Here is a 57,058-nt window from a genome sequence, read left to right on the forward strand (position 1 = left end):
GGATCGGTGCGCCTGACGGGGGCGGAATGATCCGGCAGACCGGCGCGCCTGACCGGGCCGGGGGGTGGATCCGTACGCCTCACCGGGCCGGGAGCAGGGTGATCTCCCTGTCGGCGGGAGGGTTCGTGGGCGGCTGTGGCCTGGGGCCTGTCCGGGCGCTCGGGGGTGCCCGGCCCGGCCCGCTCCTCCGCGCCGGACCGTGCAGGTCCGCCCGGGACGCGGGCCAGTTCCGGGGAGGCCGTGTCCAGGGGGACCGACCAGGAGCGTACGAGGCCCAACTGGACGCCCTGGCGGGGCAGTACGGCGTCCAGCAGCCAGTCGGCGGCCACCCGGACGCGGTTGCCGGGCAGCGCGGCCAGGTGGTAGCCGCGGGTGACCACGCCGGCCGCCAGGCCGGAGAGCGGGATGCCGAACGGGTTCGCGGCGGCCCGGGCCCCGCCGAGGTCGACGGCGAAACCCAGGTCGCGGTGGCGATAGGGCCGCCGGCGCCGGCCGAGCCCGAGCGAGGCGGCCACGTTCTCGCCGGCCACCCGCCCCTGCCGCCACGCGTGCTGGGCCGTCATCGGCGTGAACTCGCCCGGACGCTCCAGGTCGGGTACGGCGGCCGCGTCCCCGCAGCCCGACACTTCGGGCCGGCCCGGCACCCGCAGATGCGGGTCGACGATCAGGCGGCCCCGTTCCAGCGGCTGCCCCAGGGCTTCCACCAGCGGATCCGGGCGGACGCCCACGCACCACACGAGGGTCCGGGACGGCACGAACTCCCCGTCGGTGAGCAGCACCCCCTCATGGGTGGCCTCCTTCACCGACGTACCCATCCGCACGTCCACCCCCCGCGCCCGCAGCACCCGGTCGGCGGTGCGGGACAGCCGCCGGTCCATCTCCGGCAGCACGCGCTCCGCCACGTCCAGCAGCAGCCAGCGGGGCCGTACGCCGTCGGGCAGCGGGTTGCGGCGCGCCAGCCCGTCGGTGAGCAGCTGCATGTGGGCGGCCACCTCGGTGCCGGTGTATCCGGCGCCGACCACCACGAAGGTGCACCGGGCGGCGCGGACCTCCACGTCGTCCTCCACGGCCGCGAGCTCCACCTGCCGGGTCACGTGGTCGCGCAGGTACAGCGCCTCCGGCAGCCCGCGGAACCCGTGCGCGTGCTCGGCGACCCCGGGGACGGGCAGCAGTTTGTTGACGCTGCCCACGCACAGCACCAGCCGGTCGTACCCGAGGGTGCCCGCACCGCCCTCGGGGTCGGTGTAGTGGACGGTGCGCCCGTCCAGGTCGACGTCGCCCGCCTCGCCGAGCACCAGCCGCACCCCGTGCAGGGTGCCCGGCAGAGACACGGTGACCCTGCGGGCCTCCAGGATGCCGGCGGCGACCTGGGGCAGCAGCGGCAGGTACAGGAAGTAGTCGGTCGGGTTCAGCAGTGTGATGTCGGCCCGGTTGCGGGTGAGGCGCGCCAGTGTGCGGGCAGCCCGGTACCCGGCGAACCCGGCGCCGACGATCACGACGTGAGGTCGGCTCACGGTGCGCCTCCGGCGGTGTGACTCGTCCGAGGCTTTCCGCGTAACCGGGGCCGGGGCACCCAAACGCCCGCCGGGTCACCCGTACGCCGGTCACGGCACCCGATCGCGGCACCGCCCGCGTTTCGCCCCCGGGGCCACGGTTACCCGGGCCCGGGCCGGACCCACACGGCGACCGGCCGCGCCCACACGGAGGTCATGTTCCATGCCCGAGTACGGCTATTTCCTGGCGAGCGAGGAGCATGACCCCGCCGCGCTCGTCGAGCAGGCCCGGATGGCCGAGCAGGCCGGCTTCCAGGCGCTGTGGATCTCCGACCACTTCCACCCGTGGAACGACGCGCAGGGGCAGAGCGCCTTCGTCTGGTCGGTGATCGGCGCCCTGTCGGAGGCGGTGTCGCTGCCCGTCGAGACGGCGGTGACCTGCCCGACCGTGCGGATGCACCCGGCGGTGACGGCGCAGGCCGCGGCGACGAGCGCGGTGATGAGCGAGGGCCGGTTCCGGCTCGGCGTCGGCACGGGCGAGGCGCTCAACGAGCACATCCTCGGCGACCGCTGGCCCCCGCTGCACATCCGCCTGGAGATGCTGGAGGAGGCGATCCAGGTGATGCGCCGGCTGTTCACCGGGGAGGAGGTCAACCACCACGGGACGCACTACACCGTGGAGAACGCGCGCCTGTACACCGTGCCCGACGAGCCCGTCCCGATCGACATCTCCGGCTTCGGGCCGAAGGCGACGGCGCTGGCCGCCCGGGTGGGCGACGGCTACATCACGATGATGCCCGAGGAGGAGTCGGTCACGCAGTTCCGCAAGGGCGGCGGCGGGGCGAAGCCGGTCAGCGGCGGGACGAAGGTCTGTTACGGCACCGACCGCGAGGAGTGCGTCCGCACGGTCCACTCACTCTGGTACAACGAGCTGCTGCCCGGGGAGATGGGGCAGGTGCTGCCCTCGCCGCGGCACTTCGAGCAGCTGCACGAGCTGGTCACCGAGGACATGGTGCGCGAGAAGGTGGTGTGCGGGGACGACCCCGACCAGCATGTGTCCTCGCTGCGGGCCTTCGCCGACGCCGGGTTCGACCGGGTGTACGTGAACCAGATCGGCGCGGATCAGAAGGGGTTCTTCGACTTCTACCGGACGAAGGTGCTGCCCCGGCTCGGCCGGTGAGGCACCGGTGAGGCACCGGTGAGGCAGGGGTGAGGAGCGCGCCTCTGCTCCTGACGGCTCCTCACGCCTGCCTCGGACGTACGCCGGGCCTCAGGCCCTGTGGTGACCGGTGTCCGGGGGTTCCGTCGGCATCGGCGGGTACGGCATGCCCAGGCCGCTCGGCGGGGCGCCGGGGGCGGTGCCGCCGATGACGTGGGCCGGAGCCGACGGGTGGCTGTGCTTCGGGTGGGCCGCGCCGCGCAGGACGTAGGCCACCGCGCCCAGGATCGCCGCCGTGATCAGGGCGGCGGCCCAGCCGGGCAGGCCGATCGCCAGCGCGAGGCCGGCGGCCAGGGCCACGGCGGCGCCCGCGTACAGCGCCGCGGCGCCGGAGGCCGCGTACAGCAGGGCGGTGCGGCGCTGCTTGCGGCTCTGCTCGCGCAGCTCGTCGCGTACCGTCTCGCGCGCCACCTGCGCCAGCTCTTCGACAAGGTGCTTGTCCAGGTGTTCCAGGTGATCCAAACGGTCCATACCCTGCGGGTACCCGGCGGGCACGGCGGGTAACGCGAGCGCCCTGCACGGCCCCGGCCGCCCCAACTAGGCTCGGGCGCATGGAGATTCTGGGCGCCTCGCTGCGCATCTGCGTCGACGACCTCGAGACCGCGGTCCCCTTCTACGAGCGGCTGGCGGGCGGCACGGCCCTGCGCTTCGAGCGCGGTGGGGTGCAGGTGGCCGCGATCGGCTCCTTCCTGCTGATGAGCGGACCCGAGGCGGAACTGGAGATCCTGCGCAAGGTCGTCGCGACCATCGCCGTCAAGGACGTGGACGAGGCCCACCGGCTGCTGACCGACCTCGGCGCCCATGTGATCGCGGGGCCGGTGCCGACGCCGGTGGGCCGGAATCTGATCGCGATGCATCCGGACGGGTCGGTGTTCGAGTACGTCGACCAGCACGGCTGAGCCGGTCAGGCCGTCTCGGGCCGCATCCGGAAGTCGTGGCGGGCGGGCAGCGGCTCGTCGGTGAGCCGGGCCCACAGCCGGCCGATCGCCTCCTCCCCCTCCCGCAGGTCGGCGACCTCGAAGCCCGCGTCGAAGACGGCCCGTGCCTCCTCGCGCCGTCCCTCGGCGAGGAGCAGCTCGGCCTCCAGCAGGCGGAACCGGCCGCGCCTGCGGACGGCGGGCAGCAGCCGGTCCCAGACGGCGCGGGCGTCGGCCGTCCGCCGCACCCGGAGCAGCGCCCCGAGCGTTTCCCGGCCGAGCGCGGCGACGGCGGCGGTCCATTCCTCGCCGTCGTCGCGCCGCTCGCGGCACAGGTCGTCGAAGGCGTCGGCGTAGCGTTGGGCGGCCCGCTCGTGGTGACCGGACTCCTGGTCGGCGACGGCCAGGCAGCGCAGCGACGGCCACAGGGACGGGGCGAGGAGGAGGGCGCGCTCCCAGCTGCGGACCGCCTGGGCGCGGTCGCCGGCGTGCCACTGGGCGATGCCGAGGTGGTACTCGGTGTGCGGGGTGGCGGGCGCGGTCTCCAGCATGTCCCGCCAGTGGGGTGCGACGAGCGTCTCGCCGGGCGGCCGTACCCGGCGCGGCTCGGGCAGGGAGCCGGTGCGCAGTAGTTCCCGCCAGGGTGCCTGGGGTGCGCCCAGGGTGGACGCGGGGAACGGGGTGCCGGGCAGCTTCCAGTCGGCGCGCAGCACTTCGAGCGCGCCCCAGCCGGATCCGGTGGCCAGCGTCTCGCCGGGTTCGGTGTCGGCGTACGGTTTCCAGGCCGCGTACGCCGCCTCGACGCGGGCGCGGGGCAGCACCGACTCCAGCCGTTCCCCGGCCCGTCGGACGGCCTGCGTCCACGCGCCGTCGGGGGGTGTGTCGAGCGGGCCGTACGCCTCCAGCCAGGAGAGCTCGCTCTCGGCCTCCAGCCGGACGTGTTCCAGCTGGGTGCGGGTGAGGCCGGCCTGGATCTCGCAGTAGCCGCCGGTGCCGGGTGCGGTCAGCCACTCCTGCCAGCGCCGTCCGCCGGGCCGGTTGCCCCACACGAAGAGCTTGCGGCCGCGCAGCAGGTCGGTGGAGGTCTGGACGAGCCCGTGCCCGTCGGCGTCCAGCGCGGCGATCCAGCGGCGGCGGCCGTCCGGCACCTCGTAGAAGTAGTCGGCGGCGTAAGGGCTGTTCAGGGGGTGGCTGCGGTCGACGCCGTCGTACGTCGGGACGGGGACCTTGCGCAGGCGGCGCTCGTAGCCGAACTGCCAGGCCTCGTCGGCGGGGGCGAGGACCCGGACCTCCTCCCGGACCGCGGTGTTGGACCACCAGTACGTGGGCACCGGCCGCTCGTGCGGGTTGCGGACGCGGACACCGGCGTAGAGGAAGTCGGAGCCGTCGGGCAGCCACAGGTCGACCTGGAAGGGCAGGTCGCGCAGGCGTTCCCACTCCCACAGGCGCAGCATCTCTCCCCCGTCCGGGGCGGGGACGCGGGCGGCGTGCAGGGGCGCGCAGGCGAGGGTGGTGTGGCCGGTGGCGCCGATGTTCCATTCGATGCCGCCGGAGTACCAGGCGCCGTTGAGGGCGAAGCCGGCGGGCTGGAACACCGGGTTGCGGTAGAGGAGTTCGCGTCCGGTGGGCAGGTGGAGCAGGGAGGCGACGCGGCCGCCGAGGCCGGGCAGGACGGTGGCGCGCAGCCGGTCGTTCTCGATCACGAGGGCGTCGAGGGCGCGGGGTTCGCGGGTTCTGTCGTAGCCGTCCCGGACGCGGACCGGGAGCAGGCTGCGCAGCGGCTCGTGGCCGAGCCGGCGGGCCATGTCCCCGGGCATGCCGTCCCGGTCGCGGTCGTCGGTGCGGTGCATCTCGTCGAGGGGGCACAGCGGGGGCAGGGGGTTGTCCGGGCCCAACCGCGCGGCGGGCAGCGTCAGTACCTCACGTCGGATCCTCGTCACGATGGCCATGCAACCCGGCGGCGCGGCACTCGGCCAGGGGACCTGCTGGTCAGGATTACGCAAAGGCGACCGCGACGCTCAGCCGGCGGACCGCATCTCGGCGGTGAGCGCCCAGCGTTCGTGGTCGCGCCAGGCACCGTCGATGTAGATCATGTTCGGTGAGAATCCCTCGTGCCGGAACCCGGCGCCCCGGGCCAGCGCGACGGATGCGGTGTTCTCCGGCTGGGCGTTGATCTCCAGCCGGTGCAGCCCCAGCGGTCCGAAGGCGTACCCGATGACCAGGTCGAGGCCCTCGCGCATCAGGCCGCGCCCGGCGGCGTGCGCGAAGGCCCCGTAGCCGAGGGCGCCGCACTGGAAGCCGCCGCGCACGATGTTGTTGATGTTGATGAAGCCGGCGATGCTCCCGCTGTCCTTCTCGCACACGAGGAAGCCGGCCTTGGTCGGGTCCTCGATCAGCCGGCCGGCGTAGGCGGCGTAGCCCTCGTCGGTGTCCGGCGGGAACAGCCAGGGCCGGTGCAGGTCCTTGCTCTCGCGGGTCCGCGCGGTGAACTCGGGGCCGTCCTCGGGGGTGAAGTGACGGATCGCCACGCGAGGGCCCTCGGCGAGGTGGTGGGGTGCGGTGTGCGGCATCGGGCCAGCGTACGGCGTCCCCGCCCGCCCCGCCGCCGGATGCCGCGTCCCGGGCCGCTCACCCGCCGACGACCGGCAGTCGCAGCACCCCGGTGTCCCCGGGCGCGCTGACGACGGTCACCGGCTTGATCCCCCGGTTGCCGAAGTAGGCGTCGTCGCTCGCCGCGATCACGAACCGCAGCCGGTGCCCGGCCGCGTACCGGTGCACGATGCCCGGCAGGGTGACGGTGAAGCTCTTGGTCACGTCGGGCACCCGGACCGGTGCGACCAGCCGGTGGACCAGCGTCTGGGTGCCGTCGGGCGCGACGTCGTACAACTTGGCGAACAGCACCAGCCGGTCGGCGGCGTCGCCGGAGTTCTGGGTGCGCTCGGCCGCCGGGGAGACGACCCTGAGGGTGGCCTGCGGGGCGCCGGCGACGTCGAGGTCGCGGGTGAGCGCCGCGCCGGTCCAGGCGAGGTAGGTGCCCTCGGTGTCGTACGGTGCCGGGTCGGGCAGGCCGACGGATCCGGTCAGGGAGCTTTCGGAATGGCTCGTGGGGACCGCCCGGTTGGTGTAGCCGCGGCTGCCGCGGGCCACCTCGGCCCGGTCGCCGACGAGCTTGCCGTCCCCGGAGAGGTAAAGGGTACGGCTGAGGGCGGGGACCCCGTCGGCGGTGGCGTAGGTGTGGGCGGGGTCGGTGATCCAGTCCCGGTAGTAGGCGAAGGCGGGACCGGTGCCGGCGCTGCGGTCCTGCTTCAGGTAGTGGTCGAACCAGGCGAGGATGCGCCGGCCGACGTAGCTGGCCTCCAGGGTGCCCTGGGTCATGTTGAGTTCGCCGGGCGCGGGGTCGGTCATGCCGCCGCTGTGGCCCCAGGACTGCCACACGAGCGCGGCCGGGGTGCCCTGGGCCTTGAGCGTGCGGTAACTGGCGGTCGCCTCGTTGAGGTTGAACAGGCTGTCGGCCTGCCCCTGGACGAGCAGGGTGGGCGCCCGGACGTCGCGGAGGTAGGCCGCCGGGGAGACGCTGCGGGCGTAGGCGAGCAGCCGTGCGGTGCGATCGGCCGGGTAGCTGCCGGAGTTGAGGGTGCGTACGGTGTCGCAGACGTCGGAGACGAAGTGCAGACAGGCCAGCGAATTGATCCGGGAGGGATCGAGGTTGGGGACGGTCAGCGGCTGGCTCTCCCCGGCCAGGTAGAAGCCGTTGGTCCACTGCCACTTGAACGCGCCGGGCACCTGGGGGGCGCCGACGGCGTTGTTCGGGTCCAGCGCGTAGGCGAGGTCGTTCCACGTGATGAGCGGGGCGAGGGCGTCGAGGCGGTGGTCGGCGGAGGCGGTGGCCAGCTGGATCGCGCCGCCGTAGGATCCGCCGATCATGCCGACGCGGGGGTCGCCGGGGGCGTCCAGGGTGACGAAGTCGGCGGGGGTCCCGTCGTCGGCGGCGCGCTTGCCGCCGAGGAAGTCGACCAGCCGGGAGGCGGCCCTGCCGTCGATGCCGGGATCGTCCATGGAGATCAGGCAGCCGCTCTGGCCGAAGCCGAGGCCGGAGTAGACGAGGGCGACGTAACCGCGTTCGGCGAAGACCTTGCCGATGGCGTCGGTGGAGCCGTCCGACTTGCTGCCGCCGAAGCCGTTGGTGCCGAGGACGGCGGGTGCGGGGTGGGCGTGGTCGACCCCGGCGGGGCGGTACAGGTCGGCGTCGACCGCACAGCTGCGCCCGCCCGCCGTGACGGTGAACTTCAGCGGGGTGACGGTGTACCGGCCGCTCGCGCGGGCCGGGCCGGCGGTGAGCGCGAGGGGGGCGGCGAGGGCCGCGCCGAGGAGCGCGGCGAGGGCCTTTTGTCCTAGGGCGGCACGGGATCGGGACGCGCGGCGGCGCACCGGTCGGGGCACACGTCGGGGCACGGGGTCCTCCACACTGGGGCACACGGGTACCGGCCAGCAGGTCTGGCCGAGGGCATGCTGTGACACGTGTCAGGCGCGGGTCGATCGACGCGCACGTGGTCGCTTGACGGGGATGCGGGGATTCAGGGGGCGCGGTCAGCGCAGCGCGGGCTCGTCGAGCGTCAACGTGGCGGCTTCCGCGTCGAGTTCGGCCGCGACGCCGAAGGGTATGGTCAGCGCGCCCGCGCAGTGGCCGAAGCCGAACTCCTCGACCACCGGCACACCGAGCCCACCGAGCCGGTCGGCCAGCAACGGCCGTATATGCGCGTAGCGGGAGCAGTTCCGCCAGGATCCGAGCAGGACCCCGCGCACCTCCTCCAGCCAGCCGGCGCGCAGCAGCTGGGTGAGGTACCGGTCCAGCCGGTACGTCTCCTCGCCCACGTCCTCCAGGCACAGCAGCCCGCCGGCCGCGGAGGGACGCGCGTGCGGGGTGCCCAGTTCCGCGGCGAGCAGGCACAGGCAGCCGCCCAGGGTGACCCCGCGGGCCCGGCCGGGCACCAGGGCCGTGCCGCCGGAGGCGAGGGTGCGCACGGTCTCGGGGGCGAAGAGCGTGGCCCGCAGATGCTCCTGGGTCCGGTCGTTCTTGATGAAGTCCACGCCGGCCGCCACCGGCCCGTGCAACGTGGCGAGCCCGAGGCGGGTGGCGAAGGCCTCGTGCAGGACGGTGACGTCGCTGAAGCCGACGAAGACCTTCGGCCCGGCGGCCCGCAGGGCGTCCCAGTCCAGCAGGTCGACCATGCGCTGCGCCCCGTACCCGCCACGGGCGCACAGCACCGCGTCCACGGCCGGGTCGCACCAGGCGTTCTGCAGATCCGCGGCGCGGTCGGCGTCCGTGCCGGCCAGATACCCGAGCTCGGCGTGCCGGTCCAGGACATGCGGGCCGACCACCGGGTCGAGGTCCCAGCCGCGCAGCACGTCGAGCCCCGCCTGGAGCCGCTCCTCGGGCACCACCCCGCTGGTGGCGACGACGGCCACCCGGGCGCCCGGGGCCAGCCGCCTGGGCCTCGTCAGTTCCTTCACGTGTGCAGCTCCAGTCTCGGGACACCGGGCACGTCCAGCCCGAACACCTGGGCGTACAGGGAGATTTCGGCCTCCAGGGCGCGGATCATCGTATCGGCCCGGCGGAACCCGTGTCCTTCCCCCTCGAAGGTGATAAATGCGTGCGGCAGGTCCCGGCCCGCGATCCGGGCGAGGAAGCGTTCGCACTGGGCGGGCGGGCAGATCACGTCGTCCAGGCCCTGGAGCAGCAGGAACGGCACGGTGAGCCGGTCGGCGTGCGCGGTCGGGGACCGCTCGGCGTACCGGGCCGGCACCTCGGCGAGCGGTCCGATCAGCGACTCCAGGTAGCGGGACTCGAAGTCGTGGGTCTCGCCGGGGCCCCAGGTGGCCAGGTCGAGGATCGGGTAGACGATGGTGCCGCAGGCGTAGACGTCGGTCGTGGTCAGGGAGACGGCGGTGGTCCAGCCTCCGGCGCTGCCGCCGCGGATCGCGAGCCGGGCGGGGTCGGCGGTGCCCTCCTCGGCGAGGGCGCGGGCGACGGCCGCGCAGTCCTCGACGTCGACCACGCCCCACTGCTCGCGCAGCCGCTCGCGGTAGGCCCGGCCGTAGCCGGTGGAGCCGCCGTAGTTCACCTCGGCGACCCCGATGCCCCGGGAGGTGAAGTAGGCGACGGCCAGGTCCAGCACGAGCGGCGCCCGGCCGGTCGGGCCGCCGTGCGCCCAGATGACGTACGGGGGCGCGTCGCCGTCGGGCGCGGTCCGTTCGGGGTGGTGCGGCGGGTAGACGTGGGCGTGCACCTCGCGGCCGTCCGGTCCGGTGAAGGTGCGGATGCGCGGCTCCGGGTAGTAGGCGGGGTCGACGGCGTCCCGGTGCCGGGCGCCGATGGCGCGGGCCCGGCCGGTGGCGATGTCCAGCTCGACCACCTCGTACCCGGTGCGCGGGCTGGCGCCCACGGCGACGACCCGCCCGCCGTGGACGGCGAGGGTGGCGCCGAACTCGGTCCACGGTCCGGCGGCGTCGACGATCTCCCTGGATTCTGTATCCAATATCCCGAGTACGGTCGACCCTCGACCGTGGACGACCGCGACCAGGCCGTTGTCCAGCGGCGCGAACCAGCGCAGGCCCGGCTTCCACAGCGGGCCGGCGAACTCCTCCTCGCGCTCGCACAGCGGGGCGCCGTCCCGGTACAGGTTCCACCAGCCGCTGCGGTCGCTCGCATACAGAAGACGGTTGTCCGTGGACCATTCGGCCTGCGCGATCGCTTCCTCGGGCCCGCCGGCGACCGTGTGGACGGTATGCAGTGTGCCGTCGGCGGCGATCTCGCCGACGAGCAGTTCCGTGCCGTCCCACGGCATGCGCGGATGGTCCCAGCCGAGCCACGCCGCCCGGCGGCCGTCGGGGGCGACACGGGGCCCGGTGACGAACCGGTGGCGGCCGTCGGTCAGTTCCCGCACGGCGGAGCGGTCCTCGGCGGCGGAGCCGTCCAGCGGTACGGCCGCCAGGACCCGCCGTACGTCCGAGGGGCCGTCCCCGGTGAACTCCTCCAGGACGCACCACACCTCGCCGCGCGCGAGGTCCAGGTGAGGGTCGGCCCAGCGCAGTCCGGCGCCGACCGGGGAGAGCGGGGTCAGCGGGCGCGGCTCGCCGCCGGGCTCGTACCGGTACAGCCGCTGGTCGGCGAAGTGCGTGAACACGAGGAGTGCTCCGCCGCCGCGCACCGCCCCGGTCCAGGGCCGGCCGCCGTACTCCATGACCCGGTTGCGTACGTTCCACGGCGCGGGCAGCACGGCCTGCTCCGTGCCCTCGGCCGTGCGCCGCACCAGCGCCCGGCGGCCGCCCTCCGCCGGCCGGGGCTCGGTCCACCACACCTCGTCCCCGACGAAACCCACCCACTCCGGCTGTCCGTCGTGCGCGGCGGCCAGCGCCGCGTCGACCGGCGACGGCCATGATCCGTACGGCGACGTCCGCACCGCGTCCCCCATCCCCTAGACCGTCCGCAGGAAGCGGTCGAGCACCCGGACGCCGAAGTGCAGCGCCTCGACGGGCACACGCTCGTCCACACCGTGGAACAGCGCCTGGTAGTCGAGGCCTTCAGGCAGCTTCAGCGGGGCGAAACCATAGCCGGTGATGCCGAGCCGGGAGAACTGCTTGGCGTCCGTGCCGCCCGACATGCAGTACGGCACCACATGCCCGTCGGGCGCGAACCGGGCGACGGCGGCCCGCATCCGCGCGAACGTCGGCGAGTCCACCGGCGCCTGCAGGGCCACCTCGCGGTGGGCGAACTCCCAGCTCACGTCGGGGCCGGTCAACCGGTCGAGGGTGGTGGTGAACTCCTCCTCGGCGCCCGCCAGATAGCGGCCGTCCACATAGGCGACCGCCTCGCCGGGGATCACGTTCAGCTTGTAACCGGCGTCCAGCATGGTGGGGTTGGCGCTGTTGCGGACGGTCGCCTCCACCAGCTCGGCCGCCGGGCCGAGCTTCTCCAGCAGCCGGTCCACGTCCGTGAAGTCGGGCTCGACGCCGTACAGGGCGGCGAGTTGGGCGAGCGCGGCCCGGACGGTCGGGGTCAGCCGCGGCGGCCACTCGTACGCGCCGATCCGGGTGACGGCGGCGGCGAGCCGGGTCACCGCGTTCTCCCTGTTCACCTTCGAGCCGTGCCCGGCCCGGCCCCGCGCGGTGAGCTTCAGCCAGGCGGTGCCCCGCTCCCCCGCCGCGATCGGATAGATCTGCCGGCCGGCACCGTCGTGGAAGGTGAACGCTCCCGACTCGCCGATGGCCTCGGTGCAGCCCTCGAACAGCTCGGGATGCTCGTCGGCGAGGAAGCCGGAGCCGTCCTCGGCGCTGGCCTCCTCGTCGGCGGTGAACGCGATGACGAGGTCCCGGCGCGGCCGTACGCCCGCCCGGGCCCAGCCGCGGACGACCGCGAGGATCATCGCGTCCATGTTCTTCATGTCGACGGCACCCCGCCCCCACACCACCCCGTCGCGGATCTCGCCGGAGAACGGGTCGACGCTCCAGTCGGCGGCCTCGGCGGGCACCACGTCGAGATGACCGTGGACCAGCAGCGCGTCGGCCGACGGGTCGGAGCCCTCGATGCGGGCGACGACGTTGGTACGGCCCGGTGTGCGCTCCAGCAGCAGCGGCTCCACGCCCGCACCGGCCAGCCGCTCGGCCGCGTACTCGGCGGCGGGCCGCTCCCGGCAGTCCCCGCCGCCGCGGTTGGTGGTGTCGATGCGGATCAGGCCGGAGGTGAACTCCACGACCTCGGCCAGGGCCAGCTCATCGGCCTGCTGGTCAGCCATACTGCTCCTCCACGGCGGCGGAGACGATCGTGGTGACCGCCTTGAACGTCCTGATCCCCTCGTACATGGTGGCGCTGGTGTAGGCCACCTTCCGCTCCCCGATCCTGGTGACCCCGGGCACGACGGTCGCGGCCTGCGCCAGATGTTCCGCGTCGAACTCCACGGCGACGGTGAAGGGCCCGGCCTCCACGGGCGCGTGCCGTACCGCCAGCCGGGCGGCCTCCTTGGCGGCGGCGCGGATGTCGGCGGCGGTACGCGCGGGGGTCCGGCACACCGCCGCGTACCGCGACACATGGTCCTTGACGGCGACCTTCAGGGCTTCCGGCGCGTAGCCGAGCGCGTCCTCGCAGGCCACGTCGTCACCGGTGACGAGGACGACGGGGACGCCGTACTCCGCGACGACGTGCGCGTTGAGCAGGCCCTCGCTGGCGCGGACGTCGTTCAACCACACCCCGGTGATCTGGTTGGCGAGGTAGGTGTGGGCGAGCACGCCCTCCATGCCTGCGCCCGCGTGGTAGCCGACCAGCGCGATGCCGTCCACGTCACCGTGCTGCACGCCCTCCACCATGGACAGCGCCTTGTGGCGTCCGGTGAGCATCTCGACCCGCTCGTCCAGCCGCTCCAGCAGCAGATTGCGCATGGTCCAGTGGGCCTCGTTGACGACCACCTGATCGGCGCCGCCGTCGAAGAATCCCTGCGCGGCGGCGTTCACGTCCGAGGTGAACATCGACCGGCACCGCTCCCACTGCGGCGTCCCCGGCAGCACGTCGGCCGGCCAGGTGACGCCCGTGGCCCCCTCCATGTCGGCACTGATGAGGATCTTCATGGTGCTTCACGTTACGCGTCGGCGCGGGAAGTTCCTACGAGGCGGACACGAGGTCCGGGCGTTCGCCGGCCCCGGCCGGGGCCGGCGAACGCCCGGTCTCAGGCGGCCTGCAGCTCCAGCAGCGACGCCACCAGCCGGTCCACCTCCTCCCTCGTGTTGTACAGCGCCAGCGACGCGCGGGCCGCCGATTCGAGGCCGTAGTGGGCCAGGGCCGGCTGGGCGCAGTGGTGGCCGGCCCGGACGGCGATGCCGTCGCGGTCCAGCCGGTCGGCGATCTCGGTCGCGCTGTGGCCGGGCAGGGTGAAGGTCAGCACGCCGATACGCCCGGCCGCCGGACCGAGCAGCTCCAGGCCCGGGATCGTGGCCAGGGCCTGCTGCGCGTAGGCGGTCAGCTGTGTCTCGTAGTCCGCCACCGCCTTGCGGTCGAAGGCCGTCAGCCAGTCGAGGGCGGACGCCAGCCCCATCACGCCGGCGATATGGCCGGTGCCGGCTTCGAAGCGGTGAGGGACCGGGGCGTACGTGGTCCGGCCGAAGCTGACCGACTCGATCATGTTGCCGCCCGACTGCCACGGCGCCATGGTCTGCAGGATCTCCGGCTTCGCGTACAGGGCGCCGATGCCCGTGGGGGCGTAGATCTTGTGGCCGGAGAAGGTGTAGAAGTCGGCGTCCAGGTCCGTGACGTCGACGGGGAAGTGCGCCACCGCCTGTGCCCCGTCCACCAAGACCAACGCCCGGTAGCGGTGCGCCAGCGCGATCATCTCCCGCACGGGCGGCACGGTGCCGAGGACGTTCGAGGCGTGGCTGATGACCACGAGCCGGGTGCGCATGGAGAGCAGGTCGGCGTACGCGTCCTGGTCGATGCTGCCGTCCGGCCGCAGGGGTACGGGCACGACGCGCGCCCGGGTCTCCTGGGCGACCCGTTGCCAGGGCACGATGTTCGCGTGGTGTTCGAGCACCGGCACCAGGATGTCGTCCCCGGGGCCGAGGCCCGCGCGCCCCCAGCTCTGTGCGACGAGGTTGATCGCCTCGGTCGTGCCCCGGACGAAGACGATGCTCTCGGGCGAGGGCGCGCCCAGGAACCGTGCGACCGCGGCCCGGCCCGCCTCGTACATCTCCGTCGCCTCGCGCGCCATGGTGTGCGCGCCCCGGTGGATGTTGGAGTTGGCGGAGGCGTAGAACGCCGCCAGCGTCTCGATCACCTGCCGGGGCTTCTGTGTGGTGGCGCCGTTGTCCAGCCAGATCAGCGGGTGGCCGTTGACCGCCCGGTGCAGGACCGGTACGTCCCGGCGGGCCAGTTCGGGCGTGAAGCCCTGGCAGGCGCCGGGCGGCTGGAGCACGGCGGGAGCCATGGCCTGGCCGGTGGGCACGGGAGACCCGGGGAGCCCGGCCGGACCCGGGACGGCCGGATCCGGAACGGCCGGATCCGGAACGGCCGGATCCGGAACGGCCGGACCCGGAACGGCCGGACCCGGAACGGCCGGACCCGGAACGGCCGGACCCGGAACGGCCGAAGCGGGGGCGGTCGGACCTGGGGCGGTCGGGCCCGGAACGGCCGGACCCGGAGCGGCCTGAGCCGGAGTGGGCGGCGCCGTGAGGGCGGTGGTGCCGGCAAGGTCAGGAGTAGTCATGGTACTTGGACACCTCGACGTTCTGGAGCACCGCGAGCGCGTCCTCCACCAGTACCGCCGCGTTGAAGTACGCCGTCATCAGGTACGACGTGATGCCCTTCTGGTCCACGCCCATGTTCTTCATCGCCAGGCCCGGCTCGACCTCGTCGGCCACGGTCGACGGCCGCAGGCCCACCACGCCCTGTTCCGCCTCGCCCAGCCGCATCAGCAGGATCTCGGTCGTCCCCACGCCCGCGCCGCCGGTGAACCGCACCTTGTCCGACGGCAGCAGCGGCACCCCGCGCCAGGTCAGCAGCGGGCTGCCGAAGTGCCTCTCGATCACCGGGGGCACGCCCCGGCGCGTACATTCACGGCCGAACGCCGCGATCGCCTTCGGGTGGGCGAGGAAGTACGCGGGCTGCTTCCACACCCGCGTCAGCAGCTCGTCCAGGTCGTCGGGGGTCGGCGCACCGGTGCGTGTCTGTACGCGCTGCCCGGGGGCGACGTTGTTGAAGAGCCCGTCCTGCGGGTGGTACAGCATCAGGGCCTCCTGCCGCTCGCGCAGGGCGTGCACGGTGAGGTTGGCCTGGGCCCGCGTCTGGTCGATCGGTCCGTTGTAGAGGTCGGAGACTCGTGTGTGCACGCGCAGCACGGTCTGCGCGAGCGTCATGTGGTACTCGCGGGGCGCGTCCTCGTAGTCGACGAACGTCCCCGGCAGGTCCGGCTCACCGTCGTGTCCCGCGGTGAGGTCGACGGGAACCTCGGCGCCGGCCATGACGTGGGCGCCGGCGACGTACGCGTCCACCGCGCCGCGCAGGCGCTCGTCGCGCTCGGCGAGCCGGGCGAGCTCCGCCCGCTCCAGGCAGAGGGCGACGCCGGCGGTCAGCGCCTGCACCCGGTACGGCATGGCCTCGGCGCGGGTCCACGCGCCGAGGTCGAAGAACTGGCCGTCGCCGATGACGTCGAGGAGCGCGTCGGCGCCGTACTGGCCGGTCGCGCGCTTCTCCGCGCGCCCGTGCACGATCACCCATAACCGGCCCGCCGTGGCGCCTTCCTGGGCCAGCACCTCTCCGGGCTCGAAGGAGACCTGGGTGAACGCGCCGGCCAGCTCCTCCAGCAGTGCGTCGTCCGCCTCGCGCAGGTACGGCAGTTCGCGGAGGTCGCCGGCGATGACGCGCGGCGTGGTGTCGTCGGTCGTGCTGATGCGGTCGTCGCCCAGGACGTACGTACGGCGCCGGTTGACCCGGTAGACGCCGGACTCGACGTCCACCCAGGGCAGCGCGCGCAGCAGATAGCGCGGCGTGATGCCGCGCATCTGCGGTGTCGTCTTGGTCGTGTTGGCGAGTTGCCGTGCGGCATCCGGGCCGAGACTCAACCGCTCGCTCATGAAGAACTCCTCGCTGGTAGGGCCTTGACGAGGAGGGATCGTCTGCCCGCCGGATGGTTCATCACAAGAGGGCATTTATATGGTGATGGCAGGAATCATCCTGCGCATACGACTTCGGCGGTCGCACGCATGTCCGGGCGACCTTGGTCGCCGCAGGTCGCGAGCCGCGGGGGCCACAGGATCGTTCTATCGGAGTCAGGGGCCAGCGCGCCCCGAATCGTCCATGGTGGACCGAATTTCACCTCATATGAATGCTTTGTGAATCCCAAAGAGACGATTATCGATGCCACCTGACAGGGTCCGTGCCCTGGCTGAAAAGGAAGCGGGGTGCGCGGGACGGCGGTCCCACGCACCCCGGTGACCCCTCGGGCGGGGTTATGCGCCGGCGAGGACGAACCAGTGGGCCGGCAGGTCGATACGGGTGCCGTCGGACAGGTACTCGGTCTGCGGCAGGGCTGTGTCGCCCTCGGCGAGGACCTTCAGTCCGGCCGCGCCGAGAAGCCGCGGGATCTCCGCGTCGTCGGCGTCGGCGGGCTTGAGCCCGTGGTGGAAGACGCGCTGCAGCTTGGGTCCCGGACCGCCCGGCTCGGACGTGGCGCGCTTCAGGACGTCCCGGGAGCCGGAGGTGAGTTCCACGACGAACGCGCGGCCCTCGGTGCCGATGATCTCGGCGACGGCGGCGGCGATCGCGGGACGCGCCCCGGGCTCGCTCTGGTGGATGACGGCCCGCATGAAGACGTTGGCGTCGCCGAGCCGCTCGTGCAGGGCGCGTACGGCGTCCCCGTCGGTGAGGTCGAGCTGCTGGAACTCCACGGCGCCGTCCTGGGTGGCGCGGCGGGCGTGCTCGACCGCGGCGTGCGAGAGGTCGACGCCGACGGCCCGTGCGAAGCGGGTGGCGAGGTAGCGGGTCTGGGTGCCGTTGCCGCAGCCGAGGTCGACGATGGTGCGCGCCGGGTCCGCGTGGGGCAGCAGCAGGGCGCTGTACGGTTCGGCGGAGAGGGCGGGGTCGCAGTCCCAGATCGCCTCGCCCGCGTCGTCGGAGGTCTCGCTCCAGTAACTCTCCCAGTTGCTCCGGTACTTGTCCGAGACGTTCATCGCGATCTCCCCACGGTTCGGTTCCGTGATCGGAATATCGCGCGGGACCGGGGTGGGGCAAGGGGCGGGCGGCCACCTTCACCGGAAGTGCGGACGCCGGACACCCCGGGGCGCGTGACGGCAGGCCGCACGCCCCCTCTCGTCATCCTCCTGCGGTGGTGATGCCCTGTTCGAACCACACGGTCTTGCGGTGCCCGGTGGCGCTGGCGCCCCACTCCCGGGCCAGCCGGCTGACCACGCGCAGGCCGCGGCCCGACTCGTCGCCGGGGCCGGCGCTGAGCATCGCCGGCAGGCCCGGTTCGTCGTCGGTGACCTCGAACAGCAGCGCGTCGGTGCGGACCACACGCAGTCCGACGGGCTCGCTCTGGGCATGCCGGACGGCATTGGTGACGACCTCACTGACCAGCAGTTCGGCGGTCTCCACGGCCTGCGGCAGCCCCCATCCGAGGAGCTGTGCGCGGACCTCGCGGCGAGCCCGGGCGACCTCACGGGGGTCGGCGTCGAACCGCCACTCGGCGACATGGTCGTCGGGGATGCCGTTGAGGCGGGCCATGAGCAGGGCCACGTCGTCCTTGCGGCCGCCGCGCGTGTTCAGGGCGCGGATGATGGTGTCGCAGGCGTCGTCCATGGAGGCCGCGGGGTGTGCGGCGGACTCGCAGAGCGCGGCGAGGCCCTCGCCGATGTCGCAGCCGCGCACCTCTACCAGGCCGTCGGTGCACAGCACCAGCCGGTCGCCGGGCCGGACCCTGACCCGGGTGGCCTCGAACGGGACGCCGCCGACGCCGATGGGGGCGCCGGTGGGCAGGTCGAGGAGTTCGCTGCTGCCGTCCTCGGCGCGGACCAGGACGGGCGGGATGTGTCCGGCGTTGGCGAGGAGCAGCTCGCCGCGGATCGGGTCGTAGACGGCGTACAGGCAGGTGGCGAGGTAGTTGTCGCCGAGCCTGCGGGCCAGGTCGTCGAGGTTGCGCAGCAGTTGGGCGGGCGGTGTCTCCATGGTGGCCATGGTCTGCACGGCCGTGCGCAACTGACCCATCATGGCGGCCGAGTTGAGGCCGTGCCCCATCACGTCGCCGACGACGAGGGCGGTACGCGAGCCGGGCAGTTTGATGGTGTCGAACCAGTCGCCGCCGATCCGGCCGAGCCGGGTGCCGGGCAGATAGCGGGTGGCGATGTCGCAGCCGGCCATGCGGGGGCTGACCTGCGGGAGCATGCTGTCCTGCAGGGTCTCGGCGACGTTCTCCTGGTAGGTGTACATGCGGGCGTTGTCGAGCACGAGGCCCGCGCGGGCGGCGAGTTCGGCGCCGGTGGTGCGGTCGATGTCGTCGAACGCCGGGCGGTCCGGGCGGCGCATCAGCACCATGAAGCCGAGGACGACGTTACGGGCCTTGAGCGGGACGATCAGCAGCGAACGGCCGGTGATGAGCGGCCTGAGGTCACGCTTCTCGAACTCGCCGGAGATGCGGTCGCCCAGCTCCTCGGTCACCCTCGGGATGAGGACCGGTTCGCCCGTGACCATGCACTTGTAGAACGGGGTGTGTTCGGGGAAGGCGAAGGACTCGCCCACCGGCACGGTGTCGTCCCAGCGGCCGGGTTCGTCGTTGTGCTCGACCCACACCCGGAACATCACCGTGTGGGCGTCGGGCGGGCCGTCCGGGAAGCCCTCGCCCGCGAGGACGGCCGCGCGCAGATGGGTGCCGGCGAAGTCCGCGAACCGGGGCACGGCCGCGCTGGTGACCTCACGGATGGTCGCGCCGAGGTCGAGGGAGGAACCGATGCCGGAGCTGACCTCGTTGAGGAACTCCAGCCGCTCGCGCACGGCGGCGTACTCCAGGTCCTGCTCGGCGCCTTCCGGGATCACGGCCGCCACCGGCCGCCGCTGCTGCTGCCGCGGTACGACGGCCTCGGCGCGCGGGCGTCCGGGGCGGCGGGGCACACCCCAGTAGGGGGTGACGGGCACCCGGTCGAACTGGCTGAACTCCAGCACCGGATAGCCCAGTTCGAGCACCTGGGAGACGATGCGGCCGCTCGGTCCGGGGCCCATGTTGGGCAGGATCTCGGGCAGCCGCCGTTCCAGTTCCTCGGAGGCGGGCAGTTCGGTGTGGCGGGCGAAGCCGGGCGCGATGCGTTCGGCGGTCTCGTCGTCGTAGCCGCGCTCGTCGCGCAGCCGGGCGGCGTCGGCGGCGAGCACGAGCAGCCGGGACGGGCCGGGGCCGACCAGCGGGTAGGCCCACCACAGCACGTCCAGCCGCTCGCCGTCCGGTTCCTGCGCGTGCGGGAAGAGACGGGCGCGGCCGGCGGTGGCGTAGGCGGTGTGCCCGCCGAGCGAGGCCTCCAGGTCGGGGCCGAGCGCGCCGTACTCCGCGCAGGCGTCCGGCATCACCTCGTCGCGCAGGTCCTCGGGGAGGGCGCCGGAGACGGGCAGGAGGTCGGCCGCGGCATGCCCGACGGCGTCCTCCCTGCCCACGCCGAACAGGCGCCGGGCGCCGCTGCTCCAGTGGGAAACCAGGCCGTCGCGGTCGACGACGACCACGGCCAGCGGAATCCGGCCCGCCGCCGCGCCGCCGGCGCCGCTCCCGGGAGGTGTGTCCCGATCGCTGCCACGGTCCATGGCCCAGGCCCTCTCTCCCCACGGCTGTACGCAAATGATCTGTGCCGCCCGCCACTACGGTACGGCGACGGCCGGTCGCGATGTGTGGCAATCCTGGAATTGGTTTCACCGGGTCGCACCGGCGCGCAGCTCAGCGCCCTGCGAGCGCCCCGCCCCTCGTCCCGTCAGTCCTCGTGGCCCAGCTGGAGGTCCCGTTCGGTGCGGCCCCCGCCCGCGACCTGGAGCACGGTGGCGACCGGCGGGTAACCGGCGGCGATGACGGTGTACTCGCCGGACGAGAGGTCGACGAACCGGTACGTTCCGTCCGCTCCGGTGGTGAGGGTGTCGACGACGTTCCCGGCGGCGTCGAGGAGCGTGACGCGCGCGTCCTGAACGGGTCGGCCGCCGCTCGCCCGGACGGTTCCCTTCAGCACGGCGCCGCCCGCGAGTTCGACGTCCTGCCGGGTCTCCCGGGAGGCCTGCACGGTGACCGGGAGGGCGGCCGGGCGGAAGGCGGGGGCGCCGGCGGCCAGGGTGTACTCGCCGGCGACCAGCTCGGTGATGACATAGCCGCCCTCACGGCCGCTGCGGGTGGCGGCGACGACCTCGCCGTGCACGTTGGTGAGGGTGACGGTGGCGTCGCGCACGGGGGTGCCGTCGGCGGTGACCACACTGCCGGCGAGGCGCCCGGCGCCGCCGAGGACGACGTCGAGCTCGACCGGCCGTTCGCCGACGGTGACGGAGACGGCCTGCGGCTGGTGTCCGCCGGCGGCGGCGATGAGCACGTACGACCCCGGGCCGGGCGTGCTGAGCGCGTACCGCCCGTCGTCGCCGCTCGCGCCCCGGCCGATCTGCGCTCCGGCGTCGTCGATGAGCGTGAGCGCCGCGCGGGGCACCACGGTGCCGTCGGAGTGCTGCACGGTGCCGCAGACGGGGCTTCCGCCCGCGTACGACGAGCGGGGCGCGACGGGCTCCGCGGCCGAGGGCTGGGGGCGGGCCTGCGGGATCGGGGCGTTGAGGGTCTCGGGCTCCGTTTCGGCGGTGTGGTGGGACACCAGTGGTTTCTCCTTGAGGAAGAAGGCGATGAGCACACCGAGGACGAGCACCGGGACGAGGTAGAGGAAGATCCGGGGCATCGCGTCGGCGTAGGCGCGGATGTAGGCGTCGCGCAGGGCCGGGGGCAGTGCGTGGACGAGCTGCGGGGTGAGGGAGTCGGGGTCGGGCAGCCGGGCGCCGGTGCGCGGCGGCAGCTCCCTGCGCAGGGCGTCGCCGAGGCGGTCCGCGAAGAGGGTGCCGAAGACCGCGGCGCCGACGCTGCCGCCGATCTGCCGGAAGTAGTTGTTGGCGCTGGTGGCGGTGCCGAGGTCGGCGGGCCGTACGGAGTTCTGCACGGCGAGGACGAGCACGGGCATCACCATGCCGAGGCCGACGCCGAGGACCGCCATCCAGACGCTGTAGTGCGGCCGGGGGGTGTCCACTTGGAGGCGGGAGAGCAGCCACATGCCGACGGCCGAGACGGCGCCGCCGAGCACGGGGTAGATCTTGTAGCGGCCGGTGTGGCTGATGAGCTGCCCGCCGACGACGGAGGCGCCGACGATCCCGGCCATCATGGGCAGCATCAGCAGCCCGGACCCGGTGGCGCTGGCCCCGTCGACCATCTGCAGGAAGGTCGGCAGATAGCTGGCGGCGCCGAACAGGGCGACACCGGTCACGAGGCCCACCAGGCCGCTGACGTTGAAGACGGAGTCGCGGAACAGACGCAGCGGGATGAGCGGTTCGACGGCGAAGCGTTCGGCGACGAGGAAGAGCACGACGGCGGCGAGCGCGCCGGCGCCGAGGCCGGTGATCCGCCGCGAGTCCCAGGCGTACTCGGTGCCGCCCCAACTCGTCAGCAGCACCAGGCAGGTGGAGGCGGCGGCGAGCAGCAGCGCGCCGAGGACGTCGAAGCCACCGCGGCGGCCGCGGCGGGGCGGCTTCGGCAGTTTCAGGACGAGGGTGACGACGGCGAGGGTGACCAGGCCGAGGGGGACGTTGACGTAGAAGCACCAGCGCCAGGAGAGGTGGTCGGTGAAGTAGCCGCCGAGCAGCGGCCCGGCGACGGAGGCGAGACCGAAGGCGGCGCCGATCAGGCCCATGTAGCGGCCGCGCTGCCGGGGCGGCACGATGTCGGCGATGATCGCCTGCACGCCGATCATGAGGCCGCCCGCGCCGACGCCCTGGAGCGCGCGGAAGGCGATCAGCTGGTCCATCGAACGCGACCGGCCGGCGAGCGCGGAGCCGACGACGAAGACGGCGATGGCGAACTGGAAGACGCCCTTGCGGCCGGCGAGGTCGCCGAGCTTGCCGTAGAGCGGCAGGCCGATGGTGGAGGTGAGCAGATAGGCGGTGATCGCCCAGGACATCCGGTCCAGGCCGTGCAGTTCGCCGACGACCTTCGGCAGCGCGGTCGCGACGATCATCTGGTCGAGGGCCGCGAGCAGCAGGGCCAGCATCAGCCCGGAGAACACGAGCCGCACGCGGCGCGGGCCGAGACGGGCGGCCTCGGCGGGTGGGGCCTCGGGTGCTCCGCCAGGCGCCGTGAGCGGCTCGTCCCGCATCAGAGTCGTCCCGCCCACGTACCGCTCCCCTCATCGCACCTGCTCACATTTCCCGCCTAAGGCGACAACTGCGAACAACTTCGGTGAGTTACGGCATGGTTCGGGGCGACCGGGAGGTCCACTCGAACCGGTGAAGGGGGCGCCCGGGTTCAACCCCCCTTCACCGTCCAGAGGTTCGGGTCTACTTCTCGACCTCGGCGGCCAGCCTGGCGAGCACGGCGTCGTAGATCCGGCCGAGGCCCTTGGGGGCGAAGGTCTTCTCGAAGAAGCCGCCGATGCCGCTGGCGCCCTTCCAGGTGGTGGTGACGACGACCCGGGACCTCCCCTCACCGGCGGGGGTGACGCGCCAGGTGGTGACCATGGAGGAGTTGCGGTCCCGCTCGACCAGCTCACCGTCGGTGGGCTCGCTGACCTCCAGCAGGCAGTCGCGCACCCGCTTGCTGGTGGCCTGGAGCTTCCAGTGGACGAGCGTGCCCTCGCCGTCGCCGCCCTCGCGGACCTCGTACTCGCTGAAGTGCTCGGGCAGCAGCTTCTGCCGCGTGCCGCGGTAGTCGGCGAGGGCGTCGAACACCTTCTCCGCGTCCGCCGCGACGACCCGCTCCGTAGTGGCCTCGACCTGCGCCATTGCGTTCCTCCAGGACCTGGTTGCTCGGGGTTGGGGAAAGCCAACCACCCCGGTGCCCGGCCACCCAAATCGGGGGGGTGCCGTCACGCGTGCACCGGGTCGTCGGCCCAGGTCGCACGATCATGGGAACACATGTTCTATTCTGTGGCCAGTGCTACCGAGGAGGCGTCATGCGCTGGGAGAACCTCACCGTCGAGTCCGGGGCGTCCCGGGAGGGCGCCGAGCACGGCCGGGCCGCCGATGCGGCGCTGTTCGGCGCGGAAGCCGTGGTCAGCCGCACCTTCGACACGCCCGAATTCCGCGGGATCACCTTCCACGAGGTCCGGGCGCGCTCGGTGCTGAACCGGGTGCCGGGCGCCTCGCGCATGCCGTTCGAGTGGACCGTGAACCCCTACCGCGGCTGCACGCACGCGTGCGTGTACTGCTTCGCGAGGAAGACGCACGGCTATCTGGACCTCGACACCGGCATCGGCTTCGACACCCAGATCGTCGTCAAGGTGAACGCGCCCGAGGTGCTGCGCCGCCAGCTGGCCTCCCGCCGCTGGCAGGGCGATCACGTGGCGATGGGCACGAACGTCGACTGCTACCAGCGCGCGGAGGGCCGCTACCGGCTGATGCCGGGGATCATCGACGCCCTGACCGAGCACGCCAACCCGTTCTCGGTCCTCACCAAGGGCACCCTGATCCTGCGCGACCTGGACCTGCTGGTCCGGGCGGCCGAGGTGACGGACGTGGGCATCTCGGTCTCGGTCGGCTTCCTCGACCCCGAGCTGTGGCGCACGGTGGAGCCGGGCACGCCCGCGCCCGAGCGCCGGCTGGACGTCGTGCGCACGCTGGGCGAACACGGGATCGGCTGCGGGGTGCTGATGGCGCCGGTGATCCCGTTCCTCGGTGACCATCCGGACCAACTGCGCGCCACGGTGAGGGAGATAGCGGCGGCCGGGGCCACCTCGGTGACCCCGCTCACGCTGCATCTGCGCCCCGGCGCGCGGGAGTGGTTCATGGCCTGGCTCACCCGGCACCATCCGCATCTGGTGCGGCGCTACGAGCGGCTGTACGCGCAGGGCGCCTACGCACCCAAGTGGTACCAGCGCCGGATCACCCGTCAGGTGCACGAGCTGGCGCAGGAGTACGGCATCGGGCCCGCGCGCGGCGGGCCGGCCCGCCGGATCCGCCCGGCGGAGCCCGCCGAGGTGTCCGAGCCGACCCAGCTCACGCTCCTGTGAGCGCGTCGACCGCCCTCCGGTGGGAGCGTTCGAGGGCTTCGCGCACCCCAAACGGGTCAACTATGTCTATAAAGCGTTCTTCAGAGCCCTGATTCCGGGACGATCCGGCGAGAGACACGACCGTCGTGGTCCGCCGAAACCTCCGTCCCGGGAGGACGCATGAGAACACGCGCAGCCGCGCTGTGCGCAGCCGCCGCCGTGCTGGCGGGCTCGGTCACGGGCCTGGCCGCGCAGGCGGCCCCGGCCGCCCCCGCCGCGCGGCTCGCCTGGAAGAAGTGCGGCACCGACGACTATCCGACGCTCCAGTGCGCCTCCCTGAAGGTGCCGCTGGACCACGCGAACCCGTCGGGCCGGCAGATCACGCTCGCCCTCTCGCGCGTCCCGCACACCGCGCCGGCCTCCCAGGGCCCCCTGCTGGTGAATCCCGGCGGGCCCGGCGGCAGCGGCCTGGACCTCGCCGGATTCGTCGCCTCGGCACTGCCGCGGAACGTGTCGGCGCAGTACGACGTCATCGGCTTCGACCCGCGCGGGGTCGGCGCGAGCAGCCCGGCCCTGGACTGCTCGCCCGGCCACTTCAAGACGGTGCGCCCGGACACCGTGCCCGCCACGGCCGCGCTGGAGCGGACGAACCTCGCGCGCGCGCAGTCCTTCGCCGCCGCCTGCGACCGCAAGTACGCCGACGTGCTGCCGTACGTCGACACGGTCAGCGCGGCGCGCGACATGGACCTGGTCCGCGCCGCACTCGGCGCGCCGGAGATCAGCTACTTCGGGTACTCCTACGGCACCTACCTGGGCGCGGTGTACGCGAGGCTGTACCCGGAGCGGGTCCGCCGCCTGGTGCTCGACTCGATCGTCGACCCGACCGGCGTCTGGTACGAGGACAACCTCGGCCAGGACTACGCCTTCGACGACCGCCACCGCGCCCTGATGGCCTGGATCGCCCGGTACGACTCGGCCTACCACCTCGGCAGGGACCCGCAGAAGGTCGAGGCCCAGTGGTACGCGATGCGGACGGCCCTCGCGAAGAAGCCGGCCGACGGCGCGGTGGGCGCCTCGGAGCTGGAGGACACCTTCATCCCCGGCGGCTACTACAACGGCTACTGGCCCTACCTCGCCGAGGCGTTCGCGGCGTACGTGCACGACGGGAAGACCGGGCCGCTGGTGGAGGCGTACGAGAACCTGGGTGCCGTGGACGGCCCGGGCGACAACGGCTACAGCGTCTACTCGGCGGTGCAGTGCCGGGACACCTCCTGGCCCGCCGACTGGCAGCAGTGGCACTCCGACGCCTGGGCGGTGTACGCCAAGGCGCCCTTCATGGCGTGGAACAACGTCTGGTACAACGCGCCGTGCGCGTTCTGGCCGACGGCGAAGCGGAAGCCGGTGGACGTCGCCAACGCCGAGCTGCCGCCGGCGCTGCTCTTCCAGGCGACCGACGACGCGGCCACGCCGTACCCCGGCGGTGTCACGGTCCACCGGCTGCTCGCCGGCTCCAGCCTGGTGGTCGAGCAGGGCGGCGGCAACCACGGCATCACCCTGGCCGGCAACGCCTGCCTGGACGGGTACCTGGCCGCGTATCTGACGGACGGCAGGGTCCCGCGGGGTCCGGGGGTCGCCGACGCGGTCTGCGCGAAGTCCCCCGACCCGAAGCCGGTGGCTCCGGCGAAGGCGGTGTCGACCGCCTCGCCGGGCGCGACCCTGCACGCTTTGCTGGGCTTCCGCTAGATCCGCTCGCCGGCCCCGCCGGTCGCCGGCCCGGCCCGCGGGCCGGGCACGGTCACCGGCGGGGAACGGTCACGGGTCGTGGGCGCGGTCACGAGTGCGGGCGCGGTCACGGGTGCGGGCGCGGGCGTCAGTCGGTGTCGAGGCCGTCGATCAGGCGGTTGAGGAACCGGGTGAAGGTGGCTTCGGGGGTGAGGGGGCGTCCAGGGGCGGAGAGGGCTTCGGCGAGTTCCGGGTGGCGGCCGTCGGCGGCGACCGCGGCGAGGTAGCGGGCCTCGGCCGCGGCCCGGTCCGGGGAACGCGAGACCGCGGCCTGTGCGGTCTCGTGGGCGACGTGTCCGGCCACGAAGGCGGTGAGCTGGGCGAAGACCTCCAGTTTCGCCGCGCCGTCCAGTCCGGTGGGCCGCAGGACGGCGAGCGCGTGTTCCAGGAAGGCCAGCGTGCGGGGGCCCGGGACGCGCCGGGTGGACAGGGCGGCGGGCAGCCAGGGGTGGCGCAGCATGTGGGCGCGCTGCAGGCGGGCGACGGCCTTCAGATCGGCACGCCAGTCGCCGCTGGGCGGATCCGTGACCGCCAGTTCGCCGCTGACGTGGTCGATCATCAGCTCCAGCAGGGTCTCCTTGTCCGGGGCGTAGCTGTAGAGCGACATGACTCCGGCTCCGACCTCGGCGGCCACCCGCCGCATGGTGACCGCTTCGAGTCCCTCGGCGTCGGCCAGGGCGGCCGCGGCCGCGGCGATGGCCTCCCGGCTGAAGGAGGGCCTGCGCCCCCTGCGGTGCTCGGCGGGGCGCAGCCAGAGCTGTTCGGGGTCGACGCCCACGGCGCCGGACCCCCTGTCCTGGGGCACGGTCTCGCGCTCCTTCCCCTGCTCGACGAGGCGGCTCTTGCGGAGGTCATCCAAGCATCCTCTATTCTAGTACACCGTACGGAATAGAGGAGGGGAACGATGCCGTCACGCACACCCGACGCGGTGACCGGACCGGCCTGGGCGCCGCCCGCCGGAAGGCCACCGCTGTCCGCACGGATGATGAGGGCGACCTGGCGGGGGCTGCCGGCGAAGCGGTACGAGGCCGGATGGGAGCCGGGTCTGGTGGTGCCGGCCGCCGACGGCAGCCCGTTGGTCACCGACCACTACTTCCCGCGTGCGGAGGGCGACTTCCCCACGCTCCTGGTCCGCTCGCCCTACGGCCGAGGCCTGCCGTGGTCCCCCATGTACGGCCTGCTCTTCGCCGAACAGGGCTTCCACGTCGTCCTGCAGAGCTGCCGCGGCACCGGCGGTTCGGGCGGTGCGTTCGACCTGTGGCGCAACGAGGCGGCCGACGGCCGGGCCACGGTGTCCTGGCTGCGCGGGCGACCCTGGTTCGACGGGACACTGGGGACCGTGGGCCCCAGCTATCTGGGCTATGTGCAGTGGGCCCTCGCCCTGGAGCCGCCGCCGGAACTGAAGGCCATGGTGGTACAGGTGGGCCTGCACGACCCCTGTGCCCTCTTCCACACGGACGGCGCGCTGCGCCTGGAGAACGCCCTCGCCGTCGGCGTGGGCATGACCTACCAGCACCAGGGCGTGGCCCCGTTCCTGCGGGCGACACTGCGTCTGCAGCGCCGCCTGCGCGCCGTCACCACCGCGCAGCCCCTGCGCGGTGCGTACGGGTCCGCCCTCGGGGGCGAAGTGCCCTGGCTGGAGGACGTGATGTCCCATCCGGACGCCGAGGACGCCTACTGGCACGGGGCGTCGACGGCGCAGGCGGCGGACCGGCTCCGTGTGCCCACAGCCCTGATCACCGGATGGCACGACGCCCTGGCCGACCAGACCTTCGAGCAGTACGACCGGCTGCGTCGGGCCGGGTGCGAGACCGCCCTGCTCGTCGGTCCCTGGACGCACACCTCCGCCCTGCAGCGGGGATGGCCGCAGGTGTTCGCCGAGAGCCTCGCCTGGCTGCGCGCCCACCTGCACGCCGACCCCTGCGGACTGCGTCCCACCGCGGTGCGCGTGCACGTCGGCGGCGAGAACGCCTGGCGGGACCTGGACGCCTGGCCGCCGGCCGGCGCCGCCACCTCGTGGTACCCCACCCCGGACGGGCATCTCACCGAGCTGGCCCCGACGGACCGCGCACCGCTGGCGTCGTTCCGCTACGACCCGGCCGATCCCACCCCGTCCCTCGGCGGCCCGCTGCTCTCGCGCACCGCCGGTCCCCGGGACAACAGCGGACTGGAGGCCCGGGACGACGTCCTGACGTTCACCGGCCCTCCGCTGACCGAGCCCGTGGACATCCTGGGCCCGGTCTCCGCACGGCTGAGCATCTCCACGGACACCGGGTACGCCGACGTCTTCACCCGCCTGTGCGACGTGGACGCACAGGGCCGCTCCGTCAACATCTGTGACGGACTGGGCCGGGTGCGGACGGCCGAAGGCACGCCCTCGCGGATCACCGTGCCGATGAGCGCCACCGCCCATCGCTTCCCCGTCGGTCACCGCATCCGCTGGCAGATCAGCGGAGGCGCGCATCCGCGCTATGCCCGCGCTTCCGGCACCGGGCAGTCGCCGGTGGACGCCACCACGTTCGTACCGGTGCGCCTGACGCTCCACACGGACTCGGCGTTGACGCTCCCCCCCGGCTCCGGGCCCACCTGATCCTGCGGCCCTTCGCGTCACCGCCCTTCGAGGCGTTGTCAGTGGGCTGGTCCATCATGGGGCCATGAGTGAACCGACCCGGATCGCCGCCCCCGACGGCGTGGCTCCCGCGGCCCAGTACAGCCATGTCGTCTCGGCGAGCGGTCGCTTCGTCGCCGTCTCCGGCCAACTCGCCCTGGACGAACAGGGCAAGCTGGTCGGCGAGGGCGACCCCGCGGCCCAGGCCCGCCAGGTGTTCGAGAACCTGAAGCGCTGCCTGGCCGCCGCCGGCGCCGGTTTCGAACACGTCGTCAAGCTGACGTACTTCGTCACCGACACGGCCCACCTCCCCGCGATCCGCGCGGCCCGCGCCGCGCACATACCCGACGACCGCCTTCCGGCGGCCTCCGCGGTACAGGTGGCCGCGCTGGTGGCACCGGAGTTCCTGATGGAGATCGAGGCGCTCGCGGTGGTGGGCGACTGACCGGACAGGGGGCCGGACCGAGGTCTGCCGGCCGGCGTCCCGGACCGGTGCGGCGGGGCCTCGGGTCCGGAGCGCCGACCGGCGCCGCCGCGCGGCTCACCGGGGAACGGCCCGCCCGCACGGCTCACCGGGGAACGGCCCGCCCGCACGGCCGGGTTGCGCACCCCGCACCCTCCCGGCCCGACCGGCGGTCACCTCAGCTCCGTCTGCTGCGGGATGCGTGCCAGCGCGTGCACCGCCGCCTCCGCCAGGGCCGGATGGGCCAGGGCCTCGGTCAGGACCCGCCGGGCGCGCGCGTCGCCGAGGATGCCGAGGCCCTGTACGCAGGCCAGGGCCACCCGGCGGTAGGGGTCGTGCGGGCGCAGGCGGCGTTCCAGCGTGGTGATCAGGGCGGGCACGGACTCGGGGGCACGCAGGTCGGCCAGGAGGCGGACCGGGTGCAGGGCGTAGGCCACGCGGAGTTCGTTGGTGGCGAGCGCGGCGGCCGCGCGGGCCGTGCGGGGGTCGCCCAGGCGGGCGAGGGCGTAGGCGGCGGAGGCGCAGCGCGGCGGGTCGCGGTGGTTGAGAAGGAGCACCAGGGACTCGAAGGCGCGCCGGTCGCCGGTGAGGCCCAGCCGGAACGCGGCCAGCTCCCTGGCCCACAGCGGCTGCCCGGGCGCGGTGAGCACCTCCGCGAGTTCGTCGTGGTCCTCGGTCGCCAGCAGCCGGTCGAACGCCGCCGCGCCGCGCGACTCCTGCCGTATGCGCTCCGTGAGTGATCGCAACTCTTCGTCCACGAAATCCAGCGTAGGCGGGTGGCGGGGGCCGAGGGAGCCACATCACAAAGTCCGGTGCGGGCTGAGGTCTGGCGCGCTCGTTACTCGCGGGTTAAGCTCAGACGAGCGAGTTACCCACTCGCGCTTCCGCCGACGACGGTTTGGTGACGCGGCCGTCGTCGGGGCACTCCCCCTCCCTTGCGGGGTGGGGGAAGTCGGTTCGGTACGTACGTGTACCGCAGCACGACCCGGCTCCGGGACAGGGCCGGTCGGATCCGCTGCCGCTCGTGGGCGTGTGCACGCCCGCGGCACCGGCAGGCACCGGGCGTGTGCGCTTGCAGCCCGGCAACACCCGCACTCCTTTCCGCTCCGCGGTGCGCCCCTCGGCGCACCCGGTGCGTTCCTCGTCGTCACCCTCATTCCTGGAGTCCCGCGATGGCCACTCCCCTGTCCCCCCAGTCCGGTACCTCTCTGCCCCTCAAGACGATCGCCGTCGTGGGCCTCGGCACCATGGGCACCGGTATCACCGAGGTCCTCGCGAAGGCCGGCCGCGAGGTGATCGGCATCGACGTCAGCGAGGTCCAGGCCGCGCGGTCGCTCGCCGCCCTGGAGGCCTCCACCGCCCGTTGCGTCGAGCGCGGCCGGCTCACCGAACAGGAGCGTGCCGAGGCCCTCGCCCGGGTCCGCACCGGCACCGACCTCGCCGCGGCGGCCGACGCCGACCTCGTCATCGAGGTGGCTCCGGAGTCGTACGAGATCAAGCAGCAGATCTTCCGTGCGCTGGACGGCGTCGTCCGCCCGGAGACGATCCTCGCGACCGGCACCAACGCGCTCTCCGTCACCCGCCTCGCCGCCGACTCGGCCCACCCCGAGCGGGTGCTCGGCCTGCACTTCTTCAACCCGGCCCCGGCGATGAAGCTGGTCGAGGTGGTCTCCTCGGTGCTGACCGCGCCGCAGGCCGTCGCCGCGGTCACGGACCTCGCGATCGAGCTGGGCAAGGAGCCGGTCGCGGTCGGCGACCGCCCCGGATTCGTCGCGGACGGCCTGCTGTTCGGCTACCTCAACCAGGCCGCCGCGATGTACGAGGCCCGGTACGCCTCCCGCGAGGACATCGACGCCGCGATGCGGCTCGGCTGCGGCCTGCCGATGGGCCCGCTCGCGCTGCTGGACCTGATCGGCATCGACACCGCGCGTACGGTCCTGGAAGCCATGTACGCCGAGTCCCGCGACCGGCTGCACGCCCCGGCGCCGATCCTGAAGCAGCTCAGCGAGGCGGGCCTGACCGGCCGCAAGTCCGGGCGCGGCTTCTACACCTACGCGACTCCGGGCAGCGACACGGTCGTGCCGGACGCGCTGACCCCGGCGGCGGACGGCTCCGCGGTCCAGGGGCGCGAGGTCCGCTCGGTGGGCGTCGCCGGCTCCGGCACCATGGCCTCCGGCATCGCCGAGGTGTTCGCCAAGGCGGGTTACGAGGTCGTCCTGGCCGCCCGCAGCGAGGAGAAGGCGCAGACCGCCAAGGCCCGGATCGGCAAGTCGCTTTCGCGTTCCGTCGACAAGGGCCGGCTGACCGCCGAGGCCGCGGCCCAGATCCTGGACCGGATCACCCCGGCCGGCTCCTACGACGCCTTCGCCGAGGTCGACCTGGCCGTCGAGGCGATCGCCGAGGACCTGGAGATCAAGCGGCAGCTGTTCACCACGCTGGACAAGGTCTGCAAGCCCGGCGCGGTGCTCGCCACCACCACCTCCTCGCTGCCCGTCGTCGCCTGTGCCCGCGCCACCTCGCGCCCGCAGGACGTGATCGGCATGCACTTCTTCAACCCGGCCCCGGCGATGAAGCTGGTGGAGGTCGTGCGGACGGTGCTGACGGCGGACGACGTCCACGCGACCGTCCGCGAGGTCTGCGCGAAGATCAAGAAGCACGCGGTGGACTGCGGCGACCGCGCCGGCTTCATCGTGAACGCGCTGCTGTTCCCGTACCTGAACAACGCGATCAAGATGGTCGAGGAGCACTACGCGTCCCTGGACGACATCGACGCGGCGATGAGGCTCGGCGGCGGCTACCCGATGGGGCCCTTCGAGCTGCTCGACGTGGTCGGCCTGGACGTCTCGCTGGCCATCGAGAAGGTCTTGCACCGCGAGTTCCGCGACCCCGGCCTGGCCCCGGCCCCGCTGCTGGAGCACCTGGTGGCCGCGGGCTGCCTCGGCCGCAAGACCGGCCGCGGCTTCCGCGAGTATGCCCGCCGCTGACGGCGCCGGCGACTGGTCCCCCGCGGAGACGGACTGGGGCGGACTGCTCGGCCCCGTGGACACACCCCCGCCCTCCTGGGGCGGGGTCAGCCCCCCGGGCGGGGGAAACCCCTCACCCGCGCACCGAACTGCGCACATGCAGTACGTTCGGGTCATGTCCCAGCCCGCCAAGTCCTCACGTACACCAGCTACGCCCGACGCGCCGGAAAGTGCCGCAGGCAGTCGCGCCGCCGCCCAGCGGCTCAAGATGCGCCGAGAACTGGCGGCCGCAGCCATGGAACTGTTCGCGACCAAGGGGTACGAGGCGACCACCGTCGACGAGATCGCGGCCGCCGCCGGGGTCGCCCGCCGCACCTTCTTCCGCCACTTCCGCTCCAAGGAAGAGGCGATCTTCCCGGACCACGACGACACGCTGATCCGCGCCGAGGCGGTCCTCAACGCCGCCCCCGCGCACGAGCACCCGCTCGACACCGTGTGCCGCGGCATCAAGGAAGTCATGAAGATGTACGCGGCCCGGCCGGAGATCTCGGTCGCCCGCTACAAGCTCACCCGCGAGGTGCCTACGCTGCGGGAGGCCGAGATCGCGTCGGTCGCCCGCTACGAGCGCCTGTTCACCCGCTATCTCCTCGGCCACTTCGACGAGCACGCGCACGCCGACGACGCCAACGACGACCCGTTGCTGGCCGAGGTGGCCGCCTCCGCGGTCGTCACCGCCCACAACCACGTCCTCAGGCGCTGGCTGCGGGCGGGCGGCCAGGGGGACGTGGAGGCGCAACTCGACCACGCCTTCGCGATCGTGCGCAAGACCTTCGGCACCGGCATCGGCGCCGGACGGAGCTCGGCCCCCAAGCCGGCCGCCACCGCCCCCGCCACGGTCTCGGCGCACGGCGAGGTACTCGTCACGGTCGCCCGCACCGACGCCCCGCTGGACGAGGTCATGCGGACCATCGAGGAGGCGCTGAAGGAGCGCTGAGCCCGCTTCCGGCGCCCTTCCGGCCCGTCCGCCCTGTGACAACGGCCACCCGACCGGGTGGCCGTTTTGGCATGTCAGAGGCCGTTTTCCAGCAGATTTCAGGGCCCGTTCGATCGATCATCGCTCATTTGTTACGTAAAGATTTCATCTGAGGCCAAGTTCTGGCACTCAGTGCCTTGTCACCTGACACGCGGTGTCATACGTTGAAGGAGTCCGGGCGGCCGGCGAGCAGAGACCTTTCGTTCGCCGGCTGTCCCCAAAGGCCCACGGCCCGCGCGCCCGGACGCCTGCGTCACAGGCAACCTCCCGCGCCACAAAGCGCTGCCGAAGCACCACCGAGCCGAACCGACGGCACACCCCAAAACCCTCAGCAGCACTCATCGCAGCACCGACGAACCCTCAGCGCCCCTCCCTCAGGGCGCTCACCGCCGGAGGCAACACCGTGACCGTGAAGGACATCCTGGACGCGATCCAGTCGAAGGACGCCACGTCCGCCGACTTCGCCGCCCTGCCGCTCCCCGAGTCGTACCGTGCGATCACCGTGCACAAGGACGAGACGGAGATGTTCGCGGGCCTGCAGACCCGCGACAAGGACCCGCGCAAGTCGATCCACCTCGACGAGGTGCCGGTGCCCGAACTGGGCCCCGGAGAGGCCCTGGTGGCCGTCATGGCCTCCTCGGTCAACTACAACTCGGTGTGGACCTCGATCTTCGAGCCGCTGTCCACCTTCGGGTTCCTGGAGCGCTACGGCCGTACCAACGAGCTGGCCAAGCGCCACGACCTGCCGTACCACATCATCGGCTCCGACCTCGCGGGCGTCGTCCTGCGCACCGGCCCGGGTGTCAACGCCTGGAAGCCGGGCGACGAGGTCGTCGCCCACTGCCTCTCCGTCGAGCTGGAGTCCTCGGACGGCCACAACGACACGATGCTCGACCCCGAGCAGCGCATCTGGGGCTTCGAGACCAACTTCGGCGGCCTCGCCGAGATCGCGCTCGTCAAGTCCAACCAGCTGATGCCGAAGCCGGACCACCTGAGCTGGGAGGAGGCCGCCGCCCCGGGCCTGGTCAACTCCACCGCCTACCGGCAGCTGGTGTCCCGCAACGGCGCCGGCATGAAGCAGGGCGACAACGTCCTCATCTGGGGCGCGAGCGGCGGACTCGGCTCCTACGCCACGCAGTTCGCGCTGGCCGGCGGCGCCAACCCGATCTGTGTCGTCTCCAGCGAGCAGAAGGCGGACATCTGCCGCTCGATGGGCGCCGAGTCGATCATCGACCGCAACGCCGAGGGCTACAAGTTCTGGAAGGACGAGCACACCCAGGACCCGAAGGAGTGGAAGCGCTTCGGCAAGCGCATCCGCGAGCTCACCGGCGGCGAGGACATCGACATCGTCTTCGAGCACCCCGGCCGCGAGACCTTCGGCGCGAGCGTCTTCGTCACCCGCAAGGGCGGCACCATCACCACCTGCGCCTCGACCTCGGGCTACATGCACGAGTACGACAACCGCTACCTGTGGATGTCGCTCAAGCGGATCATCGGCTCCCACTTCGCCAACTACCGCGAGGCCTGGGAGGCCAACCGCCTCATCGCCAAGGGCAAGATCCACCCGACCCTGTCGAAGGTGTACTCCCTGGAGGACACCGGCCAGGCCGCCTACGACGTCCACCGCAACCTGCACCAGGGCAAGGTCGGCGTGCTGTGCCTCGCGCCCGAGGAAGGCCTGGGCGTGCGCGACGAGGAGATGCGCGCCAAGCACATCGACGCCATCAACCGCTTCCGGAACATCTGAGGGCCTTAGATGACAGAGCGTCAGAAGGACCGTCCGTGGCTCATGCGGACGTACGCCGGTCACTCGACGGCGGAGGCGTCCAACGAGCTGTACCGGCGCAACCTGGCGAAGGGCCAGACCGGTCTGTCGGTGGCTTTCGACCTGCCGACGCAGACCGGCTACGACTCCGACCACATCCTCGCCCGCGGCGAGGTCGGCCGGGTCGGCGTGCCCGTCGCGCACCTCGGTGACATGCGCCGGCTGTTCCAGGACATCCCCCTGGAGCAGATGAACACCTCGATGACGATCAACGCCACCGCCATGTGGCTGCTGGCGCTCTACCAGGTCGTCGCCGAGGAGCAGGGCGCGGACATCACCAAGCTCCAGGGCACGACCCAGAACGATATCGTCAAGGAGTACCTGTCCCGCGGGACGCACGTCTTCCCGCCGGGCCCGTCGCTCCGCCTGACGACGGACATGATCGCGTACACGGTCTCCCACATCCCGAAGTGGAACCCGATCAACATCTGCAGCTACCACCTGCAGGAGGCCGGGGCCACGCCGGTGCAGGAGATCGCGTACGCGATGTCCACCGCGATCGCCGTCCTGGACGCCGTGCGCGACTCGGGCCAGGTGCCGCAGGAGCGCATGGGTGACGTGGTCGCCCGTATCTCCTTCTTCGTGAACGCGGGCGTCCGCTTCGTCGAGGAGATGTGCAAGATGCGGGCGTTCGGCCGCATCTGGGACAAGATCACCCGCGAGCGGTACGGCATCGAGAACCCCAAGCAGCGCCGCTTCCGCTACGGCGTCCAGGTCAACTCGCTCGGCCTGACCGAGGCGCAGCCGGAGAACAACGTCCAGCGGATCGTGCTGGAGATGCTGGCCGTGACGCTGTCCAAGGACGCCCGCGCGCGTGCCGTGCAGCTGCCGGCCTGGAACGAGGCGCTCGGCCTGCCCCGGCCCTGGGACCAGCAGTGGAGCCTGCGCATCCAGCAGGTGCTCGCCTACGAGAGCGACCTGCTGGAGTACGAGGACATCTTCGAGGGCTCGAAGGTGATCGAGGCGAAGGTCGACCAGCTCGTGGCCGACGCCCTCGCGGAGATCGACCGGATCCAGGAGATGGGCGGCGCGATGGCCGCCGTGGAGTCCGGCTACCTGAAGTCCCAGCTGGTCTCCTCGCACGCCGAACGCCGGGCCCGGATCGAGTCCGGCGAGGAGAAGATCATCGGTGTCAACGCCTTCGAGGGCACCGAGCCGAACCCGCTGACGGCCGACCTGGACACCGCGATCCAGACGGTCGACCCGGCGGTCGAGGCCCGGGTCATCGCCTCGCTGCAGAACTGGCGCGACACGCGCTACCAGCCGCCCTTCAACCACCCGCGCCCCTGCAAGGCGCTGGAGCGGCTGAAGGAGGCCGCCAAGGGCACGGACAACCTGATGGAGGCCACGCTGGAGTGCGCCCGCGCCGGGGTCACGACCGGCGAGTGGGCCGGGGCCCTGCGCGAGGTGTTCGGCGAGTTCCGGGCGCCCACCGGGGTCTCCTCCGCGCCGGTGGCGGTCACCGCCGAGCCGGGCTCCGCGCTGGCCGAGGTGCGGGCCAAGGTGGACGCCACCGCCCGCGACCTGGGCGTCGGCAAGCTGCGCTTCCTGGTCGGCAAGCCGGGCCTGGACGGGCACTCCAACGGCGCCGAGCAGATCGCCGTGCGCGCCCGCGACGCCGGCTTCGAGGTGGTCTACCAGGGCATCCGGCTGACGCCCGAGCAGATCGTGGACGCGGCCCTGGCCGAGGACGTGCACGCGGTGGGCCTGTCGATCCTGTCCGGCTCGCACGCCCAGCTGGTCCCGGACGTGCTCCAGCGGCTGCGTGTGGCCGGTGCCACAGATATACCGGTGATCGCTGGTGGCATCATCCCCAACGGTGACGCCGAGCAGCTCAGGGCAGCCGGTGTGGCCGCCGTCTTCACCCCGAAGGACTTCGACATCACCGGAATCATCGGCCGCATCGTCGACGAGATCCGGAAAGCGAACAAGCTCGACCCCCTGGAGGTCCCCGCATGACCACCCCCGTCAACCGCCTTCGCCCGCGGCGCTCCTGCCTGGCCGTGCCGGGTTCGAACCCGCGCTTCCTGGAGAAGGCGCAGGGCCTCCCGGCGGACCAGGTCTTCCTGGACCTGGAGGACGCCTGCGCGCCGCTCGCCAAGCCCGAGGCGCGGCACACCATCGTCAAGTTCCTCAACGAGGGCGACTGGACGGGCAAGACGCGGGTCGTGCGCGTGAACGACTGGACGACCGAGTGGACGTACCGGGACGTCGTCACGGTCGTCGAGGGCGCCGGCCAGAACCTCGACTGCATCATGCTGCCGAAGGTGCAGAGCGCCGAGCAGGTCGTCGCGCTCGACCTCCTCCTCACGCAGATCGAGAAGACCATGGGCTTCGAGGTCGGCAAGATCGGCATCGAGGCGCAGATCGAGAACGCCCAGGGCCTGAACAACGTCAACGCGATCGCGCAGGCCTCCCCGCGCGTCGAGACCATCATCTTCGGCCCGGCCGACTTCATGGCCTCCATCAACATGAAGTCGCTGGTCGTGGGCGAGCAGCCGCCCGGCTACCCGGCGGACGCCTACCACTACATCCTGATGAAGATCCTGATGGCCGCCCGCGCCAACAACCTCCAGGCGATCGACGGCCCCTACCTGCAGATCCGCAACGTCGAGGGCTACCGCGAGGTCGCCCGGCGCGCCGCCGCGCTCGGTTTCGACGGCAAGTGGGTGCTGCACCCGGGCCAGGTCGAGGCGTCCAACGAGATCTTCTCGCCGTCCCAGGAGGACTACGACCACGCCGAGCTGATCCTGGACGCGTACGACTACTACACGTCCGAGGCGGGCGGCAAGAAGGGCTCCGCGATGCTCGGCGACGAGATGATCGACGAGGCCAGCCGCAAGATGGCCCTGGTCATCTCGGGCAAGGGCCGCGCCGCCGGCATGCAGCGCACGTCGAAGTTCGAGATCCCCGCCAACTAAGGAGCCCTGAGCGCGATGCAGTTCGGACGCACCTACGAGGAGTTCGAGGTCGGGGCGACGTACAAGCACTGGCCGGGCAAGACGGTCACGGAGTACGACGACCACCTGTTCTGTCTCCTCACCATGAACCACCACCCGCTCCACATGGACACGAACTATGCGGAGAAGACGACGGACTTCGGCAAGAACGTCGTCGTCGGGAACTACATCTACTCCCTGCTGCTCGGCATGTCCGTCCCGGACATCTCCGGCAAGGCGATCGCCAACCTGGAGATCGAGTCGCTCAAGCACGTGGCGCCGACCTTCCACGGCGACACGATCTACGGCGAGACGACCGTGCTGGACAAGTGGCCGTCGAAGTCGAAGAACGACCGCGGGATCGTCTACGTCGAGACCAAGGGCTACAAGCAGGACGGCACCCTGGTGTGCGTCTTCCGCCGCAAGGTGATGGTGCCCACCGAGACGTACATCAAGGAGCGCGGCGGCGAGCAGCCGGGCCGCCCGGAGCTGACCGCACCCGCGGAAAAGAAGTCGGAGAAGTAAGCCATGGCCCGTCTCGCCCAGACCGCCGGTCTGACCGACGTCCAGCAGGAGATCCTCTCCACGGTTCGGGACTTTGTCGACAAGGAGATCATTCCTGTCGCGACCGAGCTGGAGCACCGCGACGAGTACCCGCAGCAGATCGTGGACGGCCTGAAGGAACTCGGCCTGTTCGGTCTGATGATCCCCGAGGAGTACGGGGGCCTGGGCGAGTCGCTCCTCACGTACGCGCTGTGCGTGGAGGAGATCGCCCGCGGCTGGATGTCGGTGTCCGGCATCATCAACACGCACTTCATCGTCGCGTACATGCTCAAGCAGCACGGCACCCAGGAGCAGAAGGACCACTTCCTGCCGCGCATGGCGGCCGGCGACATCCGGGGCGCCTTCTCGATGTCGGAGCCGGGCCTGGGCTCCGATGTGTCGGCGATCACGTCGAAGGCGGTCAAGGACGGCGACGAGTACGTCCTGAACGGTCAGAAGATGTGGCTGACCAACGGCGGCACCTCGTCGCTCGTGGCCGTTCTCGTCCGGAGTGACGAAGGACACCCCGAGGGCACGGCGCCCCACAAGTCGATGACGACCTTCCTGATCGAGAAGGAGCCGGGCTTCGGCGAGGTCCGCCCGGGCCTCACCATCCCCGGCAAGATCGAGAAGATGGGCTACAAGGGCGTCGACACCACCGAGCTGATCATGGACGGCCTGCGGCTGCCCGCCGATCGGGTGCTCGGCGGGGTCACCGGCCGAGGTTTTTACCAAATGATGGACGGCGTGGAGGTCGGCCGCGTCAACGTGGCGGCGCGTGGCTGCGGTGTCGCCCAGCGTGCCTTCGAGCTGGGTGTGCAGTACGCCCAGCAGCGGCACACCTTCGGCAAGCCGATCGCCCAGCACCAGGCCATCCAGTTCAAACTGGCGGAGATGGCGACCAAGGTCGAGGCCGCGCATGCGATGATGGTCAACGCGGCACGCAAGAAGGACTCCGGCGAGCGGAACGACCTCGAGGCCGGGATGGCGAAGTACCTGGCCTCCGAGTACTGCAAGGAGGTCGTGGAGGACGCCTTCCGGATCCACGGCGGCTACGGCTTCTCCAAGGAGTACGAGATCGAGCGCCTCTACCGCGAGGCCCCGATGCTGCTCATCGGTGAAGGTACCGCCGAGATCCAGAAAATGATCATTGGGCGCAGACTGCTCGAAGAGTATCGGTTCCAGGGCTGATTGTCCGGATACGGGGTGTTTTCTTCGAGAAGAAGATCACACCCTGTAGACGGTCTTCGGCCGCCGACTCGGCTTCCCAGCTTGCCCAGTTGCGGCCCGCGCCCGGTACGATCCCCGGAAAGCCGCCGTCCCCCGTCCAGCGCGGCATCATCCGCTACGAAGGTCATCCATGCCCCACAGCCAAACCTCTGCACCTCGCGACAGCCGAGCCGGCGTACGCCTCGCGCGCGGAGCATCGCCGTGGCTTCTCCCGACCGTCGCCACCGCAGCCCTCAGCCTGGCCCGTGCCCGCCGCTCCGGCGCGGCCCGTGCCGTGGCCGTGCCCGCCACCGCGCTCGCGGCCGGCATGCTGTGGTTCTTCCGCGACCCCGAGCGCGAGATCGCCCAGGGCCGGGTCATCTCGCCCGCCGACGGTGTGGTGCAGAGCATCATGCCGTGGAAGGACGGACGCACCCGCGTCGCGATCTTCATGAGCCCGCTGAACGTCCACGTCAACCGCGCGCCCCTCGCGGGCACGGTGACATCCGTCGAGCACATCCCCGGCGGCTTTGTTCCGGCTTTCAATAAGGAGAGCGAGAACAACGAGCGCGTAGTCTGGCATTTCGACACCGAACTCGGCGACATCGAGATGATCCAGATCGCCGGCGCGGTGGCCCGCCGCATCGTGCCCTACCTTCCCGAGGGCACGAAGGTCGAGCAGGGCGACCGAATCGGTCTGATCCGCTTCGGCTCGCGTGTCGACCTCTACCTGCCCGAGGGCGTGGAGGTCGCGGTCGAGGTCGGGCAGAAGACCGTGGCTGGGGTGACTCGCATTGACCGTGATTGATCCGGAGACCCAGGCCGGCTGGGTGCCCGAGGCCGACGAGGTGGACGACGAGGAGGAGATGCCCCTCTCGCTCCGCCTGTCGATAGCGGACACCCTCACCCTGGGCAATGCCACGTGCGGCTTCATGGCGGTGTACTTCACCACCACCGGCATCCTGATCCCGCATCTGACAGGCAACGACGAGTCCGCGGGCATGGCGCGGCACAGCGCGGCCACGGCCGTCATCCTGATGCTCTGCGCGGCCGTCTTCGACCTGTTCGACGGCCTGGTCGCGCGCAAGCTGCGCTCGTCGCCCATGGGCGCGGAGCTGGACAACCTCTCCGACCTGATCAGCTTCGGGCTCGCGCCCGCGTACTTCGTGCTGGTCTACGGCATGGTCGCGGACGACGCGCACCAGAGAGTCGCGGCGCTCGGGGCAATCGTGGTGCTCCTGGCCGTCGTGCTGCGTCTGGCGCGCTTCTCGTGCGTGACGATGAAGGACGGCATGTTCCAGGGCATGCCCTCGCCGTTCGGCGCGCTGACGGTCGTCTCGATCGTGCTGCTGGAGCTGCCCTTCGTGGCGACGCTGATGGCGATCCTCGGGACGGCCTGGCTGATGGTGAGCCGGGTGGAGTACCCGAAGCCGAGGGGACGTCTGGCCGGGGCCATGCTGTCCTGGATCGTGCTGTCCATGGGTCTGCTGGCGGCGTGGGCCTTCGACGCGCCGAGCGGCCAGCTCCTGCTGCAGACGGGCTGTGCGCTGCAGCTGGTCATGGGCGCGGTCATCCCGTTGTTCGCCACGGCTCGGCGGGTGAACAACTTCCGTGACAATCGGCGCGAGGCGCGGACGGCGCAGCTGCCGTAACCGCGGCCGACCGCGAAAAGGGCCCTGGACCGGGTTGGTCCAGGGCCCTTCGCCTGTCCCCGTGCGCCGCGGCGGCACGGGCGCCGCCGCTAGGCCGAGGGGTCGCGCAGCTGTTCGAGGCGCTCGGCGGCGGATCGGGCCAGGGGGTGGCCGGGACCGAACACCCGGCGGTAGCCGTCGAGGCAGCTGCCCAGCAGTCGAGCCGCCTCCTGCCGTCGCCCGGCGTCGACCAGGACGTTCGCCAGGTTCTCCCGGGCGTGCAGGGTCTCGGGGTGACTGTCGCCGTACAGGCGGACCGAGACGGCCTCGACCTCGCGCAGCACGACCACGGCCGCCGCACAGCGGCCCCTGGCGTGCAGGACGGCGGCGAGGTTGTTGCGGACCGGCAGGGCGTCCTCGTGATCCCGGCCCTTGGTGCGCTCGTACTCCGCCAGGACCGCGCGCAGCACCGTCTGCGCCTCGCGCAGCCGGCCGATCCGGCACAGGGCGGCACCGAGGTTGGCCCGGGCGTGGAGCAGTTCGTCACCGGGCTCGCCGCGTCGCTCCAGCCGGCCGATCAGGTCCCTCAGCTCCCGTTCGGCCTCCTCCCAGCGGCCCGCCTTGATCAGGGAGATCGCATGGCCGTTGGCGGCGGACAGCGTGTCGGGGTGGTCCGGTCCGAGCGCGCGCCTGCGGCGTTCCAGGACGTCCCTGCGCAGCGCGGTGCCCTCCGGCACCCGTCGTAGGGCCTCCAGCACCTCGGCGAGGTGGACGGCGCTGCGGAGGGTGTCGGGATGGTCGCGGCCCAGCAGCGCGGCCCGGTTGTCCCAGACGTGGCGGCCCAGCTCCTCCGCCCGGCCGAACTCTCCCATCGTCTTGAACAGCCCGGCCAGGTCCGCGGCCGTCGTCAGGGTGTCCTCGTGCGCGTGGCCCAGCACCCGCGACTGCACCCGCACCAGTTCCGTCAGACGCTCACAGGCCTCCGCCCGGCGCCCCTTCACCTGCGCGAGCACCCGGGCGTAGTCGCGGAAGGCGGCCAGCGTCTCGGGGTGATCCGGCCCCAGCCGCTTCAGAGTGGCGTTGGCCTTCATGCCGAAGTGCTGGTCGGCGGGGATGGGGAGCCGGAACAGCTCCTCCTCGGTCCCGTCCGGGCCCGTCAGCGTGGCGACCCACTCGGCCGTCGACGGAAGCTCCGGCTCCGGTTCCGCCCCGGTCCCGGATTCGGGTGGATCGTCCGGGTTCCTCGAACGGCCGTGCCACCTTCGGGCCATGGCGGATCAGCTCCCTTCCCGTCCTCTCAGCCCTGTCCGTTCTGTCTGCCTGTCCTGTCTGTCCTGTCTGTCAGGGGCCTGAGTGCACATGGGCGGCCCACAGGCTGGGCGTGCGGGGGAAGGCCGCGCGGCACTCCCTGACGGCCTGGTGCAGGGCGAGGGCGCTCCGCCCGGTGTCCAGGCCCGGCGCGTCGGCTTCGCGGCCGTCGCGCAGGTGCCGGTACAGACTCCTGGCCACCCGCACCGCCACCGCGTCGTGCACCGGCCAGAGGGTTCCGATGGCATGGGGGTAGCCGGCGACCTGGAACGCCGAGGTGATGTGGATGGACTCGTCCGCCAGCCGTTCGGCGCCCCGCGCGGTCTCGCAGGCCGACAGGACCGCGAGCCGCGCCCGCGGCAGGTCCAGCCGGGAGATCCGGCGGACCGTCAAGGGCTCGCGCCGGTGGTCGTGGACGAGCAGGCGGGCGTTCGACGGATCGTCCGGATCGCTCACCCCATGGCAGGCGAAGTGGGCGTACGGGTGCTCGGGCAGCGCCCGCACCACCCGTTCGAGCGTCGCGTCGGCGCCGGTGATCAGGTCGAACGGCAGGAGCTTCGCCAGCTCCGCGACCTCGCGCCGGGCACCGCCGAGCGGCCGGGCGCCGGGCGTCTCGGGCTGCGCCACGGCCAGCAGACGGCCCGGGGGCACCGGCCCCGCCGCCCGGGCCCGGGCGTACGCCAGCGTGCGCACGGTCGGCGTGTACGAGGAGACCACCCGGTCCAGGACGGAGCGGTGTCCGCCGGGGTGGCCGGCCGCGTGCAGCGGCAGCGCGGCGAGCGCACCGCCCGGCGACCACCACAGCCGGGGCCAGTCGTCGCCGGACGGCGCGTCGAGCAGACCGAGACGGGCGAGAACGGGTTCGGCGACGTGGTCCCACGCCCAGCCCAGCACATCCGCGAGGGTCCGCTGGGCCTGCCGTTCCCCGGCCGGGTCGGTGGCCGCCGCGAGCGCCTCGTCCAGCCGGGTCACCTGGTGCTCCACCGTCACCGGGGTGACCTGCGGCAGCGGCACCACCAGCACCCCGTCCGGCCGCAGGACCAGCGCGTCGCTGCGGTACCCGCTGCAGTACGCGAGCACCACCGGCCCGCGGTCGGCGCAGGCCAGCAGACCGGCGAGCGCCGGTGCCGCGAGGAAGTCGGCGAAGCCGGGCAGCGTGCGGATCCGGGTGACGAGCCGTTCCCACTCCGCGGCCAGCCGGTACCGTTCCTCGTCCGGCCGCTCCCGCTCCTCGGCGTCCAGCGCGTCGATGCGGTCCCGTAGGCGCAGGAAGAGTCCGGCCTGCTCCGGGTGCGCGGCGCGCAGCCGCTCCCACTCCCCGCGCGCGGAGACGGCCTGCCAGAGCAGCACACCCCGGCCGTGCTCCAGCAGCTGGACGGCCAGTTCCGGCGCTCCCGCGTTGACCGCGCACGCCGCGGCGTCGGCGGCCAGACCGTGCACCCGTGTGAGCCGGTGCTCCCGGTCGCTGCGCGCCAGCCGCCGCGTGACGCTGAACGGCAGCAGCTCCACCGCCAGCCGGTGTCCCCGCAACGCCTCCTCCCAGCGCCCTGCGTCGGCCGCCGCCACGCCCCACTCGCGGGCCGCCTCGATCCGGCGGTGGGCCGGGAGGGCATCGATCGCGGCGACCTGCCGGTAGGCGTCCTCGGCCGCCAGCAGCACCCCCGGATCGCCGGTGACCTCGTGCAGGGTCCGCAGGGCGCTCGCGTACGTCATCCGGTGGTTCGCGTGCACCGCCTCCCCGCCGGACGGCGCCCACACCGCCCGGCCCAGCGTGGTGACCGCCTGGTCCAGCACGGCCGTGTCCTCGGTGGCCTGCGCCTTGGTGAGCAGCGTCTTGCCGAGGTTGTGCAGCAGGTCGGCCTGACTCGGGTCGCCGTACGCCGTGGCGTCGGCCGCCCGGGTCAGCAGCGAGATCGCCTCCTCCAGGTCGGCCGGATGACCGGCGGCGGCGTACCGCTCGGACAGCGCGTTGGCGAGGTGGTTCGCCCGGACGGTCCACAGCGGGCTGCCCTGCGCGGTGCGGGCCAGCACATCGCGGGCCAGCGCCACGGCCTCGGCAGCCGCCGAGGCGTCCCCGGTCCGGTCGTACCAGGTCTGCAGGACCACACCCAGGTTGGCCAGATGAACCAGGTCCGGGGGCGCCGCGCAGGACCCGGCGGCCTGCCGGGCCAGGCCGGCGGCCTCGCGCAGGGCGGACAGGTCGCCGGTCAGGTGGTAGCGCTCGCGCAGCGCGACCGCGAGGTTCGCCACGACGCCGTCGGACCGCCCGGGCCCGCTGCCGGCCACGGCCTCCCGCAGCGCCTGGACGGCCTCGTCCAGCAGGGCCGCGTCTCCGGTCCGCTCGCCGAGCCGGTGCAGGGCGTTGCCCAGGCTGTTCAGCCGGTGCACGCGGGCGCGGCCGGCCGGGGGCGTGTGCCGGACGGCCGTGCGCAGCAGGTCCACCGACTCACGCAGCAGCGCCGTGTCGCCGCCGTGCTCGGCGGCCAGCCGCAGTGCCACGCCCAGTCCGGTCAGCGCGTTCAGCCGCTGGGGAGCGTCCGCCCGGTCCGGGGCCTCGGCCAGGGCCGTCCGGGTGACGCGGAGCAGCTCGGCGACGGCGGACTCGTCGGGCGAGACGTCCACCCACGTCCGCAGCGCCGTACCGAGGCCGTCCAGCACGAAGGCGCGGTGCCGCGCCCCGGGCGGGCTCTGTGCCAACGCCGCGCGCCGCAGGTCGAGCCCCTCGCGCAGGGCCTCCAGGTCCCCCGTCAGGCCGAAGCGGTGCTCCCTGGTCTGCGCGAGACCGTCCATGCTCGTCGGGCGTTCCGCGTCGCCGGGCGGCAGATGGTTCAGCGCACCGCGGAACGCGCGCTCCGCCTCCTCCAGGTCGCCCGGGTCGCCCGTCTCCTCGTACCGGACGTTGAGCAGCCGGCCGAGGGAGTCGAGTGCCATCGCCCGGTTGTCGCTCCGTTCCAGGGGGACGTCCACGGCCCGCCGCAGCGCCCCGATCGCCCGGTCGAGGTCCGGCCGGTCGCGCAGGTCGTCGAAGCGACGGCCCGACGCGACCCCGAGGAAGACGAGGTCCTGCTCCGCCGCCCCCTCCTCGGCCGCCGCCGCTCCGCTCAGCGCGATCAGCTCGTCCCGGTCGTGGTCGTCGTCGTACGCCCGCCACCGGAGCCACAGGCCCGCGCGCAGGTTCGCCTCGCAGCTCCTGCGCCGGTCGGCGCCCATCGGCCGGCGCAGTGCGGCGCGGTACCACTCGACCGCCTGGTCCAGGTCCCCGCGGTCGCCGGTGCGCTGGAACCGTCGCATCCACGCCACGGCTGTCAGCGCCGGATCCGGCGACGTGGCTTCGTCCTCATACGGCATGACCGGCCCCCGTGTGCCGAGATGACACTCCACGATATCCAACTGCCCCGAGGCGCGCGGTCGTTATGCTGATCCGCACAGGGGAGGGAGAAAGCGGTGATGGATCCCGGACCGGGCCACGAGCGGCTCGGGGAACTGTGCCGCAGGCTGCTGGCGACGCCGGCCGAGCTGGCCGCCGACGAGGCGATGCGGCAGCTCGTCGACCGCATCCTCGCCGAGGTGCGCGGCGGCCGTCCGCCAGGGGAACTGGAGGACGCCTTCGACGAGCTGGAGGACCTGCTCCTCGCCGCCGGGCACAGCGCCGGTCTCGGCTCCTACCGCACCACCCCCGGCTCCTACCAGCGCCTCCCGGGTGCCGGCCACGGCCACCCGCCGCTGTACGTGCTCACCTGCCCCCTCGGGCACTGCGCACGGGTCGAGGCCCCGGGCGCCGGCCGGCCGCCGCGGTGCCTCGTCTTCGACCGGCCGCTGCGCGAGATCCCCCTGCGGCCGTGAGCGCCTTCCTCAGCACGCTCGGCGGCAGGCTCGCCGAACGCTGGATGGCGCTCCTGGCGGTCCCCGGTCTGATCTACCTGGCGGCACTGGCCGCCGCCGGCACCCTCGGCCAGCGGCACTGGAACGACACCGGACGCCTGCGCGCCCGGCTGGACGCCCTGGCCGCCGCCCCCGGCGCGCACAGCCCGGGCGCCCTCGCGGTGGCCGCGCTCGCCGTCCTGGCCGCAGCCGCGGCCGTGGGGGCCGCCGTCCAGGCGGGGGGAACGTGGTGCGAGAAGGCCTGGCTCACCGATGCGCGCGGACCCGTCACCCGCCGGCTGACCGCCCGTCGCCTGCGGCGCTGGCAGGACGCCGACCGCGCCTACCGCACGGCCCTGGTGGCCGCCGGTCGCGCCACGATCGCCGGCGCCGGCGACGCCGGTCCGCTCACCGAGTCCGCCGAACGCCACCACGCCGCCCGCGCCCGTATCGCCCTCGCCGCACCCCGGCACCCGTTCTGGGCCGGCGACCGCATCACCGCCCCCGAACACCGGGTCTGGCACGCCTACCGGCTCGACCTCACCGCGGCCTGGCCCCACCTGTGGCTCCTCGCCCCCGAAGGCACCCGCGCCGAACTCGACGCGGCGCGCACCGCCTTCGCCGCGGCGGCGCGCCTGCACGCCTGGGCCGCGGCCTACCTCCTGCTCGGGGTCTGCTGGTGGCCCGCCGCGGTCATCGGCCTGCTGGCCGCGGCGACCGCGGCCGGCCGGGGACGGGCCGCCGCCTCCGCGTTCGCCGACCTCGCCGAGGCGGTCACCGACCTGCACGGGAAGGATCTCGCGCTGGCCCTCGGCATCCCCTGCGACGGTGGTCTCAGCCGCGAGGTCGGTGCGGAGATGACGCGGGTCCTGGGCAAGGACGGCGCCTAGGCCCCGTCGTCGAACTCCCGCCGTCCGCCCGAAGGGCGGGCCCTGCGGCGTCAGGTGCGTGCTCTCGGCGTGCCGGGCCCTGGCCCTCGTACTGGATGTACTGGGGCCTGGGGCCGGTGCGGCGAGAGTGCGTGCATGGCGTCGCGGGGCAGGAGGGAGTTTGACGACAGGGCCTAGGGGACCGTCTGGATCATCCCGGCGTCGCCGGTCCGTACCGTTCGTCACGGCCGTCCTGATCCGAACGGCACCCCCAGGCGGGCTCCCGTGACCGCTCCGGCGCTCCGCCCCGGCCCGGCGGCCGGAACAGGCGCCGTTTCCGGGGGCGGCGCCGCCACGGGCCTCAGCTCAGGTGCTCCTCGGCGATCCGGATCGCGACCCGCTCCAGAATCGGTCCCGCGTCCGCGATGCACCGGGCGACGTCCGGCTCGACGGACGTGAGCGGGTAGGCCTGGGAGATCCCCGCCCCGCGCAGCGCCTCCGGCGACAGCGCCAGCCGCCCGCACACCGCGACGACCTCCTTGCCGGCGGCCCTGGCCGCCGCGGCGACCCCGGCCGGCGCCTTCCCGTGCAGCGTCTGCTCGTCCAGCGACCCCTCCCCGGTGATCACCAGCGAGGCCCGCTCCAGCGCGGGCGCGAAGCCGAGGACGTCCAGCATGACCTCGATGCCGGGCCGGAACCCGGCTCCCAGGAGCAGGGCGCCGTAGCCGATGCCGCCCGCGGCGCCCGCGCCCGGTGCCGCCGCGTGCTCGGCGGCGCGCGGCCCCACGGCCGCCTCCAGCACCTCGGCGAAGTGGGCGAGCGCCGCGTCCAGCGTCGCCACGTCGTCCGGCGAGGCGCCCTTCTGCGGGCCGTACACCGCCGGGGCGCCCTTGGGACCGGTCAGCGGATTGTCGACGTCGCTGGCGAGCACCAGCTCCACGGACGACAGCCGCGCGTCCAGGCCGGACAGATCCGCGCGCGCCAGGTCGGCGAGCCCCCCGCCGCCGGGCGGGACCGGTTCCCCGTCCTCGTCCAGGAACCGTGCGCCCAGCGCGGACAGCATGCCCGCGCCGCCGTCCGTCGTGGCGCTGCCGCCGACGCCGAACACGATGGTCCGCGCGCCCGCGTCGAGCGCGGCCCGCAGCAGCTCGCCGGAGCCGTACGTCGAGGCCGTCAGCGGCGCGAAGACGCCGGCCGGTAGGCGCTGCAACCCGCTCGCCTCGGCCATCTCCACGACCGCGGTGTCGCCGCTCAGCGCGAACGCGGCCGTCACCTCCTGGCCCAGCGGCCCGGCGACCCGGACCTCCCGCCGCTCGAAACCGGCCGCGACCGCCGCGTCCACGGTCCCGTCGCCGCCGTCGGCCACGGGCAGCGCCTCGACGCGAAGATCCGGCACGACCCGGCGCAGCCCGGCCGTCACCCGCTCGGCGACCTGCACGGCCGTCAGCGAGCCCTTGAACTTGTCCGCGGCGATGAGCACCCGACGGGTCTCGTTCACTGCAGCGTCCGCCACCTTGCTTTCCCCTTGCTCTCCGGGCCCCGCGCACGTCAGGGCCAGTCGCGCCGCTGCGACCATAACCGGAGGACACCCTCGCCGTCATGCCCCGACCGAAGGCTGGGAAGCGCCTGGGAGCACCCTGGGGAAAACGGGTAGACCCCAGCCATGACCAGCCAGCGCCCCGGACCCGCCGCCCTCGCCGACCGCATCCACGGCGGCTGGCTCGGCCGGATCGCGGGGAACATGCTCGGCAAACCGGTCGAGCAGGGCGAGGTGTGGACCCGCGAGCGCATCGACCGCTATCTGCGCAAGGCCGAGGCGCTGCCCCTGACCGACTACCTGCCCGAGCCCGCCGACCCGGCCGAGACCGCCGTACTGCGCCCGGAGTGGCGGGACTGCGTGCGCGGCCGGATCCACGGCAGCGTGCGCGACGACGACGTGGACTACGCGATCCTCGGCCTGCACCTGCTGGAGACGCACGGCTTCGGCTTCAGCACCGAGCAGGTCGGCGACCTGTGGCTGCTGAGGCTGCCGTACCTGCAGACCTTCACCGCGGAACGGGCGGCGTACCGCAACCTCGCGAACGGGCTGAAGCCACCGCTGACGGCGACGTACGACAACCCGTACCAGGAGTGGATCGGCGCGCTGATCCGCGCCGACGTGCACGGCTGGACCCGCCCCGGCGACCCGGCCGGCGCCGCCTCCCTGGCCCGCCGGGACGCGGTGCTCTCGCACACCGGCAACGGCGTCTACGGGGCGATGTGGGCGGCCGCGCTGATCGCGGCGGCGTTCACCGCGCCGACCGTCCGGGACGCGCTTCACAGCGCGCTCGCCGTCGTCCCGGCGAGCTGCCGGCTCGCCCGTACCGTACGCCGGGTCATGACCCTGCACGCGACGCGGCTGCCCTGGGAGGAGACCCTGGCCACGCTGACCGCGGAGACCGCCGGGCTCGGCTGGATCCACACCGTCCCGAACGCCGCCGTCCTCACCGCCGGGCTGCTCTACGGCGACGGCGACTTCACCCGGACCATCGCGCTGACCGTGCGCGGCGGCCTGGACACCGACTCCAACGGGGCGACGGCCGGCTCGGTGGCCGGGGTCCTCACCGGGGCGGACGCGATCCCCGCCCGGTGGACGGAGCCGCTGCGGGACACGGTACGGAGCGCGGTGTTCGGCTTCGACGGCGTACGGATCAGTGCGCTGGCGGAACGCACCCTGCGCCTGGCGACGGCCGCGCCGTAGCCGTACGGCCGCTGGTTACCCTTCCTGAATGACCACGACTCCTGACTTCGCCACGTACATCGCGAGCCTGCCCCGTGTCCTCGCCGGTGCCGCCGCGCTCTTCCGGGACGCCGAGGGGCGCGTGCTGCTGGTCGAGCCCAACTACCGCGAGGGCTGGGCGCTGCCGGGCGGCACGATCGAGTCGGACGACGGGGAGACCCCGCGCCAGGGCGCCCGCCGGGAGACGCTGGAGGAGATCGGGCTGGACCTGCAGCTCGGCCGGCTGCTGGCCGTGGACTGGGTGCACGGCGAGGCCCGTCCGCCGCTGGTGGCGTACCTGTACGACGGCGGTGTCCTTTCCGACGCCGACCTCAAGGCCATCCGCCTCCAGGAGGAGGAACTGCTCTCCTGGCGCCTGGTCCCGCGCGAGGAGATCACCACCCACCTGCCCGGCGCCGTCGGCCGCCGCGTCCTGACCGCCCTCGACGTCCTCGCGGACGGCTCCGGCACGGCGGAACTGGAGAACGGCCACCGGGTGGCCTGACCCGGCGGCGGGTGCGCGCACCCGTCGTCTCCGCTCCGGCGGCACCTCGTGGCAGGTCGAAGAGCGTTCGCCCTTCGGCGGGTCAGCCCGCTGCCGGGCTCCGCGGGGCCGACGCTCGCGTGAAAGCGTGGCTCCGCTCCACCTTCGCCACGTGCAGCGTGTAGCTCTGGTACCAGTCGGCTTGCCCGCGCTTCTGCGCCGCGCGGTGCTCGGCGTTGCTCCGCCACTCCGCGAGGGCCTCGGCGTCGCGGAAGTACCCGACGGTGATGCCCAGCCCGCCGGGAGTCTGCGCGTGGTCCATCCCCAGGAACCCGGGGACGTCCTTCACCAGCTCTTCCATGCGTGCGCTGGTCTCGCTGTAGCCGCTCTGGTCCTGGGTCCGCACCGAGGTGAAGACAGCGACGTAATAGGGGGGTTCAGGGGTCTCGACGGGCGTGACAGGCGCTTCGGAGTGATCACTCATGGCGCCACCATAGACCGGATGCGCCCCCTCGCGGCCGGCACCGCCGAGGACCCGTGAGGCCGCTCGAAACGCGTTCGCTCCGAGCAGGCGGGCGGCCTACTCTCGGGCCATGAGCAGCCCTCTCGTAGCCCTACTCAGCGGCGCCGGTATCTCCACCGATTCCGGGATCCCCGACTATCGCGGTCCGAACGGGCTGTGGCGGCGGGATCCCGAGGCCGAGAAGCTGGTGACGTACGAGTACTACATGGCGGACCCGGAGATCCGGCGCCGGTCCTGGCAGATGCGGCGGAAGAACCGCACGCTGCAGGCCGAGCCGAACGCCGCGCACCGGGCCGTCGCCGAGCTGGAGCGCTCCGGCGTGCCGGTGCGGGTGATCACGCAGAACGTGGACGGGCTGCACCAGCTGGCCGGGATGCCCGCCCGCAAGGTGCTGGAGCTGCACGGCAGCGCACGCGGCGTGGTGTGCACCGGGTGCGGGGCGCGGGGGCCGATGGAGGACGCCCTCGCCCGGGTCGAAGCCGGCGAGGACGATCCGGCGTGTCTGGAGTGCGGTGGCATCCTCAAGTCCGCCACCGTGATGTTCGGGGAGCGCCTGGACCCGGTGGTCCTCGGTGAGGCCGTGACGATCAGCAAGGCCTGCACGGTCTTCATCGCCGTCGGCAGCAGCCTGCAGGTCCAGCCCGCCGCCGGCCTCGTCGGCGTCGCCGCAGACCACGGCGCCCGGCTGATCATCGTCAACGCCGAGCCGACGCCGTACGACGACCGCGCGGACGACGTCGTACGCGAGCCGATCGGCACCGCGCTGCCCGAACTGCTCGACCGCATCCGCGCCGAGAGCGGCAGGTAGGGGGTACGCCGGTCCCGCACGACGACCCGCTTCCCGGTGCGGTGACCGACCGGGGCGAGATCTTTCCGCCGGGCGGCCGCGGACCGGGCGGCCGCCGATGCCCACGCGCGTGCACCGACAGCGCGTCTCCCCGGGGAGGAACGACATGCGATTCCGCTGCGCCGTACTCGACGACTTCCAGGACGTGGCGGCCGCGTCGGCCGACTGGTCGGTCCTGGGCGACCGGGTGGAGGTCGTCTCCTTCACCGAGCACTTCGCGAGCGAGGACGAGCTCGCCGCCGCGCTCGCCGGCTTCGACTGCGTGATCACGCTGCGCGAGCGGGTGCCGTTCCCGGCGGGCCTGCTGAACCGGCTGCCCCGGCTGAAGCTCCTGATCGCCTCCGGCATGCGCAACTCGGTGATCGACTACGCGGCGGCCGAGGCCGGCGGCGTCACCGTGTGCGGGACCGAGAGCTCCGGCACCCCGCCGGTCGAGCTCACCTGGGCCCTGCTCCTCGGGCTCGCCCGCGGCATCGTCCCGGAGAACAACGCCCTGCGCGACGGCGGCCCCTGGCAGTCGACCGTCGGCGCCGACCTGCACGGCCGCACGCTCGGGCTGCTCGGCCTGGGCAGGATCGGCAGCCGGGTCGCCCGGGTCGGGCTCGCCTTCGGCATGGACGTCGTCGCCTGGAGCCGGCACCTCACCCAGGAGCGCGCCGACGAGGCCGGCGTACGGCTGGCCCCGGCCATGGAGGAACTGCTCGCGGGCAGCGACTTCGTGTCCGTGCACCTCGCACTGGGCGAGCGGACCCGCGGCCTCCTCGGAGCCGCCGAACTCGCCCTGCTCAAGCCGACCGCCTATCTGATCAACACCTCGCGGGCCGCGATCGTCGACCAGGACGCGCTGCTCGCCGCGCTGCGCGAGGGCCGTATCGCCGGCGCCGGCGTCGACGTCTTCGACGTGGAACCGCTGCCCGCCGACCACCCGATGCGCACCGCGCCGCGCCTGCTCGCCACCCCGCACCTGGGATACGTGTCCCGCGCCAACTACGCGCGCTACTACGGCCAGGCCGTGGAGGACATCCAGGCCTACCTCGACGGCGCCCCGGTCCGGATCCTCGGCTGACCCGCGGTGGCGCCGTGCCGGCGGGCGCGGGCCCGCCGGTACGGCCGTCGGTCAGAAGAGGGCCGTACCGCGTTCGAAGTCCAGCAGCCGGCGCTTGCGGTCCAGGCCGCCGCCGTATCCGGTGAGGCTGCCGTCGGAGCCGATCACGCGATGGCAGGGGACGATGATGCCGACGGGGTTGCGGCCGTTGGCCAGGCCGACCGCGCGGGAGGCCCCGGGGCTGCCGAGGGCGTCGGCGAGTTCGCCGTAGGTGCGGGTCTCGCCGTACGGGATGCGGGTGAGCTGTCCCCAGACGCTGCGCTGGAACGGCGTTCCGCGCAGGGCCAGTTCGACGGTGAACGACGTCAGCCGCCCCGCGAAGTACGCCGTCAGCTGCTCCTCGGCCTCGGTGAAGACGGCCGGGGTGTCGTCGCGCGGGCCGAAGTCCTCCTCGGCCGGGCGATGCCGCTGGCCGGCCATGTACAGCCCGCACAGGGCGCCGTCGGCGTCGGCGACCAGGGTGAGCGGGCCGTAGGGGCTGTCGATCACGGTGTGGCAGGTCTCGGTGATCTCGGTGATCTCGGTCGTCACGGGTGGAACCTTCTTATACGGGGAGGAAGTTGACCGGGTGGCTGTCGGTCGCCCACAGGTACTGCACCGCGTACGCCCGCCAGGGCCGCCAGGCCTCGGCGCGGGCGGTGAGCGCGGCCGGGGTGGAGGGCAGGCCCAGCTCCCCCGCCGCACGGCGGATGCCGAGGTCGGTGGGGAGGAAGGCGTCGGGGTCGCCCAGGGCGCGCATGGCGATGACGTCGACGGTCCAGGGGCCGAAGCCGGGGAGGGCGAGGAGCCTGGCGCGGGCCTGGGACCAGTCGCTCTCGACGCCCAGGTGGAGGGTGCCGTCGGCGAGTTCGCGGACCAGCGTGCTGAAGGTGGTGCGCCGGGTGCGGGGCATGGCCAGCGTCTCGGGGTCGACGGCGGCCAGTGCCCCGGGGGACGGGAACAGGTGGGTGAGGCCGCCCTCGGGGTCGTCCAGGGGCTTGCCGTGGGCGGTGACCAGGCGGGCCGCGTGGGTACGGGCGGCGGCCGTGGACACCTGCTGCCCGAGGACGGCGCGGACGGCGAACTCGGCCTCGTCGACCGTGCGCGGCACGCGCCGGCCCGGCGCCCGGTCGACCAGCGGCGCGAGCAGCGGATCGGTGCGCAGCCGGTCGTCGACGGCGACGGGGTCGGCGTCCAGGTCGAGCAGGCGGCGGCAGCGGCTGATCGCCACGGTCAGGTCACGCAGGTCGCTCAGGGTGAGGCGGCAGGCGATGTGGTCGGGGCGGGGGGTGAGGGAGGCGATCCCGTGGCCGTACGGCAGCCGGAGCGTGCGCCGGTAGGCGCCGTCGCGCCACTCCTCGACACCGGGTACGGCGGTGGCGGCGAGGTGGCCGAAGAGGTTGGACGGGTTGAGCGGGGCGCGGAACGGCAGCCGCAGGCCGATCCCGCCCGGCGTGCCGGCCCCGGATCCCGGTGTGCGGGCACGCAGCTCGCTCGGTGTCAGGGCGAAGACCTCACGGACGGTGTCGTTGAAGGTGCGGATGGAGGAGAAGCCGGCCGCGAAGGCGATCTCCGCCATGGGCAGCGGGGTGGTCTCGATGAGCAGCCGCGCGGTCTGGGCGCGCTGGGCGCGGGCGAGCGCGAGGGGGCCCGCGCCCAGCTCGGCGAGCAGCTGCCGCTCCACCTGGCGGGTGCTGTAGCCGAGGCGGGCGGCGAGTCCGGGCACGCCCTCGCGGTCCACGAGGCCGTCGGCGATCAGCCGCATGGCGCGGGCCACCAGGTCGGCGCGCTGGTTCCACTCCGGGGAGCCGGGGCTGGTGTCCGGGCGGCAGCGCTTGCAGGCCCGGAACCCGGCCTGCTGGCAGGCTGCCGCGCTCGGGTAGAAGGTCATGTTCTCGGGCTTGGGCGGGACGACGGGGCAGCTGGGCCGGCAGTAGATCCGGGTGGTCAGCACGGCCGTGAAGAACCACCCGTCGAACCGCGCGTCCTTGGACTGCACGGCGCGTACGCAGTGCTCCCGGTCGAGGGGGGTCGCTGTCTGCATGGGTCCAGGATCGGCCACCGCGGCCGCCGCCCGCTGGCGAGAATCCGACATGTACCTGGCCTTGGCCAGGGCTTCGGCGGAATGCGGTCAGGGGCAGGCGTAGGTGAAGGTCGCCGTCGCCTCCAGCGGGCGTGGCCGGTGCGCGACGCGCAGGCGCGCGGTGCCGTGGAAGCGGCCGGGGCCGCGGACCGTCCAGCGCAGGTGCACGCGGAGCGTGCGCGCGCCGCGGCGCGCGGTGCTGACCAGCTCGCCCGTGTCCTGCCCGGCGCCGCGGAGCCAGTGGTAGGCCACGGGGCCGCCGGTGCCGTCCGTGGTGATGTCACCGGTCAGGTCGGCTGTCTGGCCGCAGCGCAGCTCCTTGACGGGGGCGTGCACCCGGACGGCGAGGACCGCCGGGGCGGGCGTGGGGCGCAGGAACAGCCAGAGCAGGAGCGCCGCGATCGCCGCGAGCGCCACCGCGCCGAGCCGGCCGCGGCGTCTGCGCCGGGGGCCCGGCGGTGCGGTGCGTGCCGGGGCGGACGGGGTGTACGTCGCGTCGGCGGGCACGCCGGGTCCGAACCGGAGCAGGATCTCCCCGCCGTCGCCGCCCTCCCCGGCGGACCCCGCCGACGCACCGCCCTGGTGGCGCCGACCGAGCACGGTGGCCTGTTGGTCCGGGGCCGCCTCGGACCCGGCGGACGCAGGGGGGCGGCGGGCACGGCCCAGCACGGTGACCTGGTCGTCCGAGGACCCATCGGAACCGGCGGGCGGCGGGACGCGGCGAGCACGTGCGGTGGCCTGGTCGTCCAAGGACCCATCGGACCCGACGGACGCCGGAGTACGGCGAGCACGGCCCAGCACAGTGGCCCGTTCGTCCGAGGACCCGTCGGACCCGACGGACGGCGGGACGCGGCGAGCACGCATGGTGGCCTGTTCGGCCGAAGTCGCATCAGGGCCGGTGGGCGCCGGGACGCGGTGGGTGAGGCCGGCCGTGGTGGCCTGTTCGGCCGGGAGGTCCGGGCCGTCGGCGCGATCGGCGTCGGGGGGCGGGGCCGCCGGTCCCGCAGCGTGGTCGGCCACCGGCGGGCCGAGCGGGCCGGCGGCCCCGTCCGCCGGTGATCGCGTCGGTGCCGGGGGCGTGGGGAGCGGCGGAAATGCGGGGGTCGTCCCGGCCACCGCCGCGCGCAGTGCCGTGCGGCGCAGGAAGTCGGGTGGGAGGCAGGTGCGGCCGGACACCAGGGTGGCGCGGGCCGCCGCGAGGCCCTCGGTGTCCGCGATGGCGGCGCAGCGGGTCAGGAGGTCCGCCGCGGGAGTGCCCGCGGTGGCCCACGCGGTGGCGAGGGTCCGCGCAAGGGCGGCCCAGGCCCGTGTGTCCGCGGCGCGGGTGCCGGCCACCCGCCCGTCCACCGACCCGGTGCCGGCCACCCGCCCGTCCACCGACCCGGTGCCCGCCGCCGGGGTGTCTCCCAGCACCGTGGCCAGTGCCGCCTCGGTCAGCAGGGCGACGCCGTCCGGGGCGAGGGCCACGGTGCGGGGGCCGAAGCAGCCGTGGGCGAAGCCTGCCGCGTGCAGGGCGAGCAGGGTCTGCGCGGTCTCGTTGAGAACGCTCGCGGCGCTGCCCGCGTCCTGGCCGAGGCCGTCGGCGTGGAGCACGTCGTCGAGTGCGGGCGCCGGCGGCCGGGCGGTGATCAGCCACACCTCGCCCGCCTCGGCGACGAGGTCGACCGTGCCGAGCAGTCCGGGCAGCCGGAGCTTCGCGGTGGCGAGCACCGCGGCGGCCAGGCGCTCGCGCGCTCCCTCGGGCGTGAGCAGGGCGCGGTCGACGCGCAGCGCCCCGCGCACGGGTTCGCCGGGCCGGGCCGGGAGCAGGGCGTGCCAGGTGCCGTGGCGCGCGTCCCGGGTCCAGTCGGACAGGGGCCGGCCGGCCACCGTGGTGGCTGTCGTCGTCATGTCGG

45 protein-coding genes (1 of these 45 only partly in view) are annotated in these 57,058 nt (G+C 73.2%); 21 read left to right on the forward strand and 24 right to left on the reverse strand.

The genetic code is table 11. The annotated features are described in order from the left end of the window. On the reverse strand, positions 1 to 1,514 hold the 5' portion of the coding sequence (locus IO33_RS0123420) for an NAD(P)/FAD-dependent oxidoreductase (RefSeq protein WP_107069361.1). It extends 22 nt beyond the left edge of the window; 1,514 of the gene's 1,536 nt are visible here — the first part of the coding sequence; it begins with the start codon at positions 1,512 to 1,514; the stop codon falls past the left edge of the window. Between the two features lie 202 nt (positions 1,515 to 1,716). Between IO33_RS0123420 and IO33_RS0123425 the strand changes: the two genes are divergently transcribed. Then, positions 1,717 to 2,673, forward strand: coding sequence for an LLM class F420-dependent oxidoreductase (locus tag IO33_RS0123425; protein ID WP_031168179.1), 957 nt, complete (start codon positions 1,717 to 1,719; stop codon positions 2,671 to 2,673). 90 nt (positions 2,674 to 2,763) lie between these two features. Here IO33_RS0123425 and IO33_RS0123430 read toward each other — a convergent pair whose 3' ends face one another. Continuing rightward, positions 2,764 to 3,183: a phage holin family protein gene (locus IO33_RS0123430; RefSeq protein WP_031168181.1), complete on the reverse strand. Its 420-nt coding sequence runs from the start codon at positions 3,181 to 3,183 to the stop codon at positions 2,764 to 2,766. Positions 3,184 to 3,263: 80 nt separating this feature from the next. Between IO33_RS0123430 and IO33_RS0123435 the strand changes: the two genes are divergently transcribed. Continuing rightward, the gene (locus IO33_RS0123435) at positions 3,264 to 3,611 is read left to right on the forward strand and encodes a VOC family protein (RefSeq protein ID WP_031168183.1); all 348 of its coding nucleotides are present in this window, start codon (positions 3,264 to 3,266) and stop codon (positions 3,609 to 3,611) included. Positions 3,612 to 3,616: 5 nt separating this feature from the next. Here the strand turns inward: IO33_RS0123435 and IO33_RS0123440 are convergent, their stop codons facing one another. The 13 genes from IO33_RS0123440 to IO33_RS0123500 form a co-directional block, all read right to left on the reverse strand. Next, complete coding sequence (locus IO33_RS0123440) at positions 3,617 to 5,578, reverse strand: DUF5107 domain-containing protein (protein ID WP_031168184.1); 1,962 nt, start codon at positions 5,576 to 5,578, stop codon at positions 3,617 to 3,619. Positions 5,579 to 5,647: 69 nt separating this feature from the next. Next, the gene (locus IO33_RS0123445; RefSeq protein WP_031168186.1) at positions 5,648 to 6,199 is read right to left on the reverse strand and encodes a GNAT family N-acetyltransferase; all 552 of its coding nucleotides are present in this window, start codon (positions 6,197 to 6,199) and stop codon (positions 5,648 to 5,650) included. A 58-nt stretch (positions 6,200 to 6,257) separates the two neighbouring features. Further along, complete coding sequence (locus IO33_RS0123450; RefSeq protein WP_031168188.1) at positions 6,258 to 8,057, reverse strand: CocE/NonD family hydrolase; 1,800 nt, start codon at positions 8,055 to 8,057, stop codon at positions 6,258 to 6,260. A 159-nt stretch (positions 8,058 to 8,216) separates the two neighbouring features. Further along, a complete protein-coding gene (locus tag IO33_RS0123455; RefSeq protein WP_031168190.1) occupies positions 8,217 to 9,140 on the reverse strand; it encodes a S66 peptidase family protein in 924 nt (307 codons plus the stop codon). Further along, positions 9,137 to 11,101, reverse strand: coding sequence for a prolyl oligopeptidase family serine peptidase (locus IO33_RS0123460; RefSeq protein WP_031168191.1), 1,965 nt, complete (start codon positions 11,099 to 11,101; stop codon positions 9,137 to 9,139). Before IO33_RS0123460 ends, IO33_RS0123455 begins: the two co-directional genes overlap by 4 nt. Before the next feature lie 3 nt (positions 11,102 to 11,104). Next, a complete protein-coding gene (locus IO33_RS0123465) occupies positions 11,105 to 12,421 on the reverse strand; it encodes a M20/M25/M40 family metallo-hydrolase (RefSeq protein WP_031168193.1) in 1,317 nt (438 codons plus the stop codon). Beyond that, complete coding sequence (locus IO33_RS0123470; RefSeq protein WP_031168195.1) at positions 12,414 to 13,247, reverse strand: M55 family metallopeptidase; 834 nt, start codon at positions 13,245 to 13,247, stop codon at positions 12,414 to 12,416. Before IO33_RS0123470 ends, IO33_RS0123465 begins: the two co-directional genes overlap by 8 nt. A 98-nt stretch (positions 13,248 to 13,345) precedes the next feature. Then, positions 13,346 to 14,596, reverse strand: coding sequence for a cysteine desulfurase (locus IO33_RS0123475; protein WP_245235853.1), 1,251 nt, complete (start codon positions 14,594 to 14,596; stop codon positions 13,346 to 13,348). Positions 14,597 to 14,861: 265 nt separating this feature from the next. Next, entirely contained in the window at positions 14,862 to 16,241 is a 1,380-nt protein-coding gene (locus IO33_RS0123480) for a family 2B encapsulin nanocompartment shell protein (protein WP_031168198.1), read from the reverse strand. Between the two features lie 375 nt (positions 16,242 to 16,616). Beyond that, the gene (locus IO33_RS0123485) at positions 16,617 to 17,336 is read right to left on the reverse strand and encodes a class I SAM-dependent methyltransferase (RefSeq protein ID WP_031168200.1); all 720 of its coding nucleotides are present in this window, start codon (positions 17,334 to 17,336) and stop codon (positions 16,617 to 16,619) included. Positions 17,337 to 17,478: 142 nt separating this feature from the next. Continuing rightward, positions 17,479 to 19,944, reverse strand: a complete 2,466-nt coding sequence (locus IO33_RS0123490; protein ID WP_031168201.1) for an ATP-binding SpoIIE family protein phosphatase — start codon at positions 19,942 to 19,944, stop codon at positions 17,479 to 17,481. A 164-nt stretch (positions 19,945 to 20,108) separates the two neighbouring features. Then, positions 20,109 to 22,538 carry an MFS transporter gene (locus IO33_RS0123495; protein WP_031168203.1) on the reverse strand — a complete coding sequence of 810 codons (2,430 nt, stop codon included), beginning with the start codon at positions 22,536 to 22,538 and terminating at the stop codon, positions 20,109 to 20,111. 163 nt (positions 22,539 to 22,701) lie between these two features. Continuing rightward, positions 22,702 to 23,145, reverse strand: coding sequence for an SRPBCC family protein (locus IO33_RS0123500; RefSeq protein ID WP_031168205.1), 444 nt, complete (start codon positions 23,143 to 23,145; stop codon positions 22,702 to 22,704). Between the two features lie 170 nt (positions 23,146 to 23,315). Here IO33_RS0123500 and IO33_RS0123505 point away from each other — a divergent pair, with 170 nt between their 5' ends. Then, on the forward strand, positions 23,316 to 24,371 hold the full coding sequence (locus IO33_RS0123505) for an Rv2578c family radical SAM protein (protein WP_031168207.1): 1,056 nt from the start codon (positions 23,316 to 23,318) through the stop codon (positions 24,369 to 24,371). Between the two features lie 159 nt (positions 24,372 to 24,530). Beyond that, positions 24,531 to 26,093, forward strand: a complete 1,563-nt coding sequence (locus IO33_RS0123510; RefSeq protein WP_031168209.1) for an alpha/beta hydrolase — start codon at positions 24,531 to 24,533, stop codon at positions 26,091 to 26,093. 127 nt (positions 26,094 to 26,220) lie between these two features. Here IO33_RS0123510 and IO33_RS0123520 read toward each other — a convergent pair whose 3' ends face one another. Next, complete coding sequence (locus IO33_RS0123520; protein WP_031168211.1) at positions 26,221 to 26,937, reverse strand: TetR/AcrR family transcriptional regulator C-terminal domain-containing protein; 717 nt, start codon at positions 26,935 to 26,937, stop codon at positions 26,221 to 26,223. A gap of 99 nt (positions 26,938 to 27,036) precedes the next feature. Here IO33_RS0123520 and IO33_RS0123525 point away from each other — a divergent pair, with 99 nt between their 5' ends. Together IO33_RS0123525 and IO33_RS0123530 are read left to right on the forward strand one after the other, a co-directional pair. After that, the gene (locus IO33_RS0123525) at positions 27,037 to 28,722 is read left to right on the forward strand and encodes a CocE/NonD family hydrolase (RefSeq protein WP_031168213.1); all 1,686 of its coding nucleotides are present in this window, start codon (positions 27,037 to 27,039) and stop codon (positions 28,720 to 28,722) included. Positions 28,723 to 28,786: 64 nt separating this feature from the next. Next, the gene (locus IO33_RS0123530; protein ID WP_031168214.1) at positions 28,787 to 29,185 is read left to right on the forward strand and encodes a RidA family protein; all 399 of its coding nucleotides are present in this window, start codon (positions 28,787 to 28,789) and stop codon (positions 29,183 to 29,185) included. Positions 29,186 to 29,376: 191 nt separating this feature from the next. Here IO33_RS0123530 and IO33_RS0123535 read toward each other — a convergent pair whose 3' ends face one another. Beyond that, on the reverse strand, positions 29,377 to 29,961 hold the full coding sequence (locus IO33_RS0123535; protein WP_031168215.1) for an adenylosuccinate lyase: 585 nt from the start codon (positions 29,959 to 29,961) through the stop codon (positions 29,377 to 29,379). A 414-nt stretch (positions 29,962 to 30,375) separates the two neighbouring features. Here IO33_RS0123535 and IO33_RS0123540 point away from each other — a divergent pair, with 414 nt between their 5' ends. The 9 genes from IO33_RS0123540 (at position 30,376) to pssA (ending at position 41,367) form a co-directional block, all read left to right on the forward strand. Next, the gene (locus IO33_RS0123540; protein WP_031168216.1) at positions 30,376 to 32,187 is read left to right on the forward strand and encodes a 3-hydroxyacyl-CoA dehydrogenase family protein; all 1,812 of its coding nucleotides are present in this window, start codon (positions 30,376 to 30,378) and stop codon (positions 32,185 to 32,187) included. A gap of 154 nt (positions 32,188 to 32,341) precedes the next feature. Next, positions 32,342 to 33,160, forward strand: a complete 819-nt coding sequence (locus tag IO33_RS0123545) for a TetR family transcriptional regulator (RefSeq protein ID WP_245235854.1) — start codon at positions 32,342 to 32,344, stop codon at positions 33,158 to 33,160. A gap of 448 nt (positions 33,161 to 33,608) precedes the next feature. Further along, a complete protein-coding gene (gene ccrA, locus IO33_RS0123550) occupies positions 33,609 to 34,946 on the forward strand; it encodes a crotonyl-CoA carboxylase/reductase (RefSeq protein WP_031168220.1) in 1,338 nt (445 codons plus the stop codon). Positions 34,947 to 34,955: 9 nt separating this feature from the next. Further along, complete coding sequence (locus IO33_RS0123555; protein WP_031168221.1) at positions 34,956 to 36,983, forward strand: protein meaA; 2,028 nt, start codon at positions 34,956 to 34,958, stop codon at positions 36,981 to 36,983. Continuing rightward, complete coding sequence (locus IO33_RS0123560; RefSeq protein ID WP_031168223.1) at positions 36,980 to 37,945, forward strand: HpcH/HpaI aldolase/citrate lyase family protein; 966 nt, start codon at positions 36,980 to 36,982, stop codon at positions 37,943 to 37,945. Before IO33_RS0123555 ends, IO33_RS0123560 begins: the two co-directional genes overlap by 4 nt. Before the next feature lie 15 nt (positions 37,946 to 37,960). Beyond that, positions 37,961 to 38,488 carry a MaoC family dehydratase gene (locus IO33_RS0123565; protein WP_031168225.1) on the forward strand — a complete coding sequence of 176 codons (528 nt, stop codon included), beginning with the start codon at positions 37,961 to 37,963 and terminating at the stop codon, positions 38,486 to 38,488. A gap of 3 nt (positions 38,489 to 38,491) precedes the next feature. After that, on the forward strand, positions 38,492 to 39,697 hold the full coding sequence (locus IO33_RS0123570) for an acyl-CoA dehydrogenase family protein (RefSeq protein WP_031168227.1): 1,206 nt from the start codon (positions 38,492 to 38,494) through the stop codon (positions 39,695 to 39,697). Between the two features lie 169 nt (positions 39,698 to 39,866). Then, positions 39,867 to 40,523, forward strand: coding sequence for a phosphatidylserine decarboxylase (locus IO33_RS0123575; RefSeq protein WP_031168229.1), 657 nt, complete (start codon positions 39,867 to 39,869; stop codon positions 40,521 to 40,523). A 22-nt stretch (positions 40,524 to 40,545) separates the two neighbouring features. Further along, entirely contained in the window at positions 40,546 to 41,367 is an 822-nt protein-coding gene (pssA, locus tag IO33_RS0123580; RefSeq protein WP_031168231.1) for a CDP-diacylglycerol--serine O-phosphatidyltransferase, read from the forward strand. An 89-nt stretch (positions 41,368 to 41,456) separates the two neighbouring features. Here pssA and IO33_RS0123585 read toward each other — a convergent pair whose 3' ends face one another. Next, positions 41,457 to 42,617 (reverse strand): tetratricopeptide repeat protein, encoded by a 1,161-nt coding sequence (locus tag IO33_RS0123585; RefSeq protein ID WP_051926910.1) that lies wholly within the window; start codon positions 42,615 to 42,617, stop codon positions 41,457 to 41,459. 70 nt (positions 42,618 to 42,687) lie between these two features. Further along, positions 42,688 to 46,002: a CHAT domain-containing protein gene (locus IO33_RS0123590; protein WP_031168234.1), complete on the reverse strand. Its 3,315-nt coding sequence runs from the start codon at positions 46,000 to 46,002 to the stop codon at positions 42,688 to 42,690. A gap of 99 nt (positions 46,003 to 46,101) precedes the next feature. Here IO33_RS0123590 and IO33_RS0123595 point away from each other — a divergent pair, with 99 nt between their 5' ends. After that, a complete protein-coding gene (locus IO33_RS0123595; protein ID WP_031168236.1) occupies positions 46,102 to 46,497 on the forward strand; it encodes a hypothetical protein in 396 nt (131 codons plus the stop codon). Further along, positions 46,494 to 47,405, forward strand: a complete 912-nt coding sequence (locus tag IO33_RS0123600; RefSeq protein WP_031168238.1) for a hypothetical protein — start codon at positions 46,494 to 46,496, stop codon at positions 47,403 to 47,405. The genes IO33_RS0123595 and IO33_RS0123600 overlap by 4 nt, the downstream gene beginning before the upstream one ends. A 340-nt stretch (positions 47,406 to 47,745) precedes the next feature. On the opposite strand, the gene IO33_RS0123605 is transcribed toward IO33_RS0123600, so the two are convergent. Further along, a complete protein-coding gene (locus IO33_RS0123605) occupies positions 47,746 to 48,882 on the reverse strand; it encodes a glycerate kinase (RefSeq protein ID WP_031168240.1) in 1,137 nt (378 codons plus the stop codon). A gap of 165 nt (positions 48,883 to 49,047) precedes the next feature. Here IO33_RS0123605 and IO33_RS0123610 point away from each other — a divergent pair, with 165 nt between their 5' ends. Continuing rightward, complete coding sequence (locus IO33_RS0123610) at positions 49,048 to 50,124, forward strand: ADP-ribosylglycohydrolase family protein (RefSeq protein WP_031168242.1); 1,077 nt, start codon at positions 49,048 to 49,050, stop codon at positions 50,122 to 50,124. Positions 50,125 to 50,152: 28 nt separating this feature from the next. Then, a complete protein-coding gene (locus IO33_RS0123615; protein WP_031168244.1) occupies positions 50,153 to 50,647 on the forward strand; it encodes an NUDIX domain-containing protein in 495 nt (164 codons plus the stop codon). Between the two features lie 82 nt (positions 50,648 to 50,729). Here IO33_RS0123615 and IO33_RS0123620 read toward each other — a convergent pair whose 3' ends face one another. Next, on the reverse strand, positions 50,730 to 51,110 hold the full coding sequence (locus tag IO33_RS0123620) for an antibiotic biosynthesis monooxygenase family protein (protein WP_031168246.1): 381 nt from the start codon (positions 51,108 to 51,110) through the stop codon (positions 50,730 to 50,732). 109 nt (positions 51,111 to 51,219) lie between these two features. Between IO33_RS0123620 and IO33_RS0123625 the strand changes: the two genes are divergently transcribed. After that, the gene (locus tag IO33_RS0123625; protein WP_031168248.1) at positions 51,220 to 51,957 is read left to right on the forward strand and encodes an SIR2 family NAD-dependent protein deacylase; all 738 of its coding nucleotides are present in this window, start codon (positions 51,220 to 51,222) and stop codon (positions 51,955 to 51,957) included. A gap of 145 nt (positions 51,958 to 52,102) precedes the next feature. Then, on the forward strand, positions 52,103 to 53,062 hold the full coding sequence (locus IO33_RS0123630) for a D-2-hydroxyacid dehydrogenase family protein (RefSeq protein ID WP_031168251.1): 960 nt from the start codon (positions 52,103 to 52,105) through the stop codon (positions 53,060 to 53,062). A gap of 51 nt (positions 53,063 to 53,113) precedes the next feature. Here IO33_RS0123630 and IO33_RS0123635 read toward each other — a convergent pair whose 3' ends face one another. The 3 genes from IO33_RS0123635 to IO33_RS46015 all read right to left on the reverse strand — a co-directional run bounded on the left by IO33_RS0123635 (position 53,114) and on the right by IO33_RS46015 (position 57,053). Continuing rightward, positions 53,114 to 53,632: a methylated-DNA--[protein]-cysteine S-methyltransferase gene (locus tag IO33_RS0123635; RefSeq protein ID WP_245235855.1), complete on the reverse strand. Its 519-nt coding sequence runs from the start codon at positions 53,630 to 53,632 to the stop codon at positions 53,114 to 53,116. 13 nt (positions 53,633 to 53,645) lie between these two features. Further along, positions 53,646 to 55,124, reverse strand: a complete 1,479-nt coding sequence (locus tag IO33_RS0123640) for an AlkA N-terminal domain-containing protein (protein ID WP_031168254.1) — start codon at positions 55,122 to 55,124, stop codon at positions 53,646 to 53,648. 87 nt (positions 55,125 to 55,211) lie between these two features. Further along, positions 55,212 to 57,053 carry a serine/threonine-protein kinase gene (locus IO33_RS46015; protein ID WP_157857892.1) on the reverse strand — a complete coding sequence of 614 codons (1,842 nt, stop codon included), beginning with the start codon at positions 57,051 to 57,053 and terminating at the stop codon, positions 55,212 to 55,214. Between the last annotated feature and the right edge of the window lie 5 nt (positions 57,054 to 57,058).

The organism is Streptomyces durhamensis, assembly GCF_000725475.1.
GTDB classification, from domain to species: domain Bacteria; phylum Actinomycetota; class Actinomycetes; order Streptomycetales; family Streptomycetaceae; genus Streptomyces; species Streptomyces filipinensis.

What these genes read in the sequence shown, in the direction of transcription:
- IO33_RS0123425 (WP_031168179.1), top strand. Translation starts at nt 1,717, where the DNA reads ATGCCCGAGTACGGCTATTTCCTGGCGAGCGAGGAGCATGACCCCGCC.
- IO33_RS0123430 (WP_031168181.1), bottom strand. Translation starts at nt 3,183, where the DNA reads ATGGACCGTTTGGATCACCTGGAACACCTGGACAAGCACCTTGTCGAA.
- IO33_RS0123435 (WP_031168183.1), top strand. Translation starts at nt 3,264, where the DNA reads ATGGAGATTCTGGGCGCCTCGCTGCGCATCTGCGTCGACGACCTCGAG.
- IO33_RS0123440 (WP_031168184.1), bottom strand. Translation starts at nt 5,578, where the DNA reads ATGGCCATCGTGACGAGGATCCGACGTGAGGTACTGACGCTGCCCGCC.
- IO33_RS0123445 (WP_031168186.1), bottom strand. Translation starts at nt 6,199, where the DNA reads ATGCCGCACACCGCACCCCACCACCTCGCCGAGGGCCCTCGCGTGGCG.
- IO33_RS0123460 (WP_031168191.1), bottom strand. Translation starts at nt 11,101, where the DNA reads ATGGGGGACGCGGTGCGGACGTCGCCGTACGGATCATGGCCGTCGCCG.
- IO33_RS0123465 (WP_031168193.1), bottom strand. Translation starts at nt 12,421, where the DNA reads ATGGCTGACCAGCAGGCCGATGAGCTGGCCCTGGCCGAGGTCGTGGAG.
- IO33_RS0123470 (WP_031168195.1), bottom strand. Translation starts at nt 13,247, where the DNA reads ATGAAGATCCTCATCAGTGCCGACATGGAGGGGGCCACGGGCGTCACC.
- IO33_RS0123475 (WP_245235853.1), bottom strand. Translation starts at nt 14,596, where the DNA reads ATGGCTCCCGCCGTGCTCCAGCCGCCCGGCGCCTGCCAGGGCTTCACG.
- IO33_RS0123480 (WP_031168198.1), bottom strand. Translation starts at nt 16,241, where the DNA reads ATGAGCGAGCGGTTGAGTCTCGGCCCGGATGCCGCACGGCAACTCGCC.
- IO33_RS0123485 (WP_031168200.1), bottom strand. Translation starts at nt 17,336, where the DNA reads ATGAACGTCTCGGACAAGTACCGGAGCAACTGGGAGAGTTACTGGAGC.
- IO33_RS0123490 (WP_031168201.1), bottom strand. Translation starts at nt 19,944, where the DNA reads ATGGACCGTGGCAGCGATCGGGACACACCTCCCGGGAGCGGCGCCGGC.
- IO33_RS0123500 (WP_031168205.1), bottom strand. Translation starts at nt 23,145, where the DNA reads ATGGCGCAGGTCGAGGCCACTACGGAGCGGGTCGTCGCGGCGGACGCG.
- IO33_RS0123505 (WP_031168207.1), top strand. Translation starts at nt 23,316, where the DNA reads ATGCGCTGGGAGAACCTCACCGTCGAGTCCGGGGCGTCCCGGGAGGGC.
- IO33_RS0123510 (WP_031168209.1), top strand. Translation starts at nt 24,531, where the DNA reads ATGAGAACACGCGCAGCCGCGCTGTGCGCAGCCGCCGCCGTGCTGGCG.
- IO33_RS0123525 (WP_031168213.1), top strand. Translation starts at nt 27,037, where the DNA reads ATGCCGTCACGCACACCCGACGCGGTGACCGGACCGGCCTGGGCGCCG.
- IO33_RS0123530 (WP_031168214.1), top strand. Translation starts at nt 28,787, where the DNA reads ATGAGTGAACCGACCCGGATCGCCGCCCCCGACGGCGTGGCTCCCGCG.
- IO33_RS0123540 (WP_031168216.1), top strand. Translation starts at nt 30,376, where the DNA reads ATGGCCACTCCCCTGTCCCCCCAGTCCGGTACCTCTCTGCCCCTCAAG.
- IO33_RS0123545 (WP_245235854.1), top strand. Translation starts at nt 32,342, where the DNA reads ATGTCCCAGCCCGCCAAGTCCTCACGTACACCAGCTACGCCCGACGCG.
- IO33_RS0123555 (WP_031168221.1), top strand. Translation starts at nt 34,956, where the DNA reads ATGACAGAGCGTCAGAAGGACCGTCCGTGGCTCATGCGGACGTACGCC.
- IO33_RS0123560 (WP_031168223.1), top strand. Translation starts at nt 36,980, where the DNA reads ATGACCACCCCCGTCAACCGCCTTCGCCCGCGGCGCTCCTGCCTGGCC.
- IO33_RS0123565 (WP_031168225.1), top strand. Translation starts at nt 37,961, where the DNA reads ATGCAGTTCGGACGCACCTACGAGGAGTTCGAGGTCGGGGCGACGTAC.
- IO33_RS0123570 (WP_031168227.1), top strand. Translation starts at nt 38,492, where the DNA reads ATGGCCCGTCTCGCCCAGACCGCCGGTCTGACCGACGTCCAGCAGGAG.
- IO33_RS0123575 (WP_031168229.1), top strand. Translation starts at nt 39,867, where the DNA reads ATGCCCCACAGCCAAACCTCTGCACCTCGCGACAGCCGAGCCGGCGTA.
- IO33_RS0123585 (WP_051926910.1), bottom strand. Translation starts at nt 42,617, where the DNA reads ATGGCCCGAAGGTGGCACGGCCGTTCGAGGAACCCGGACGATCCACCC.
- IO33_RS0123590 (WP_031168234.1), bottom strand. Translation starts at nt 46,002, where the DNA reads ATGCCGTATGAGGACGAAGCCACGTCGCCGGATCCGGCGCTGACAGCC.
- IO33_RS0123595 (WP_031168236.1), top strand. Translation starts at nt 46,102, where the DNA reads ATGGATCCCGGACCGGGCCACGAGCGGCTCGGGGAACTGTGCCGCAGG.
- IO33_RS0123610 (WP_031168242.1), top strand. Translation starts at nt 49,048, where the DNA reads ATGACCAGCCAGCGCCCCGGACCCGCCGCCCTCGCCGACCGCATCCAC.
- IO33_RS0123615 (WP_031168244.1), top strand. Translation starts at nt 50,153, where the DNA reads ATGACCACGACTCCTGACTTCGCCACGTACATCGCGAGCCTGCCCCGT.
- IO33_RS0123620 (WP_031168246.1), bottom strand. Translation starts at nt 51,110, where the DNA reads ATGAGTGATCACTCCGAAGCGCCTGTCACGCCCGTCGAGACCCCTGAA.
- IO33_RS0123625 (WP_031168248.1), top strand. Translation starts at nt 51,220, where the DNA reads ATGAGCAGCCCTCTCGTAGCCCTACTCAGCGGCGCCGGTATCTCCACC.
- IO33_RS0123630 (WP_031168251.1), top strand. Translation starts at nt 52,103, where the DNA reads ATGCGATTCCGCTGCGCCGTACTCGACGACTTCCAGGACGTGGCGGCC.
- IO33_RS0123640 (WP_031168254.1), bottom strand. Translation starts at nt 55,124, where the DNA reads ATGCAGACAGCGACCCCCCTCGACCGGGAGCACTGCGTACGCGCCGTG.
- IO33_RS46015 (WP_157857892.1), bottom strand. Translation starts at nt 57,053, where the DNA reads ATGACGACGACAGCCACCACGGTGGCCGGCCGGCCCCTGTCCGACTGG.